The 57,671-nt window shown below is 42.9% G+C and carries 58 protein-coding genes, 1 tRNA gene and 1 pseudogene (1 of these 60 only partly in view); 37 read left to right on the plus strand and 23 right to left on the minus strand.

The features are described 5' to 3' along the window. Together F3741_05265 and F3741_05270 are read left to right on the plus strand one after the other, a co-directional pair. A pseudogene (locus tag F3741_05265) lies at positions 1 to 6 on the plus strand (hypothetical protein) (it extends 1,131 nt beyond the left edge of the window). After that, the gene (locus tag F3741_05270; GenBank protein MZG30210.1) at positions 3 to 1,475 is read left to right on the plus strand and encodes a hypothetical protein; all 1,473 of its coding nucleotides are present in this window, start codon (positions 3 to 5) and stop codon (positions 1,473 to 1,475) included. Before F3741_05265 ends, F3741_05270 begins: the two are co-directional and overlap by 4 nt. A gap of 3 nt (positions 1,476 to 1,478) precedes the next feature. Here F3741_05270 and F3741_05275 read toward each other — a convergent pair whose 3' ends face one another. Next, entirely contained in the window at positions 1,479 to 2,063 is a 585-nt protein-coding gene (locus tag F3741_05275) for a uracil-DNA glycosylase family protein (protein ID MZG30211.1), read from the minus strand. Between the two features lie 94 nt (positions 2,064 to 2,157). On the opposite strand from F3741_05275, the gene F3741_05280 reads away from it, so the two are divergent. After that, positions 2,158 to 2,721, plus strand: a complete 564-nt coding sequence (locus F3741_05280) for a thiol peroxidase (GenBank protein ID MZG30212.1) — start codon at positions 2,158 to 2,160, stop codon at positions 2,719 to 2,721. A gap of 322 nt (positions 2,722 to 3,043) precedes the next feature. Here the strand turns inward: F3741_05280 and F3741_05285 are convergent, their stop codons facing one another. Together F3741_05285 and xth are read right to left on the minus strand one after the other, a co-directional pair. Beyond that, the gene (locus tag F3741_05285) at positions 3,044 to 5,971 is read right to left on the minus strand and encodes a peptidase M16 (protein ID MZG30213.1); all 2,928 of its coding nucleotides are present in this window, start codon (positions 5,969 to 5,971) and stop codon (positions 3,044 to 3,046) included. 121 nt (positions 5,972 to 6,092) lie between these two features. Further along, the gene (gene xth / locus F3741_05290) at positions 6,093 to 6,860 is read right to left on the minus strand and encodes an exodeoxyribonuclease III (protein MZG30214.1); all 768 of its coding nucleotides are present in this window, start codon (positions 6,858 to 6,860) and stop codon (positions 6,093 to 6,095) included. Positions 6,861 to 7,776: 916 nt separating this feature from the next. On the opposite strand from xth, the gene F3741_05295 reads away from it, so the two are divergent. The 3 genes from F3741_05295 to F3741_05305 all read left to right on the plus strand — a co-directional run bounded on the left by F3741_05295 (position 7,777) and on the right by F3741_05305 (position 10,409). Further along, positions 7,777 to 8,232, plus strand: coding sequence for a hypothetical protein (locus F3741_05295; protein ID MZG30215.1), 456 nt, complete (start codon positions 7,777 to 7,779; stop codon positions 8,230 to 8,232). 213 nt (positions 8,233 to 8,445) lie between these two features. Then, positions 8,446 to 9,432, plus strand: coding sequence for an ABC transporter ATP-binding protein (locus F3741_05300; protein ID MZG30216.1), 987 nt, complete (start codon positions 8,446 to 8,448; stop codon positions 9,430 to 9,432). Further along, positions 9,429 to 10,409: an ABC transporter ATP-binding protein gene (locus F3741_05305; GenBank protein ID MZG30217.1), complete on the plus strand. Its 981-nt coding sequence runs from the start codon at positions 9,429 to 9,431 to the stop codon at positions 10,407 to 10,409. The genes F3741_05300 and F3741_05305 overlap by 4 nt, the downstream gene beginning before the upstream one ends. A gap of 33 nt (positions 10,410 to 10,442) precedes the next feature. Here F3741_05305 and F3741_05310 read toward each other — a convergent pair whose 3' ends face one another. The 11 genes from F3741_05310 to F3741_05360 all read right to left on the minus strand — a co-directional run bounded on the left by F3741_05310 (position 10,443) and on the right by F3741_05360 (position 17,511). Beyond that, positions 10,443 to 10,859, minus strand: coding sequence for a nuclear transport factor 2 family protein (locus tag F3741_05310; protein MZG30218.1), 417 nt, complete (start codon positions 10,857 to 10,859; stop codon positions 10,443 to 10,445). Positions 10,860 to 10,879: 20 nt separating this feature from the next. Beyond that, on the minus strand, positions 10,880 to 11,455 hold the full coding sequence (locus F3741_05315) for a TlpA family protein disulfide reductase (GenBank protein ID MZG30219.1): 576 nt from the start codon (positions 11,453 to 11,455) through the stop codon (positions 10,880 to 10,882). Then, on the minus strand, positions 11,412 to 12,131 hold the full coding sequence (locus F3741_05320) for a cytochrome C assembly protein (protein ID MZG30220.1): 720 nt from the start codon (positions 12,129 to 12,131) through the stop codon (positions 11,412 to 11,414). The genes F3741_05315 and F3741_05320 overlap by 44 nt, the downstream gene beginning before the upstream one ends. Next, positions 12,128 to 12,271, minus strand: a complete 144-nt coding sequence (locus F3741_05325; GenBank protein MZG30221.1) for a CcmD family protein — start codon at positions 12,269 to 12,271, stop codon at positions 12,128 to 12,130. Before F3741_05325 ends, F3741_05320 begins: the two co-directional genes overlap by 4 nt. A 4-nt stretch (positions 12,272 to 12,275) precedes the next feature. Next, on the minus strand, positions 12,276 to 12,956 hold the full coding sequence (locus F3741_05330; GenBank protein ID MZG30222.1) for an ABC transporter permease subunit: 681 nt from the start codon (positions 12,954 to 12,956) through the stop codon (positions 12,276 to 12,278). A 15-nt stretch (positions 12,957 to 12,971) separates the two neighbouring features. Beyond that, positions 12,972 to 13,730 carry a heme ABC exporter ATP-binding protein CcmA gene (gene ccmA, locus F3741_05335; protein MZG30223.1) on the minus strand — a complete coding sequence of 253 codons (759 nt, stop codon included), beginning with the start codon at positions 13,728 to 13,730 and terminating at the stop codon, positions 12,972 to 12,974. A 30-nt stretch (positions 13,731 to 13,760) separates the two neighbouring features. After that, positions 13,761 to 14,087, minus strand: coding sequence for a hypothetical protein (locus F3741_05340; GenBank protein MZG30224.1), 327 nt, complete (start codon positions 14,085 to 14,087; stop codon positions 13,761 to 13,763). 2 nt (positions 14,088 to 14,089) lie between these two features. Further along, a complete protein-coding gene (locus F3741_05345) occupies positions 14,090 to 14,566 on the minus strand; it encodes a hypothetical protein (protein MZG30225.1) in 477 nt (158 codons plus the stop codon). 4 nt (positions 14,567 to 14,570) lie between these two features. Continuing rightward, entirely contained in the window at positions 14,571 to 16,586 is a 2,016-nt protein-coding gene (locus F3741_05350; protein MZG30226.1) for a heme lyase CcmF/NrfE family subunit, read from the minus strand. A gap of 62 nt (positions 16,587 to 16,648) precedes the next feature. Then, a complete protein-coding gene (locus F3741_05355) occupies positions 16,649 to 17,140 on the minus strand; it encodes a cytochrome c maturation protein CcmE (GenBank protein MZG30227.1) in 492 nt (163 codons plus the stop codon). A 188-nt stretch (positions 17,141 to 17,328) separates the two neighbouring features. Beyond that, positions 17,329 to 17,511, minus strand: a complete 183-nt coding sequence (locus F3741_05360; protein MZG30228.1) for a hypothetical protein — start codon at positions 17,509 to 17,511, stop codon at positions 17,329 to 17,331. A gap of 87 nt (positions 17,512 to 17,598) precedes the next feature. Here F3741_05360 and mraZ point away from each other — a divergent pair, with 87 nt between their 5' ends. The 16 genes from mraZ to ftsZ all read left to right on the plus strand — a co-directional run bounded on the left by mraZ (position 17,599) and on the right by ftsZ (position 35,535). After that, the gene (gene mraZ, locus F3741_05365) at positions 17,599 to 18,003 is read left to right on the plus strand and encodes a division/cell wall cluster transcriptional repressor MraZ (GenBank protein ID MZG30229.1); all 405 of its coding nucleotides are present in this window, start codon (positions 17,599 to 17,601) and stop codon (positions 18,001 to 18,003) included. A 46-nt stretch (positions 18,004 to 18,049) separates the two neighbouring features. After that, positions 18,050 to 18,988, plus strand: a complete 939-nt coding sequence (gene rsmH / locus F3741_05370) for a 16S rRNA (cytosine(1402)-N(4))-methyltransferase RsmH (protein ID MZG30230.1) — start codon at positions 18,050 to 18,052, stop codon at positions 18,986 to 18,988. Next, positions 18,981 to 19,298 (plus strand): cell division protein FtsL, encoded by a 318-nt coding sequence (locus tag F3741_05375; protein MZG30231.1) that lies wholly within the window; start codon positions 18,981 to 18,983, stop codon positions 19,296 to 19,298. Before rsmH ends, F3741_05375 begins: the two co-directional genes overlap by 8 nt. A gap of 5 nt (positions 19,299 to 19,303) precedes the next feature. Next, positions 19,304 to 21,049, plus strand: coding sequence for a penicillin-binding protein 2 (locus F3741_05380; protein MZG30232.1), 1,746 nt, complete (start codon positions 19,304 to 19,306; stop codon positions 21,047 to 21,049). Next, positions 21,049 to 22,611 carry a UDP-N-acetylmuramoyl-L-alanyl-D-glutamate--2,6-diaminopimelate ligase gene (locus F3741_05385; protein ID MZG30233.1) on the plus strand — a complete coding sequence of 521 codons (1,563 nt, stop codon included), beginning with the start codon at positions 21,049 to 21,051 and terminating at the stop codon, positions 22,609 to 22,611. Before F3741_05380 ends, F3741_05385 begins: the two co-directional genes overlap by 1 nt. Next, entirely contained in the window at positions 22,611 to 24,011 is a 1,401-nt protein-coding gene (locus tag F3741_05390) for a UDP-N-acetylmuramoyl-tripeptide--D-alanyl-D-alanine ligase (GenBank protein ID MZG30234.1), read from the plus strand. Before F3741_05385 ends, F3741_05390 begins: the two co-directional genes overlap by 1 nt. A gap of 3 nt (positions 24,012 to 24,014) precedes the next feature. Next, complete coding sequence (locus F3741_05395; GenBank protein ID MZG30235.1) at positions 24,015 to 25,100, plus strand: phospho-N-acetylmuramoyl-pentapeptide-transferase; 1,086 nt, start codon at positions 24,015 to 24,017, stop codon at positions 25,098 to 25,100. Further along, positions 25,100 to 26,443 carry a UDP-N-acetylmuramoyl-L-alanine--D-glutamate ligase gene (gene murD / locus F3741_05400; GenBank protein MZG30236.1) on the plus strand — a complete coding sequence of 448 codons (1,344 nt, stop codon included), beginning with the start codon at positions 25,100 to 25,102 and terminating at the stop codon, positions 26,441 to 26,443. Before F3741_05395 ends, murD begins: the two co-directional genes overlap by 1 nt. A gap of 3 nt (positions 26,444 to 26,446) precedes the next feature. Continuing rightward, on the plus strand, positions 26,447 to 27,556 hold the full coding sequence (gene ftsW, locus F3741_05405; GenBank protein MZG30237.1) for a putative lipid II flippase FtsW: 1,110 nt from the start codon (positions 26,447 to 26,449) through the stop codon (positions 27,554 to 27,556). A 10-nt stretch (positions 27,557 to 27,566) separates the two neighbouring features. Next, entirely contained in the window at positions 27,567 to 28,715 is a 1,149-nt protein-coding gene (murG, locus tag F3741_05410; GenBank protein MZG30238.1) for an undecaprenyldiphospho-muramoylpentapeptide beta-N-acetylglucosaminyltransferase, read from the plus strand. Further along, positions 28,706 to 30,082, plus strand: coding sequence for a UDP-N-acetylmuramate--L-alanine ligase (locus tag F3741_05415; protein MZG30239.1), 1,377 nt, complete (start codon positions 28,706 to 28,708; stop codon positions 30,080 to 30,082). The genes murG and F3741_05415 overlap by 10 nt, the downstream gene beginning before the upstream one ends. Before the next feature lie 160 nt (positions 30,083 to 30,242). Further along, positions 30,243 to 31,166 (plus strand): UDP-N-acetylmuramate dehydrogenase, encoded by a 924-nt coding sequence (gene murB, locus F3741_05420; protein ID MZG30240.1) that lies wholly within the window; start codon positions 30,243 to 30,245, stop codon positions 31,164 to 31,166. A 123-nt stretch (positions 31,167 to 31,289) separates the two neighbouring features. Further along, on the plus strand, positions 31,290 to 32,207 hold the full coding sequence (locus F3741_05425; protein MZG30241.1) for a D-alanine--D-alanine ligase: 918 nt from the start codon (positions 31,290 to 31,292) through the stop codon (positions 32,205 to 32,207). A 2-nt stretch (positions 32,208 to 32,209) separates the two neighbouring features. Next, positions 32,210 to 33,112 carry an FtsQ-type POTRA domain-containing protein gene (locus F3741_05430; GenBank protein ID MZG30242.1) on the plus strand — a complete coding sequence of 301 codons (903 nt, stop codon included), beginning with the start codon at positions 32,210 to 32,212 and terminating at the stop codon, positions 33,110 to 33,112. A 15-nt stretch (positions 33,113 to 33,127) separates the two neighbouring features. Further along, complete coding sequence (ftsA, locus tag F3741_05435; protein ID MZG30243.1) at positions 33,128 to 34,360, plus strand: cell division protein FtsA; 1,233 nt, start codon at positions 33,128 to 33,130, stop codon at positions 34,358 to 34,360. A gap of 14 nt (positions 34,361 to 34,374) precedes the next feature. Next, a complete protein-coding gene (ftsZ, locus tag F3741_05440; protein ID MZG30244.1) occupies positions 34,375 to 35,535 on the plus strand; it encodes a cell division protein FtsZ in 1,161 nt (386 codons plus the stop codon). Between the two features lie 63 nt (positions 35,536 to 35,598). Here the strand turns inward: ftsZ and F3741_05445 are convergent, their stop codons facing one another. After that, the gene (locus F3741_05445) at positions 35,599 to 36,396 is read right to left on the minus strand and encodes a DUF547 domain-containing protein (protein ID MZG30245.1); all 798 of its coding nucleotides are present in this window, start codon (positions 36,394 to 36,396) and stop codon (positions 35,599 to 35,601) included. A gap of 144 nt (positions 36,397 to 36,540) precedes the next feature. Between F3741_05445 and F3741_05450 the strand changes: the two genes are divergently transcribed. Together F3741_05450 and F3741_05455 are read left to right on the plus strand one after the other, a co-directional pair. Beyond that, entirely contained in the window at positions 36,541 to 37,383 is an 843-nt protein-coding gene (locus tag F3741_05450; protein ID MZG30246.1) for an HAD family hydrolase, read from the plus strand. A gap of 62 nt (positions 37,384 to 37,445) precedes the next feature. Then, positions 37,446 to 38,030: a hypothetical protein gene (locus tag F3741_05455; protein MZG30247.1), complete on the plus strand. Its 585-nt coding sequence runs from the start codon at positions 37,446 to 37,448 to the stop codon at positions 38,028 to 38,030. A gap of 9 nt (positions 38,031 to 38,039) precedes the next feature. Here F3741_05455 and F3741_05460 read toward each other — a convergent pair whose 3' ends face one another. The 3 genes from F3741_05460 to F3741_05470 all read right to left on the minus strand — a co-directional run bounded on the left by F3741_05460 (position 38,040) and on the right by F3741_05470 (position 40,449). Further along, a complete protein-coding gene (locus F3741_05460) occupies positions 38,040 to 39,296 on the minus strand; it encodes a DegT/DnrJ/EryC1/StrS family aminotransferase (GenBank protein MZG30248.1) in 1,257 nt (418 codons plus the stop codon). Between the two features lie 376 nt (positions 39,297 to 39,672). Continuing rightward, the gene (locus F3741_05465) at positions 39,673 to 39,954 is read right to left on the minus strand and encodes an HNH endonuclease (GenBank protein MZG30249.1); all 282 of its coding nucleotides are present in this window, start codon (positions 39,952 to 39,954) and stop codon (positions 39,673 to 39,675) included. Between the two features lie 6 nt (positions 39,955 to 39,960). Further along, positions 39,961 to 40,449: a DUF1566 domain-containing protein gene (locus F3741_05470; protein ID MZG30250.1), complete on the minus strand. Its 489-nt coding sequence runs from the start codon at positions 40,447 to 40,449 to the stop codon at positions 39,961 to 39,963. 245 nt (positions 40,450 to 40,694) lie between these two features. On the opposite strand from F3741_05470, the gene F3741_05475 reads away from it, so the two are divergent. Then, positions 40,695 to 42,215 (plus strand): hypothetical protein, encoded by a 1,521-nt coding sequence (locus tag F3741_05475; protein MZG30251.1) that lies wholly within the window; start codon positions 40,695 to 40,697, stop codon positions 42,213 to 42,215. Here F3741_05475 and F3741_05480 read toward each other — a convergent pair. Both F3741_05480 and queF read right to left on the minus strand, forming a co-directional pair. Next, entirely contained in the window at positions 42,147 to 42,530 is a 384-nt protein-coding gene (locus tag F3741_05480) for a hypothetical protein (protein MZG30252.1), read from the minus strand. The two genes, F3741_05475 and F3741_05480, sit on opposite strands and share 69 nt — an antisense overlap. A 5-nt stretch (positions 42,531 to 42,535) precedes the next feature. Further along, positions 42,536 to 42,937: an NADPH-dependent 7-cyano-7-deazaguanine reductase QueF gene (gene queF, locus F3741_05485; GenBank protein MZG30253.1), complete on the minus strand. Its 402-nt coding sequence runs from the start codon at positions 42,935 to 42,937 to the stop codon at positions 42,536 to 42,538. A gap of 234 nt (positions 42,938 to 43,171) precedes the next feature. On the opposite strand from queF, the gene F3741_05490 reads away from it, so the two are divergent. The 9 genes from F3741_05490 (at position 43,172) to F3741_05530 (ending at position 53,055) form a co-directional block, all read left to right on the plus strand. Then, on the plus strand, positions 43,172 to 43,459 hold the full coding sequence (locus F3741_05490) for a co-chaperone GroES (GenBank protein ID MZG30254.1): 288 nt from the start codon (positions 43,172 to 43,174) through the stop codon (positions 43,457 to 43,459). Positions 43,460 to 43,525: 66 nt separating this feature from the next. Continuing rightward, positions 43,526 to 45,196 carry a chaperonin GroEL gene (groL, locus tag F3741_05495; GenBank protein ID MZG30255.1) on the plus strand — a complete coding sequence of 557 codons (1,671 nt, stop codon included), beginning with the start codon at positions 43,526 to 43,528 and terminating at the stop codon, positions 45,194 to 45,196. Positions 45,197 to 45,410: 214 nt separating this feature from the next. Further along, complete coding sequence (gene glgC / locus F3741_05500; protein ID MZG30256.1) at positions 45,411 to 46,655, plus strand: glucose-1-phosphate adenylyltransferase; 1,245 nt, start codon at positions 45,411 to 45,413, stop codon at positions 46,653 to 46,655. A gap of 117 nt (positions 46,656 to 46,772) precedes the next feature. Continuing rightward, on the plus strand, positions 46,773 to 47,960 hold the full coding sequence (locus tag F3741_05505; GenBank protein MZG30257.1) for a DUF1343 domain-containing protein: 1,188 nt from the start codon (positions 46,773 to 46,775) through the stop codon (positions 47,958 to 47,960). Positions 47,961 to 48,227: 267 nt separating this feature from the next. Beyond that, the gene (locus F3741_05510; GenBank protein MZG30258.1) at positions 48,228 to 48,671 is read left to right on the plus strand and encodes a GatB/YqeY domain-containing protein; all 444 of its coding nucleotides are present in this window, start codon (positions 48,228 to 48,230) and stop codon (positions 48,669 to 48,671) included. 68 nt (positions 48,672 to 48,739) lie between these two features. Further along, complete coding sequence (locus tag F3741_05515; GenBank protein ID MZG30259.1) at positions 48,740 to 50,515, plus strand: DNA primase; 1,776 nt, start codon at positions 48,740 to 48,742, stop codon at positions 50,513 to 50,515. A 38-nt stretch (positions 50,516 to 50,553) separates the two neighbouring features. Next, positions 50,554 to 52,314 (plus strand): RNA polymerase sigma factor RpoD, encoded by a 1,761-nt coding sequence (rpoD, locus tag F3741_05520; GenBank protein ID MZG30260.1) that lies wholly within the window; start codon positions 50,554 to 50,556, stop codon positions 52,312 to 52,314. 6 nt (positions 52,315 to 52,320) lie between these two features. After that, positions 52,321 to 52,396: transfer RNA gene (locus tag F3741_05525), tRNA-Ile, on the plus strand. Positions 52,397 to 52,854: 458 nt separating this feature from the next. After that, positions 52,855 to 53,055 (plus strand): hypothetical protein, encoded by a 201-nt coding sequence (locus F3741_05530; protein ID MZG30261.1) that lies wholly within the window; start codon positions 52,855 to 52,857, stop codon positions 53,053 to 53,055. 66 nt (positions 53,056 to 53,121) lie between these two features. Here the strand turns inward: F3741_05530 and F3741_05535 are convergent, their stop codons facing one another. Next, positions 53,122 to 53,418, minus strand: a complete 297-nt coding sequence (locus tag F3741_05535) for a 2Fe-2S iron-sulfur cluster binding domain-containing protein (GenBank protein MZG30262.1) — start codon at positions 53,416 to 53,418, stop codon at positions 53,122 to 53,124. A gap of 84 nt (positions 53,419 to 53,502) precedes the next feature. Continuing rightward, positions 53,503 to 54,390: a DnaJ domain-containing protein gene (locus F3741_05540; protein ID MZG30263.1), complete on the minus strand. Its 888-nt coding sequence runs from the start codon at positions 54,388 to 54,390 to the stop codon at positions 53,503 to 53,505. Positions 54,391 to 54,467: 77 nt separating this feature from the next. On the opposite strand from F3741_05540, the gene F3741_05545 reads away from it, so the two are divergent. Both F3741_05545 and F3741_05550 read left to right on the plus strand, forming a co-directional pair. Continuing rightward, positions 54,468 to 55,298 (plus strand): tetratricopeptide repeat protein, encoded by an 831-nt coding sequence (locus tag F3741_05545; protein ID MZG30264.1) that lies wholly within the window; start codon positions 54,468 to 54,470, stop codon positions 55,296 to 55,298. Continuing rightward, a complete protein-coding gene (locus F3741_05550; protein MZG30265.1) occupies positions 55,270 to 55,938 on the plus strand; it encodes a TlpA family protein disulfide reductase in 669 nt (222 codons plus the stop codon). Before F3741_05545 ends, F3741_05550 begins: the two co-directional genes overlap by 29 nt. A gap of 25 nt (positions 55,939 to 55,963) precedes the next feature. On the opposite strand, the gene F3741_05555 is transcribed toward F3741_05550, so the two are convergent. Further along, positions 55,964 to 56,152, minus strand: a complete 189-nt coding sequence (locus tag F3741_05555; GenBank protein ID MZG30266.1) for a hypothetical protein — start codon at positions 56,150 to 56,152, stop codon at positions 55,964 to 55,966. A gap of 160 nt (positions 56,153 to 56,312) precedes the next feature. Here F3741_05555 and F3741_05560 point away from each other — a divergent pair, with 160 nt between their 5' ends. Continuing rightward, positions 56,313 to 57,296, plus strand: a complete 984-nt coding sequence (locus tag F3741_05560) for a methyltransferase domain-containing protein (GenBank protein ID MZG30267.1) — start codon at positions 56,313 to 56,315, stop codon at positions 57,294 to 57,296. Positions 57,297 to 57,671: the final 375 nt, after the last annotated feature.

Consider the following 57,671-nt stretch of genomic DNA (forward strand, 5'->3'; position numbering starts at 1 on the left):
GCTTGAACCGCGACTCGGTTGTAGACCTTAAAGAAGCGCGCAACCCGGAATTGGTTCTGGATGGAGAAAATGTGGTTCCCAACGATATAGAGTGGGATGGTTATATAAAGGTGGTGATCATTTCTGGTCCCAATACCGGCGGCAAAACGGTAACGCTAAAAACCCTGGGGTTACTAGCTCTGATGGCAAGGGCCGGGCTCTACCTGCCAGTCAAAGAACATTCCAGGATTCCATTTTTTCCAAAAGTTTATTCAGACATTGGTGATGACCAGAATATTCAGTTGAAGCTATCAACCTTTTCAGCACATCTTAAAAAAATCGTTCATATTTTGAACCATGTTGATGCCGGATCATTAGTTCTTCTTGATGAACTGGGAATTGCCACCGATCCACAAGAGGGTGCCGCCCTGGCGGAAGCCATTTTGTTAAACCTTAAAAATAAAGATGTGATGACATTGGTTTCCACTCACTACTTCAGCTTGAAGGTTCTGGCGCAGACCCAGGAAGGTTTTCTAAACGCCTGCACCGAGTTTGATCTTGATACATTGAGTCCCACTTATCGTTTGATTTTTGGTGCACCGGGTCAAAGTGCCGCCCTTGATACAGCTGAACGACTGGGACTGGATAAAAGCATAATAGAGCAAGCTCGAGGTTTGTATCAAACCAAGGATAACCGTGCCGAAGACCTGCTGAAAGATCTGACCCGTCAGAGACTGGAACTAAGCCGGGATAAGGAAGAAATCAAACTTGAGAAAGAAACGACTGAAGCCATGGCCAGGGAGCAGAGAATTCTGACCCATAGAATGCGAGAAGAAGAAAAGGATTTCCAAAAAAGTAAAAACAAAAAGCTACAACTGGAAGTACGAGCCGGAAAAGCTGAAATTCAAAAAATGATCCAGGAAATTAAGGGTGAAAAGAACCTGCCAAAAATTCGCAAAGTGGAAAGACAAATAAATTCGTTGAGCCAGGTACCTTTATCCTCAAAAGTAGAAGATGCAAAAGAATGGTCTTTACCCGTTGAAGAATTAAAATCCGGGGACCCGGTGTTAATTATGAACCTGGGTGCCTATGGCACTTTGCTTGAATCCCCTGAAGGTAAGAAAAAACTACGGGTGCAAATGGGCAATATCAATACGGTTGTTGATGCCAGGTCACTACGAGGCAATCCGCAGCAAAAAGGTAAAAAAAGCGAAAAGAAATTTTCAATGAACGTTCAAGCAGAGTCTGGAAATGATTCGGTCGCCTCTTGTGATTTAAGGGGTATGAATTCGGAGGAGGCAGGAGAAGTGATGGAGGCCTTTATCAGCCGAGCCATAGTGCAAAAAGCCCAGAGAGTTCTCATCATACATGGCCACGGGATGGGAAAAATCAAATCCCTTGTCCGCAGTTACCTGGAAAAATCAGGTCTTTGCAAACAGTTTATGGCTGGCGCTCGCCATGAAGGCGGGGACGGTGTCACCGTCGTTGAATTTTGATAATCAGGACAAAAACTCACTCACCTTCTTTTCCAATTCAGGCACCAATTGTTTCTCGAACCACGGGTTTTTTTTGAGCCAGATATTGTTTCTTGGTGACGGATGAGGTAAAACAAAATATTCCGGCAGATATGATTTCCAGCTTTTTACTGTTTCTGTCAGGGTTGCCTTCTTTTGCGAATTTAAAAACCAACCTTGTGCATACTGACCGATCAACAAGGTGAGCTTCCTTTTAGGGAGTTTACCCAATATCGGCGACATCCATGTATCCGCGCATTTCGGGGGCGGAGGCAAATCGCCGGACTTGCCTTTTCCGGGATAGCAAAATGCCATTGGAACGATCGAAAAATATGTCGTGTTATAGAATTGTTCTCTGGTTACATTCATCCACTCCCGTAATCTGTCGCCACTGGCATCGTTCCAGGGAATCCCGGTCTCATGAACTTTTATTCCCGGAGCCTGCCCGACAATCAGTATTTTTGATGTTGAAGCAAATGATAATGTGGGTTTTGCTGGAAAAGGGAGGTCTGCCTCGCAAAGTTTACAGACTTTGATATGTTGCCTCAGTTCTGTAATGGATTGATACAAGGATTTATTCTCCCCCTGAAAAACCGTTTTTTCAACTCATCTCGTTAAGATGCTAAAATATGTATTAAGACTTCAATATCAAGGAGAGCATAATATGCTTCAGAAAATATTAGCAAGTATAATCGTGGTTCTGGTTTTTGCGGTATCAAGTTGGGGACAACCTGCGGTCAGCTTAAGGGGGAAGCCTTTGACTCTAATAGGGGAAATAGCGCAGGTGGGTCAAACACTCCCGACAATCGCCCTCCCTGGCCTTGGTTTGAACATGATTGACCTGCAATCGTTCAAAGGCAAGGTGACTATACTGAGTGTTGTTCCCTCCCTGGATACTCCCACCTGCGATAAACAAACTCATATACTCAGCGAAGAGAACAAAGGGCTTGACCAAAACGCCAACCTGGTAACAATCAGCCGGGATCTGCCATTTGCGCAAAAACGCTTCGCTAAAGAAGCCAAGATCAACAACATCCTTTTTCTTTCAGATTATCGGGATGCTGAGTTTGGCAAATCTACCGGGCTATTGATTGAAGAAAGCCGCCTTTTGACACGAGCTATCATAGTCCTTGACCGTGAAGGGGTCATTCGATATCTGGAGGTGGTTCCAGAACTGGCCCGACTTCCTGAAATGGAAAAAGCCATGGAATTTGCCCGGTCATTATGAGCGCATTGAGTGTCGTGTAAACCGCTGATCTTCCCTCTTTTGACGTTTTTTGAAATACGTCTCGTAATCACGACAACCGCTCTTCAACTCGGAAACCTGACTCACTCCAAATGACCTCAAGAGATCCAAGATTTCTTTACGCTTGAGCTTCATATTTCACCTGTAAATAGCAAACTCTTACGTTTTTCTATCGACAGGTAACCTCAAAAACTTAAGCGCATTGACAGGGAGAAGGCACATGCCTAGTCAGGTCAGGCATGACAGACAGTAATACATTATCCAGCCAAACAGCTCTACATAATTGCCACTGCCGTTACGCCAGTCAGTTAAAAACTTTAACGAGTTGGCCGAATACTGATTTGGACTTTTTGAGTTTATCTTCATTACCCAGGGCACACACATTACCATTATCCCTGATTTCTTCGAACACAGATGCGTAACCCTTTAAATCTTCCAGCCGGGTAGATAATAATTCTTCGCGGATTTGTTTCTTCAAATCTTGGGTTCGGCCGGTAAGGTGGTCGATCATGGATGCCGAGCCTTTTCTGTCCGGCGTCAAAGGAGGATCCATTTTCCCGACACATCCTATGATTAATTTAGTCAACTCGTCATAAGACAAGTCCAAATTGCCCAGAAAATTTGCTATCTCATCATAAACAGCTAAAGTTTCGGCAAGATTGGGGTCTCGATAAGAAACCAGGTTGTAATCGCCAGTAAAAAAATCAAAAGAATTACTACTGCCATAAGCACCACCGTGAACCCGAACCTTGTCCCATAAAAACCCTGTACGAAGGAGTGCCTTCAACACTTCAAACTGGCCGGAATATTTAAACCCCAAATCATACAGGTTGGCCCCTTTGCCGACATGCTGGACATTACTGGCAGTTAAAAACCCCTCATTCAAAGGGACATCATCCAGAATCCATTCCTCGTTGCTGTATTCTTTCGTTGAAAGAGTATCCATCGTTTCATTGATTCTTTTTTCAATTTTTTTATAATCCTTTTTCCCTGACGTGATATTAAACAAGACGTTTTTGCGATTAAAAATTCGTTCAGCAACCTGTCGAAATTCGTCAGCCACCCCACCCGGATTTTTCTCAACACGCTCCAGCAATTGCTCCAAAAACCGGTAATACGTGATGCCATCGGTAAGGTCTTCAAACTTCCCGAGCCGTGACTGGTAAGACTGCAACCGGACTAATACATAGTGATTGCCATGAGGAACTATCGAGTCTGCCATATCGGCTTTTGCGCTACGAATGATCTCAACCAATCTCTTGTTATCATCAAAACTATATTCACCAAACAATTCGTCATAAAGATCAAACATGTTGTCCACTTTTTCCATCAACGCCTTACCATTGAAAAAGATATAAGAGAGAACCTGTTGACGATCTTCAACTGTAGCCGAGGAAAAATGAGAGGTGCGGATTCCACCCGTATGCATGCCTATCAATTTTGAAATTTCTGTATAACTACGTTTGCGAGTTCCCATTCCAAGCACAAGAGTCCCTAGCAGCGGGATATAAGGAATCATTTCGCGCGGTACCGATTTAGTACAGAACCCAATTTGAGTGTAGGCAATATTATTGGTGAACAAGTCGTGAAACAACACATTTGATTCGCTCTTGTTTTTTATTTCCAGAGGATACTTTTCAATTTCCTTAGGGACATCATTAATTTCCAGAGAAGGAAGCGTTGCAAGAGACTCAGGTGAGTCAGGGGTCAATTGCAATTCCTGGAGTTTTAGAGTTTCAGCAATCAACGCATCTAACTGACTCGAAGTAAGTTCATCTTTGACAGTTTTTAAAATTTTTCTTTCCCTGGCTTCTAACTTTTTCCCCAATCCTTGTTTAGGGCTCGCAACAAGGACAATTCGATGGTGATTCTCTATCAGGAACTGTTTTATCAAGCCTTCAAAATATCCATCATGCATCTGATTTCTAATCTTTTGCATCACTCTCTCAAACTTGAGATGGCTAAAAGGGTCTTTATCATAGAGCCATGAGCCTAACGCCTGGATGTTATAAACAATTCCTTTTGGGAAACCGCCAAAGTTTGCTTCCCGCAATCTGAAGTCTATCGAGTTGACGGCTGACAAAACCATGTCTTTTTCTATCCCCTTTTCCACCAATCCACGAAGGGTGGAATCTATGAGCCCAACAATTTTGTCCTCAAGCTCCAGCTCTGAGCCTTTTAGCCCAACGGCAAACATAGTATCGGCACGATTATCATCGAAACCTCCGCCTATAACTTCACTGCCTAATTCGGAGGCTATAAGGGCATTTCTTAAAGGAGATGCTGAAGACCCCAGCAAAAGATGGCTCAGAATGCTGAACCCGAGACAATGTTCGTGATTTACAGCTTTATCCAGCTTATACCCTACCAGCACATAAGTTTTTTTCTCCAGGGATTCCCCTGTAGAAACCGGGTAGGATATAAGTTTTCTTTTGGGTTTCCTGAAAGACCTCTGGTGAGCAATGGTGGTATTGACATCCATATACTCAAAGTCCTGCAAATATTTTTCCTGCAAAAAGTCCAGATAACTTTGGGTATCACCATCTCCATAAATAAAAAGCCTGCTATTCGAGGGGTGATAGTGTTTTCTGTGAAACTCCGTGAATTCCTGATATGTCAACTCAGGAATGCTTTTGGGATCACCCCCGGACTCAAACCCGTATGCAGTCGATGGGAACAGCAAGTGGGCCATCTGACGGTCCACGCAACTTTCAGGGTTGGAAAACTCACCCTTCATTTCATTAAGCACAACCCCTTTATAGACTATTTTATCTTCCGGGCTGTTAAGCTCATAGTGCCAGCCTTCCTGCTTGAAAGTCTCTTCAGTAATATTGGGGTAAAACACCGCATCAAGATAAACATGCATGAGATTAAAAAAATCTTTCTGGTTCCTGCTGGCGACAGGATACATCGTCTTATCAGGAAAAGTCATCGCATTTAGAAAGGTCTGCAAACTACCTTTCATGAGTTCAACAAAAGGTTCCTTAACTGGAAAGTTTTTAGAACCGCATAAAACACTATGCTCAAGGATATGGGCAATCCCAGTATCATTTTCAGGAGGGGTCCTGAACGTTGCACTGAAGACCTTGTTATCGTCATCGTTTTCAAGGACCATCAATTGAGCCTTTGTAACCTCGTGTTCAAAAAGGAGACCGAGAGACTTCAGCTCCTTAATATTCTTCTTTTTGGTCAATATGAATCCGCTATAACTTTTATTGAGTTCAAACCCCATAAAGCACACACTCCAGTTCAAAATATTTTTGATTACGATGCTTAATCGCAACAACCCCCTTTTCAGAAAGGCGTGTTATTTGATGCCATTCAGCCTCTATAAAACAAATGATGTCGCCCGCTTATTTAGCTTTAATATCAAGGCCTATTGGGCAATGGTCCGACCCCATAACATCAGCCAGGATGAATGAGTCTTTGACCTTTGCCATAAGTTTTTCTGTAACAAAAAAATAATCAATGCGCCATCCAATATTTTTTGCTCGAACATTAAACCTGTAACTCCACCAGGTATATTGATCCGGCTCAGGATGAAACACCCTGAAACTATCCACATAGCCATGAGACACAAACTTATCGACCCATGCCCTTTCTTCCGGCAAAAAACCGGAGTTTTTTTCATTAGCTTTCGGATTTTTCAAATCTATTGCCTTGTGGGCCGTATTCACATCTCCTGTGATCACCAGCTCTCTACCTTGCGCCCGTAATTGTTCGCAATGGTCCAGAAACGCATCATAAAACTCCATTTTATACTGTAATCTTTCAGAACCGCTGGTTCCGTTAGGAAAATAAACATTCAACAAATCAAAATCTTTGAATTCGACCCGGATCAAACGCCCTTCTACATCAAACCGGTCAATCCCCATTCCCATATGAACCGATTTCGGTTTCTTTTTTGTAAAAACAGCAACACCACTATAACCCTTTCGTTCAGCTGAATTCCATATAGTATGATAACCATCAGGATTCAGTATGGTCTCGTCAAGGTCCTCGGTTCTGGCCTTTATTTCCTGCAAGCAAACTATTTCCGGCGATTCAGACTCCAACCAGTTAAAGAATCCTTTTTTAACCACAGCACGCACACCATTAACATTCCAACTCAATATTCTCATATAGACCAAAAGTTATTGCCGGAGGATTATATTAGATTCTTACATTCATTTTCCGGATATTTAAAGCTGGCAAGTATAAACAATTTTGCGAAATATCATCGAAGAATTTTTGACTCCAGCTTCAAAGATACAGAGCTGCAAAATAATCCATATATCCCGGTGATAATTTTCCGCACAAACTTCACAATACTTGATGGCATGAAGGTCTTAGTTTTCAGAATCAAATAGCAAGATACATTCTCAGAGAAACCATACATAGGAGACAATAGCCCAACCCACAAAAATGACACAACGTGGACAACCGAAAATATGAGACTGATAAGTATTTGCCAACCTTATGACAACTAAAAAAAATTCCCTAGTATATTCCAATTCATCTATTAGTAACCTACTACATAAAGATACCACAGCACCTTTAAATCATAAGATTTCCGAACCTGAAAAATACCACACAATCCTGACATAAATGTAATATTTCCAAGGATTTATTTAAGTTATAATGGTTTCAGATTCCATCATAAAGAATCAGGTTTTTGCAAGTTTATTCGATATCATATTATCCGTAACTTATTTAGTTTAAAGAATAAAATGGAAGAGAACATTTTAATTATATTATTGTTGTTGATGCTTGGTACTGTTGCGAAGGTAGCGTTCGGCGCTATTCGCAAGAAAAAACCAGCCAAAACAAAATAACTAAATCAGATAATCAGCATTTTACAAACCAGCCCCAATAAAGGGACTGACGACCTCATTGTATCTTCATCACTCACCTCTCCCAGGAACACCCTACCCCCCAATATTTTCAATAACTTAAATACAACCCATGGTTTTTCCTGTAAAAATAAGGTATCCTTCAAACATAGCGTCATATTTATTTTAGACACAAATAGAGCAGGTCATTGGGAGGAAGACTGATATGTGGATATACAAAGCTATGGGATGGACAGCACTATCATTAGCATTCTTTATGAATGCGCCAATCTCCATGGCGGCTGAGGTAGCTGATACATCAGCTTGCGATGCGATCACCAAGGAAGTTCGTAGAGGACGACCCGGGGTAGCCCCGGTAACAGTTATTGATGGGAAAGGACCCACTGATTCCATGGCAAGGGTCGGTTTATTCTCATCCGCAGCAAAACCAACCGGCAAGCTTTCCAAAGAAGACGAGAGAAACCTTTGCCTTGCGCTAAGCCCTATAAAAAACCCTGAAAGTCGCTACAAACATAAAGATCACAGTAATTATTACTGCACCCTGATTCTAAATCGGGATAGCCAGACCTATTGTTTTGCCATTGTTCTCGGTGAACCGGGAAAATGCAACAATATAGTGAGTGCAGAGCTTGAAAAGGAATGTCTTACTAAATCCAAATAGTCATCAATTTTAGCGTTCTCAATATAAAAGGCAGTCTACGGACTGCCTTTTATATTGAGCTTTTTCATTTCCTCCCAACTCTCTTTCCTCAATGATCGCAACAAAATACTTTCCACAATGTCAATGGCCGCTAAATGTTTTATTATAATTGAGTTTTAATGCGCAGCTTTCATCAGGGCAAACTCGTTTCAAGTTCTCAATTAGAAGGTAAAGATGCCATCACCAGAACTGGATATTGACAACCTGACCGTTTCTTTTCACACTCCCAAGGGTAAACTGACTGCAGTTAATGGAATCAGTTTCCAATTGAACGAAGGCGAAATATTGGCTTTGGTTGGAGAATCAGGATGTGGGAAGACCGTCAGCGCCCTTTCCATTCTGCGTCTTTTGCCAGAACCACCGGCGGAAATTTCAAGTGGCAAAATTCTATTTTCAGGGCAAAACCTTTTATCCATGAACACAAAAGAATTGCAGAATCTGCGTGGCCATTCCATTTCAATGATCTTTCAGGATCCGATGACTTCTCTTAATCCGGTCTTGACCATTGGAGAGCAAATGGCCGAAACACTCCTTCGTCATACAACCATGACTCGCCAGGAAGCCTTGAAAAAATCAGCAGACTTGTTGGAGCGGGTTGAGATACCCTCTCCTAAAGACAAGTTAAAATATTACCCTCATCAACTCAGCGGAGGAATGAGACAACGCGTCATGATTGCAATGGCCCTTGCCTGCTCACCAAGAGTCCTCATTGCTGACGAACCTACGACAGCCCTTGATGTTCTTATTCAAGCCCAGATCCTAGAGCTTCTCAAAAATTTAAAGACGGAAGCTGGCATGTCCATTCTTATCATTACCCATGATCTTGGAGTTGTCGCGGAAATTGCCCAGAGGGTTTTGATCATGTATGCTGGAGAAATCGTAGAGTCCGGACCCGCAAAATCTCTTCTTGAAAACCCGTTTCATCCTTATACCAAAGGGCTCATCGCCTCTGTACCAAAACTCGGAACACATAAACATACAGGCGAAAGATTGCAGGAAATCTCAGGCAACGTCCCCGGTCTGGATCAGCGTCCTTCGGGTTGTTCGTTTCACCCTCGTTGCGAATGGGCTATCGAAAAATGCAAAACCCAAAAACCCGTGTTGCGTGAAGCGGGTGCCCAGAGGCAATGGAGCTGCCACCTGGAGCAGGGATCGATATGAACACAAAAAACGGCATTCCACTGCTGGAAGTCAGAGACCTCAAGAAACATTTTATACAACATAAAAAACTTCTCGAAGAACAGGCACCACCTGTTCGCGCGGTAGATGGTATTTCATTCACAATGCAAGCAGGTGAAACACTGGGTTTGGTTGGGGAGAGCGGATGTGGAAAGTCCACAGCAGCCAGAACCTCTCTGCGACTGATCGAGCCAACTTCGGGACAAGTGAGGTTTTGTGGAACAAACTTGTTTGACCTTAAGGAAACAGAGCTGAGAAACCTTCGAAAGGAGATGCAAATAATCTTTCAAGATCCTTATTCAGCTGTCAATCCGTCAAGACGTGTAGGCAAAATAGTTCAAGAGCCTTTTGAAATTCACGGCTACCAAAACAAAAAAGAAAACTCCGAAAAAGCCAGACAACTTTTAGAGTATGTGGGGTTGTCACAAGGGCACTTCAACAGTTACCCGCATGAGTTGAGTGGCGGACAGTTACAGCGAGTAGGAATTGCCCGGGCAATAGCTCTTAACCCCAGATTGGTGGTGGCTGATGAACCCGTATCAGCTTTGGACGTTTCCATACAAGCCCAGATCATTAACCTGTTGCAAGACCTGAAAGAAAAACTGGATATATCCTACTTATTTATTTCTCATGATATGGGGGTGATTGAGTATTTTTGCGATCGGGTCGCAGTAATGTATCTTGGAAAGATCGTTGAAATTGCAAACAGCGAACAAATATACAATTCAGCCCAGCACCCTTATACAATTGCCTTGCTAAACGCAATTCCCAATCTAGCATCAGGAGAGACCAAACAAAAAACATTCATAAAAGGAGATATCCCCGATCCGGCAAGCACGCAAAAAGGCTGCGCCTTTCAAAGCCGATGCCCGATCAAAGAAAAACAATGCGAACAAGAAATACCGGAACTTAAAGAAATCAATACCGGTCATCAGGTTGCGTGTTTCCTAAAACATTAACCTAATAGAAAAGGTGGGCATTCCTTGCCGAATTTAATTTTTCAGAACATCATCTGTTTCCCGGGTTTCAGGCATTGGCGAGGCGTGGTGCATGATCATTTTCCATGAATCACCCTCAAGGTAAAACAGGTTTGTAGCAAAAACTTTTGAGGCTGACACTCCTATTTCAGCTATGGTATACAGTTTTTCGATACATGAAACCCATGCCAGATTTTCTGAAGCGATAACCTGCACATCAGAAATTTTTATTTCCATATTGCCTGAATTCTCAAAAATTCCCGCCCAACTATTCAACGTTGCCTCAAAACCTTTAAGAGGTGGCCACCCGGGATGAACACAAGTTGTGTTCAAATTATGCCCCCACACTTCTTTCATCGCTTCAATATCTCTATTATTAAAAGCTTTATAAAAGTTTTCATTCGCAGACAAAACTCGATCTTCACTTATCATTAAATGCTTTCCTTTTAGTTTTATTGTTTTAAAAGGTGCTCAACGGCTCGGAAGGTTTCAGGCGACTCCCAGTTTTTAGCACCGTCAACACGAGCGACAACCCTCCCCAACTTATCAATTACATAGGTAAATGGAATGGTAAAAGATGGATAAAGTTTTTCAGCAACACCATTTATATCCAATAATATCGGGAATGATAATTTGTGTTTATCAACAAACTTTTGGACTTTATCAGAGTCTCCTTTATCAAGGCTGACTGCGAGAATGGTTAACCCTTCAGACCGGAAGCGGCGGTACAGGTTTTCAAAGCTGGGCATTTCCCTTACACAAGGAACACACCAGGTAGCCCAGAAATTAATGATAATCACTTTTCCAGAGTGATCGTCAAGTCCTTCCAGGTTACCCTTAAGGTTTCTTAAACTAAAACGTGGAGCAAGATATCCTTCTTGCGGTTTAAACTGGTTTGCATCCGGGTTTTCCGTACCGGTTTTTTGGATACGGAGCACGAGCAGAGTCAGAGCCACAATTATAAGCAGGCCCAGAAGTACGTCCCTAGGACGAATAAAGCTTTTCCCTTTTGAGCCGGTCAATTTCATCCTTTAGTTTTTCCTGCCGCACCCGCTCACCCATCAGCAGGAAATAAAGCAGCGTGAAAGCACCCAGAGATATGCCCAGTGTTGCCAACATGCTCGGGTCCATGCCCTTACCAAGCCCTTCGCTGGAAATAACCTTGGGTTGAGGGTGGAATGTTCGCCACCATAATACAGAAAAATGGATAAAGGGGATATTTAGAAACCCAATAATACCAAGTACCGCCGCATAACGAGCCCTCATGGAACCGGCATCACTTTGTGCTCGAAGCATGAGGTATGCTACATAAATCAGCCAGAGTATCAGGGTAGATGTCAAACGTGCGTCCCACACCCACCATGCCCCCCAAATTGGCCGCGCCCAAATCGGGCCTGTGATCAAAACCAGGGAACAGAAAACCACACCGATTCCTGCTGAGGCGTGAGCATAAATATCCCACTCCCTGTCCTTCTTCCACAAAAACAAAATCGAACAAATAAAAACCACAAAGAAAGCAAAAAATGAAAGCCATGCGCAAGGAACATGGAAGTACATGATGCGCTGGATCACTCCTTCTGTCTTTTCAGTAGGAACATATAAAAAAATCGAGACCATTGCCGCAAGAAGACCAATACCGGTCAACCAGACCAGAACATTTCCTTCCTCCTGGCTGTCTTCTACTTCTTCAGGGTTCATCTTCATCCTTCTTTGCTCAAAGTTTCTTTTAGCAGGTTCAGGTCTTTTTCGAGAGAGCGGTTACGTTGTTTGAGCATATACACATAAAAAACTATGCCGCCCCACACAAACACATTAGCCGCAAATAAAAATCCCAGGTTATCCATTCCGTCACTCCTCCAGAATATGGTCAATCGTCATGATGGAGACACCAATATAAATGATATCGAAGGAAGCCGTCAAACCAATCCAGTTCATCATTTCCGATAAAGGTTCGCCAGCCAGAACTTGCCCGGTCATTCGAACCACTCCAATGACAACAGGAATCATTAACGGATAAAGTAAAATAGGCAACATGATTTCCCGCGTTTTCAGGTTTGAGGCTAACGAAGATAACAGGGTACCCAGAGCGCAGAACCCGAGGGTACCCAGAAAAATTACAAGCAAGAGTGGTAATAAATGATCTATCAGGTCTATGTTAAAAAAAATCATGAACAGCGGCATAATGAACAATTCCATAATGCTAAGGAAAGCAAAATTACTGACCAGTTTGCCAAAATAAACGGCCGTTCTATCTGCAGGTGTCAACATCAACCCCATGAGGCATCCATTTTCCTTTTCAAGCATGAAAGAACGATTCAGCCCCAAGGTTCCTGAAAATAAAAACGCCACCCACAAAACTCCGGGGCCAACCTCACTGGCCTTAACAATGCTGAGGTTCACAGAAAAAATAAAAATCAAAATAACCAGCAACGCAAAAATGAACATTGAACTGAACAGTTCACGCGTCTTGAATTCGGTCAGGAAATCTTTCCAGACTATAGATGAGACCTGACTGAAAAAAAGGTTCATAAATTCATCCTTACATCAATGAGGGCGAATTCCCATAGTAAACTGGTTATTACGAACTGCATCAAAATATAGAGTCTCAAAGTTTTCCCTATCAATATCTTTAACATCCTCAAAGAATGCAAACTGCCCCATAACCTGCAAGGCAACTTTATCGCACATTTCCAGGCCGCAGGAAATATCATGCGTAGTCATCAATATTGTCCTCTTCTTATCATGTAAAGACTGAAGGTGCTCCTTGAGCACATTGGATGCGTGAATATCCAATCCAGTGAAAGGCTCATCTAAAAATAAAATGGAAGGATCATGTAGAATAGCCCTTGCGATGGACAGCCTCTGCAACATACCGCGTGAAAAAGTTCTAACACGATCATTTCTGCGTGGAGCCAACCCTACATCCTCAAGAGCGTTCAAAGCTGATTCATGAGGACGTTCCACTCCATACATCTTGCCAAAAAAAATCAAATTTTCCATTGGGGTCAAATCAGCATATAAAGCAGAAGAATGCGAAATAACACCTATCTCACGCCGCATCTCCGCCATCCCTTCTTCCACTTCATAACCAGCAACCCTCGCTGAGCCTGATGAAGGACGCGTTAATCCCGTTAGAATCTTAATAAGGGTGGTTTTTCCCGCGCCATTGGGACCAAAAACAGATAAAAATTCCCCACGCTTCAGGTCAAAACTGATTCCATCTACAGCTTTTAAAACTCCAAACTCTTTACGCAACTGTCTAACTTCAATAGCGGAGGAATCGGGATTGGAATTATCTACCATACATTTTAGTGCCAGATAGTATAGTCAGGTTTAATGGGATTTATGTGGCTTGCCTTTTTTTCGTTCCTTTTCCAATCGGTCCAGTTCCTCAAGTATTCCCGTTGCTTCAGCTTCAAGTCTATGTAGAAGCTCATTGTAATCGGGCTCTGAGATTTTTCCCGTATTGAAATCGAACTCCAACTCTTTAATAGAAATAAGTGTTTCTTCCTTGCGAACCAATAGATGCTTATATTCATCCATCAAAGGGTCCACGGGTTCCATCAGCTTTTTGAGTCTCAACTTGCCAAAAAGAGGTATCCCCACAACAAGAAGGACCGCAACAATCGAAACCAACTCTAAGAAGTGGATGAATCCCATTCCTACAACTCGATCCCGTCTAGTTCGTCTTTTAAACGTTTGGAATATTTTTTAGAAATTTCGGGTTCAGCCACAGGAGTCTCTATAGGACCATTATCGCCTTTTTTTCCTACCCAGGCCTGAAGAATTTTACGAACTCCAAATCCTCCTGCAATCAAAGCTACAAACGGTGTCATCCAAGCTGTGAGGTTGAATCCGAATTTAGTAGGCGCGGATAATACTGTTTCGCCGTATTCATCCACCTGCATTTTTACTATTTGTTCAACGGTGAGACCTGATTCCAGCATTTTCGTAAACTTAGCACGGGTTTTATCAGAAGTAGAACAAGTGCAGTTTATAAGAACTTTTCCACACTTGTCATCGCATTTGCACATGAGTTGGTTTTCAAGATCCTGCAACAAAGCTCCAGCTTCAAGCACCTGACCTGTTGAAAGCCATCCAAATACAAATAAAAATATTAACGCTTTTAAAACTTTCATCCGGTTACTCCTGCGCAGGAGAAGGGAACAACTGCTCCTGCCTGCGAATCCTGTCCAGGCGGCGTCTTTGTTCTAATCGATCCGGCCACATAGAGATCATCGTGCCAAAAGCTATAATCCATCCACCTGTCCACATCCAACTGACCATCGGATTCACATAAACTTTTATCGTTGCTGATTCATCTTCACGGAAATCCGCCAGAATCATATATAAATCTTCCTTCCAGGTTGAAAGGACATCCACTTCAGAAACCGGCTGGTTCTGTCCCTTATAAAATTCTTTTTCAGGATGGCCTGTCCAATACCGTCTTCCATCACGCTCTACAGCGAGTTGGGCAATAATTCGAGTCTTAACGTTTGTGGCTTCCACAGCAACCAGTTTTTGATACGTGATTTTATAACCCCTGATTTCAAAGGACTCCCCCAGTTGCAAATGTTTTTCCGTGTGAGTTCCATAAGCCTGCGACCCCGCAATACCCGCAAAAATCAACACCACTCCTATATGGACAATATAACCCCCATAACGTCTCTTATTGCGCCAAGTAGCCGTCGCCAAAGCGCCAACAACAGACTCCTCATGCAACCCCATTCTCGAAACCGTAACCTTGTAAAACTCGGCGAGGATAGAAGCCATCACGAATACACAAAGTACAAAAGTCACATATGTATAAACCTCGGCTCGACTTTCCAAGGGGACAACCGGGAACAATACAATTGCCGCTACAATGGAGGCAAGCAAAGGTTTTAAAAAGTTTTTCTTCAGGTTGGAAAATGTTGCCCTTCTCCAGGCGATTACAGGCCCAATACCAATCAGCGCTAAAAGCGCAAGACCTATGGGAACATTCACCTGGTTATAAAATGGCGGCCCCACCGTTATCTTCACACCCCGTACAGCTTCTGAAATGATCGGGAAAATAGTACCCCAAAATGTTGCAAAAGCAATTCCCAGCAAAACCAGATTGTTAAATAAAAAACTACTCTCTCGAGATAAAAAAGAATCCAGTTCATTCGCGCTTTTTAGAAGAGGTAGACGCGTAACGATCAAAGTAATACATGCCGCAATGACTACAAAAAGAAAAGCCAGAAAGTAATAACCAAGAGTCGCCTCATCAAATGTATGAACAGATTGAATGAGACCGCTACGAGTGATAAATGTTCCAAAAATTGTCATTGCAAAGGTTAAAAGGATTAAAGACATGTTCCAGACTTTCATCATGTCCTTTTTTTCCTGAATCATCACCGAATGCAAATAGGCTGTGGCAATCAACAAAGGCATAAATGCTGCGTTCTCAACAGGGTCCCAGGCCCAGTATCCCCCCCAACCCAACTCAACATAAGCCCAGGAAGCTCCGAACAAATTTCCCATGCAGAGAAAAAACCATGAGATCAGAGTCCACTTCCGTGTCATTCTAATCCAGCCATCATCCAGGTTTTTACTGATAAGAGCCGCAACGGCGAAAGCAAATGGAACCGTGAACCCGACATAGCCCAGGTACAAGGTCGGCGGGTGGATCACCATCCAATAGTTTTGCAGAAGTGGATTCAGGCCGCGCCCATCTTCGGGCGGCAGTGGAATACGCTCAAATGGATTGGTGGAAAAGTTTATCAGAAAAAGAAAGAACACTACTATGGCGAGCATAACCGCCATCGCATAGGGAACCACTCGCAGGTTTTTTCCCCGGTTTTGAAAATAAACCACGAGCATGTAGGTGGTAAGCAAGAGTGTCCAGAAAAGCAGGGAACCTTTCTGCCCTCCCCAGAATGAAGAAACTTTGTAAAACGTATCTAACTCGCGATTGGAATAAGCCCAGACATATTGGAGGCTGAAATCATCGGTTAGAAAAGCTTTCCACAAACATATAGATGAGATAGCTACGCAGGTCCAAACAATAAATGGAGTCTTATCCGCACTCAAATAAAGGTCGATACGGTTTCCTCGGGCGGACATGATGTAGGCAACACAACCATATAAAGCCGTTGCCAGGGCCACCAATAATGTAAACTCACCAATATCATTCATGGTTTTTATAAACTTCTTAAATCCCGCATCTATGCTGGGTTTGCACGGTTTTTCAGGGAGGGTTAGATTGTTGTTTTCGGCAAGGCTTCCGCTTTATTGATGCCCGGCCTTTTATACTCGTCAGCTTTGGGGAGTGTACCCGGATGCATCTTTCCGGCCTCTTTTTCAGCTTCATATTTAGACGGGCAACTGGTCAATAAAGTGTTGGCGTGGAAAACACCATCCTTCCCTAAAGTTCCCTCGACCACCACCTCACCTCCATCAACAAACATATCCGGTGTCACCCCTTGATAAGCTACCTTCAACGAGGAATCATTCTCCTCAATAGAAAAATTCACATTTAAATAATCATTAGGGTCCCTTTGAATTGAACCATTTACCACATTGCCTTTTACTTTTAATCCAGCACCGGTGAATGAAACTTTCTGGCTCATCAATTCGTCCACGGTAAAGAAATACTGCGAAGTATTACTGATTCCCATTGTTATCAAATATCCAATGGCTCCAACAATCAGCAAACTACCCACTAAAAATCTTGTTTTTTTCTGCTTCATAACCGGCACACACCCTCTGAGTTAAGAATATCATTAATTTATTGAGGCTTTTTTCATAGTAGCATCCAGAATTTAGCCTTGTCAAAGCAAATCCATTGGAAGGAAAAGGGTAAAAATTCTCATGCAATAAATTAATCCAGGGCAGGACATATATATAATGTTCTAACTCAAAATTACGATTTTTTTTCTCAGGTTTCCCGTCCCCCCATCATTCTTCCATGTCCTGCTATTTTGATCGGTTCCGATAATGGCGGTGTCACGACCTGTTTTCCCGGAAAAACCCCTTTTCTTGCTCGCTCAAAATCAATCAAACCCTTTTTAAATAAAAAGTTATACAATTTTTGCCCGTTCAAATTTTCGACTTTTTTCACACCTTTTCTGTTGACAGTTTGTCACGTTATGTTAGGATTGTGTACTAAAGTGTCGTAAAATGTAATTTTATGTCATAGTTTAAAAATTTGGTGAATGCAGTGTTAAACAACTTTCTAGGAACCTACAACATCAGTCTGGACGACAAGGGGCGGTTCAACGTGCCGGCGAAATTTCGCAGCGCGCTCGAACAGTTTGGTCCGCAATTGGTGGTGTGTGTAATGGATCATTATCTAGTGGTCTTTCCTCAGAAAGAATGGTCCGAAAATGAGGCCAAGCTGAGCGACCTGAACGCATTCGACAAGACCGACAGAAACCGATTACGGGAGTTTTATTCCAGGGCAACCGAGTGCGAAATGAAGTCTGGAAAGATACTGCTCCCTGCCAACCAGAGAGAGATTGCAGGATTAAACAAAGAGGCCATCTTGGTGGGAATGTCTAAAACCTTTGAGGTCTGGTCCCCAGAAGAATGGTCCAAGCAAGGGGAACAATAGTGGCCGCTCCATAGACATTAGCCAGCTATGGACTAGCCAAAACATCATGCCAACGTACCACGAATCGGTAATGAAAAATGAAGTGCTTCATTACCTGAATGTTCACATGGAGGGTGTAATCGTGGATGGCACACTTGGGGATGGAGGCCATACGGAATTCATCCTGAAAAACACAGCGCCTGATATCCGGGTCTTTGCGATCGACCGGGACAAATCCGCTATAGAGCGGGCCAGTAAAAGACTATCTCCTTTCCGTGACAGGGTTACTCTAGTCCATGGCAACCTGGCAGACTTAAAAAAACTGGCAACCCAAAACGGGATCACCCGTGTGGTTGGGTTGTTGATGGATCTGGGAGTCTCTTCACCCCAGTTAGATTTACCCGGACGCGGCTTCAGCATAAAAAATGATGGTCCTCTCGATATGCGAATGGACTCCTCCCAAAATACTACGGCCGCAGATCTTCTGGAAAATCTTTCTGACGCTGAACTGGCGTCCATTATTAAAAATTATGGTGAAGAACGTTATTCAAAAAAGATTGTCCGGGCAATTCGCAAAGAACAGGCTGAGCGCCCAATAACCTCTACTGGCCAACTCTCACAAATTGTTGCTCAAGTGGTCCCGGCACCAAGGCGCTCACGGATTCACCCTGCTACGAAAACTTTTCAAGCGCTGAGGATAACTGTCAATGATGAACTGGTGCAATTGAAAACTGTTCTGTCTGACATGATGGGTCTGCTTTGTTCGACAGCGCGTGTCGCAGTGATTTCGTTTCACTCTCTTGAAGACAGGATAGTGAAAACATTTTTCAGGGATCAGGAAAAAGGGTGTGAGTGCCCACCCAGGACCCCTATATGCATTTGTGGAAAAACGCAGAGCTTGAAGGTTTTAACCCGCAAACCCATTGTGCCTTCTGATGAAGAGGTCGCGCGAAACCCAAGATCGATAAGTGCGAAATTAAGGGTCGCGGAAAGGGTTTATGTTTGACGGAGTTCGAGGGCTGATAAAAGGCCGGCTCCATGTTACCTCAAAAGATTTCTGGGTGGTCATTTCCGTGTCCATCCTGTTCATGTTCGGAGCTCTGGCTCTGGTTTGGCCGAATATCAAAAAAATCAAACTGGCGTATGACTATCAGGATCTTGCAAAAGAACACGAGGAATTGTCCAGGGAGAATCAGTTGCTTAATCTTGAGCGTGAAAGCCTGAGGTCTTTGAACCGTATTTATCATTTAGCCAGAAACGAAGTGGGAATGAAAGAGCCTGATGAAGGCAATGAAATCACAATAATACTTAAATAGCAAACATGGCAAAACACGGAAAACAGAATACCGGATCCTTTAAGGACGGAATCAAAACTCGTCTTATTATCGTCTCGGCATTGTTCTTTCTTGTCGTTGCCGCTTTGATAGTCCGGCTGGCCTCCCTGCAAATCCTTCAACATGAGACGTTGCTGGCAAAATCTGAAAAACAATACGTGGGAACGGTTGAAACTCAGTTTGGGCGTGGAGTGATCTACGATCGAAACTTGAATGAGCTGGCACAGAATATCGAAGTGGAATCTGTTTATGCCAATCCTTCTGAGATATTGAACCGAAAAGCCGCGGCCCGTGTGCTTTCTAAAACATTAAATTTGGATAGGAATAAGGTCTATAAAAAAATCTCCTCGAAAAGGGATTTTGTCTGGATCAAGCGTAAAGGTGATCTTGAGGGAATTGCAAAACTAAAAGAAGCTGATCTGCAGGGGATAGGGTTTCTTCCAGAACAAAAAAGGTTTTATCCAAAACGTGAACTGGCGGCAAATGTTCTTGGATTTGTCGGTGTGGACAATCAAGGGCTTGCTGGCGTGGAACACGCTCATCAATCCCGGCTCAAAGGCACCACGATTAGACGGGTTACCGAACGTGATGCGAAGGGAAGAAGTATTCAGCCGCCTGAAAGTTTGCGCGATTCCAGTCGAAAAAGTTTTGATCTTGTTCTTACTCTCGATGAGGTCATTCAATTCACCGCCGAATACCACTTAAAGAAACAGGTTGAACGTTTTAAGGCGGACTCGGGAATGGCCGTGGTTATGGACCCTCGCACTGGGGAAATTTATGCAATGGCCAATGTGCCTCAGTTTAATCCTAACAACTACAGGGCGTTTTCCCAGCATATATGGAAAAACAATATTGTTGCGGGTTCCTACGAGCCGGGATCAATTTTCAAGCCCATCGTTGCAGCTGCCGCGCTCGATAAAGGGCTGGCCCGACCGCATGACATTTACTTTTGTGAAAACGGGAAGCTTAAAATTGGTAAAGCAAATATAGGAGAAGCTTCAGACCATAAGTTCGGCTGGATGACCATGAGCGATATCATTGCGAAATCCAGCAATATTGGTGCAATAAAAATTGCCCAGCAGGTTGGGAAAAAACCTTTTTATGAGTACATCCGTAAATTTGGTTTTGGGGAGAAATCAGGGCTGTCTCTACCGGGTGAGTCGGCGGGGCAATTAAAAGATCAAAAAAACTGGAGCAACCTTTCTCTTGCTTCAATTTCTTTTGGCCATGAAATTGCTGTCACTCCCATTCAAATGGTCACCGCCATGTCGGCAATCGCCAATGGCGGAATGCTTATGGAACCTCATATCATAAAAGCGCTGATCAAAGACGGAGAGGTTGTGGAAAAATTCGGTCCGAGAAAAATTCGACGTGTCATCTCCAAAAAAACCAGCCTGCAAATGGTCGAAATTTTAAAGTCTGTGGTGAAAAATGGTACCGGGAAAAAAGCAGCATTGGACGGGTTTGATGTGGCAGGAAAAACTGGAACGGCTCAAAAATATAATATGGAGACCCGCTCTTATTCCAGCACAGAATTCATTTCCTCCTTCATTGGTTTTGTCCCGGCAGATTCTCCGAGACTGGTAATACTGGTGATGATTGACAACCCGAAAGGTTTGCATTGGGGGAGTGTTGTGTCGGCGCCAGTGTTTCAGAAAATAGCAAAAAAGGCGTTGCGTTATTTAGACATTACGTCAAGCAAAGAACGCGTTTTAATTCTTGATCGAGCCTGATGGAAACTACAAGTTCAACAAATTGGCTGGAGTATCCTGAAAATGGTTACCTTAACGTGACTAACAAAAATACACAAAAACTCTCGAGTTTGATCCTGGGATTGCCCGTCACCAATATTCTGGGAACCATGGACAGGGATATTCGAAATATTGTCTACGACTCCAGAAATTCTGACGAGGACAGTCTGTTCGTTGCCATACATGGAGAAAATTGGGATGGTGGGCTATTCATAAAAGACGCTATCGCAAGAGGAGCGACTGCTTTCATCACCCAAACTTCTCTGGACTCTATTAATGGACTCAGCCTCGGCACGCGCGATGTAACAGCCTTGAGTGTTGAGGATTCTCGCCGAGCGCTTTCTATTATTAGCGCTAATTTTTATCGTCAACCCTCAGAGCGCATAGCTTTAACTGGTATCACTGGAACTAATGGAAAAACCACTACGGCTTATATTCTGGAAGCTTTATTCAGCGCAAAAGGAATTCGCACGGGAGTTATTGGCACAATTAATTATCATTATGGAAATAAAAAACTCTCTGCGCCTGTAACCACACCCGAATCTCTGGACCTGAATCGCATGTTGGCTGCAATGATCGAAGATAATGTTCAAAATTGTTTTCTTGAGGTTTCATCCCACGCTCTACACCAAAGCCGAGTTAATGACATGCTTTTCAAGGTTGGAATTTTCACGAATCTGAGTCGCGATCACCTGGATTTCCATGGCGACATGAAGAGCTATAAGGAAGCCAAGAAGAAATTATTTCTTGATAATCGCGTTCAACAAAAAATTTTCAATATAGACGATGCTGTGGGTCGAGAGTTTGCTGGCGAGTTTAAAACGGATTCTTTTACTACGGGAATTGACGGCAATGCGGATTTCAAGGCTGAAAATATTTTACTGACAAAATCAGGTTGTCAATTCACTTTAAAAACACCCTTTGGGACTGGGGAGATCCGCTCCAATCTCCTTGGCCGGCACAATATCCACAACCTCATTTCCGCAGCGGCAGGTGCTATGGCTCAAGGTATTTCTTTGGAGGAAGTCCAGAAAGTTGCTTTAAACATCCAGCCTGTCCCGGGGCGGTTTGAAAGTATTGAAAACAATCAAGGGTTTTCGGTTCTGGTTGATTACGCGCACACTGATGACGCACTTAAAAACGCAATTTCAGCAGCAAAATTGTTTACCGAGGGAAAAGTGATCGTCGTTTTCGGATGCGGGGGAGACAGAGACAAGGGAAAAAGGCAAACCATGGGTCAGGCTGCTCTGAATGAAGCGGATTTTTCGGTCATTACTTCTGACAATCCTAGAACAGAAGATCCCTCTCAGATCATTGAGGATATCCTGCGAGGCATACCTGCTTCTGCTGTCGAAGGTAAAGATTATACCGCGATCACCAGTCGGAAAGAGGCTATTGAACATGCCATCGATATTGCCGGGGAAAATGATTTGGTTTTGATCGCCGGCAAGGGGCATGAGGACTATCAGATTCTGGGAACACAAACTATTCACTTTGATGACCGGGAAATCGCCCGTTCTGCTTTAGGAAAGAGAATTCATTGATGGAAGGTCAAGCTCAAGATTGCCTCAATGCTGTTGAAGGCCAGCCCTTGCAAGGAAAGCTCTCCAGTTCATTCAAGGGAGTTTCTATAAATTCCCGCACCGTATCAAAAGGTGAACTGTTTATTTGCATTAAAGGAGATCGGTTTGATGGTCATGATTTTCTGGCCGAAGTCATCGAAAAAAGAGCCGGGGGAATCATTCTCTCCAGCCCTGAGAAGTTGCCCGGCGCATCTTGCTCAAATGGAGAAGAGCCTTTTGTGATTCGCGTTCAGGATACGCTTAAAGCTCTGCAGGATTTGGCAACCTTCCAGAGAAAACGGTTTCCCTTTAAGGTTGTCGCCGTTACAGGAACAAATGGAAAGTCAACCACCAAAGAAATGATCGCTTCAATTTTAGAAACCAAATTCAAAACGTTAAAGACAAAGGGAAACCTGAATAACCATATAGGGCTTCCCCTTTCTCTTCTTGAAAGAGAACCTTCTCATGAGATGGGTGTTCTTGAGTTGGGGATGAGTGCCGCCGGGGAAATAAAAAAACTGGCCGAGATTTCCCAGCCTGATATCGGTGTGATCACTAACATTTCAGAAGGGCATCTGTTGAAGTTGAAAACTCTGAAAGATGTTCAGTCCGCAAAAGGTGAATTGTTTGACGCCCTGACAAAGGAAGGGACGGCCATTGTAAATGCTGATGACCCTCTTGTATTCGAGCTGGCAAAATCGCTCCGCGCTAAGACTGTAACTTTCGGCATAGACCAGCCAGCCGATGTAAGAGCCAGCGAAATAGAAAGAAAGGACAACCTTGGATTCCAATTTAAGGTCAACCTTTTTGACAAAACTCTCTCAGTGAATCTCCCTTATCTGGGCTACTGCAATATTTATAACGCACTGGCCGCGCTGGCTACCGGTTATTCGTTAGGGATTCAGGAAGAAGATATGGCTAACGGACTTGAGAACTCTCAGCATATGTCTCAACGTAACGAACAATTGCGACATAAGGAGATTGACCTGATTAACGATGCTTATAACGCCAATCCCAGATCCATGACCGAAGCCTTAAAGACACTGGATCATTTTAAAACCCGGGGACGGCGGATATTTGTAATCGGGGACATGCTGGAGCTTGGAGATCAGTCTGAAGTAGCGCATCAAAAATTAGGCGAAGAAATAGCACGGTCCCAAACAAATATTCTTATCACTGTAGGGAACCTTGCAAGCCTGTCTGCGGAAAGCGCGCGCTTGATAGCGAAGAAAAAAATTCATATTGAAGAATTCACCAGTCATCAGAAGGCATCAGACTTCCTGGTTCAGGAAACGGTTGGTGGGGATTGCGTAATGTTCAAAGGTTCACGCGGTTCAGCTATGGAAAAAGTATTACAACTATTTTTGGAAAATAAGAATTAAACAATGTTTTATCACTTTTTTTATCCGCTTAGTTCGGACTATTCGATATTCAATGTCTTCAAGTACATCACATTCCGGTCGGCTTATGCCGGAATCACGGCATTGGCTTTGAGCCTGATCCTGGGGAAATTGATGATAAGGACTTTGCAAAAACTTCAGATACGGGAAAAGATTCGCAGCGATGGCCCACAACACCACAGCTCCAAATCTGGCACTCCAACAATGGGCGGTCTGCTAATCCTGGCTACCTTTATAGGTTCCACTCTGCTCTGGGCTGATTTGAGCAACTATTATATCTGGGTTGTTGTCCTTACCGCTGTTGGGTTTGGCGCAATCGGGTTATGGGATGATTTCCTCAAGTTAAGAAAAGGGGATGGCATAACAGCAAAAGAAAAAATTTTTCTGCAAATACTGTTGAGCCTGGGTATTGGAGTTTATTTGCTGTATTTCGATCCTTCCCGTGCTGAATACGCAACGCTCTTGTCGGTTCCCTTTTTTAAAAGTTTCCAACCAGACCTTGGTTTTGCCTACCTGTTTTTTATCGTTTTCATTATTGTGGGCACCTCCAATGCGGTCAACCTGACAGACGGCCTTGATGGATTGGCTATCGGCCCCATTATTGTTGCCACATTCACTTACACCGGCATCGTTTATATTTCCGGTCATTTTAATTTCTCGGAATACTTGCGCATTCAGCACATTAAAGATGCGGGAGAGATTGCAGTCGCAAGCTCAGCAATCCTCGGTGCCAGCCTGGGTTTCCTTTGGTACAACTCATACCCTGCTCAAATATTTATGGGGGATGTTGGGTCCTTGTCTTTGGGAGGGGTTCTTGGAACTATCGCAGTAATCGTAAAACATGAACTGCTTTTAATCCTCGTAGGTGGCATTTTCGTGATTGAAGCTCTTTCTGTGATCATACAGGTAGGTTATTTCAAATACACAGGTGGAAAACGTTTTTTCAAAATGGCTCCTCTTCACCACCACTTTGAAGAGTTAGGGTGGTCGGAGCCCAAGGTCATAGTGCGGTTTTGGATAGTAGCCGTAGTGTTAGCCATGATTAGCCTCAGCACTTTGAAACTAAGGTAATGATGGAACTCAAAAACAAAAAATTATCTGTAATAGGCCTTGGCCAAACGGGAGTTGCTGTAGCCAATTTTCTTTCCAGGCATGGCGCCAGTGTCACGGTGTCTGATGGAAAACCTCGCGAACAATTATTAGAACCATTGGAAAAACTATGCGCAGACATCAAGACCCGTTTCCAAAATCCTGAACCCCCTTCTGACACTGAAGGAGTGGTGCTAAGCCCGGGAGTGGATATTCATTCACCGTTTCTTCAGCAAGCTAGAAAGAAAGGAATCGAAATCATTAGCGAAATTGAGCTGGCAAACAGATTTAATACTGTTCCTATTATTGCCATAACAGGAACCAATGGGAAATCTACTTGCACCAGCCTGACAGCTGAAATCATTTCGCAGGCAGGAGTGAAAGTGCAAGCCGGTGGAAATCTTGGAACGCCTTTTATTTCTTTGCTTGATCAAGGGGATGCAAACTACAGGGTTCTTGAGCTTTCCAGTTTTCAAATGGAAGCCACTTCAGGTCTTCATCCTGTTATATCCGTCATTCTCAACATAAGCCCTGACCATATGGACCGGCACAAGAATTTCGAAACCTATGTTGAGTTAAAGAAAAAAGTATTTGCCTGTCAAACTAAAGATGATTTTTTGATACTGAATCAGGATGATCCGAACACCCGTGATCTGGGAAAAGATTGCCCGGCAGAATGTATTTTATTCAGCGCCCGGATTGAATTGAAAAAAGGTGTCTTTGTCCGCGGAAATAAAGTCATAGCCAGGCTTAATGATTGTGAAATAGAAGTGTTGTCCCTTGACTCTCTTTCTCAGGGAATGCAATGGCAAGTTGAAAACATCCTGCCCGCTATCGCTATAGCCTTACTTCTGAATATACCGAAGGATGCTATTGAACGGGCCTTGAAAAATTTCAAGAGTCTTGAGCATCGTTTGGAATGGGTCCGTACCCTGAACGGTGTTGATTTTGTCAATGATTCAAAGGGAACGAACGTGGGCTCTGTTTGCAAATCTTTAAATACCTTCGACCGCCCTATCATTCTCATCATTGGTGGAAAAGATAAGGGCACCGATTTTTCTCCGCTTAAAAACCTGATGAAGGAAAAGGTCAAGCACCTGGTTTTGATTGGAGAAACCCGGGACAAGTTTAAAGGAATTTTGAACGGAACCTTTTGTTACGAAGAAAGCAACAGCCTGGAAGAGGCTGTGGATATGGCCACAGCTAAAGCAGAAGATGGAGACATCGTGCTCCTTTCTCCTGCCTGTTCCAGCTTTGACATGTTTAAGAGCTACGCCGATCGTGGCACTCGTTTTAAAACTATCGTTAAAAATCTTGAAGGGTAGCAGATTTTGGCAACATCTCAGGCAAAACATTCAGATTCTTTGCTTGGTATCACTGTAGCCGTTCTGGTTTTGGTGGGTATCGTTATGGTTTTCAGCTCCAGCGCTGTATACGCCATGGAAAAATACAACGACTCCTACTATTTCCTCAAGCGTCAGACAGTATGGTGTCTACTCGGCACCGGGGCTCTGCTCGCTACCAAGAACCTGGACTATCACAAATTACATCAACACACATATCTCATCATGACGGTGACTTTTCTGCTTCTGCTGGCAGTCATGTTCCCTGGCATCAGCAAAGAGGCAGGTGGAGCAAGAAGGTGGTTATCTATCGGAGGTCTTTCTTTTCAACCTTCAGAACTGGCAAAGTTCGCACTGGTACTTTTTATCGCCAAGTCTCTGGTGAAAAGAGCAGATAAGCTGAGAAACTTCGCTTATGGATACCTTCCCAATTTAATAGTACTGGGATTTTTTTTCATCCCGATACTATTTCAGCCCGATTTCGGAACCGCAATGATCATTTGCATGGTGACTTTCACGATGCTTTTTATTGCTGGTCTGAGAAAAAAGTTTCTCTTTCTTTCAGTGCTGGCACTGATTCCTTTTATAGTCTCGGCAATTATGGGAGCAGAATATCGCACTCGCCGAATCATTGCTTTTCTCGACCCCTGGCAAGATCCTTCGAACGCGGGGTTTCAGGCTATCCAATCCTTTTACGCTTTTGGACGAGGGGGATACTGGGGCGCAGGACTGGGGGCCAGCCACCAAAAACTTTTTTATCTTCCAGAAGCGCATACCGATTTTATTTTTTCCGTTATCGGGGAAGAGTTGGGTTTTATAGGAACAACAGCAATCGTTCTCTTATTTTCAATTTTTATTTGGCGGGGATTCGTTACCGCTTATCGAGCCAAAGATCCATTTGGAACGCATTTGGCCACAGGCCTGACTCTTTTGATTGGGTTTCAGGCTTTTATAAATCTGGGAGTAGCCGTTGGGCTTCTTCCTACCAAGGGGTTGACTCTCCCTTTTATCAGTATGGGCGGATCATCCATGCTAATCACCATGTTGTCGGTGGGTGTTCTGCTGAACATCTCGGAACAGACGGTGAAACATTAACGAAGGTCTAATGCAAAAAAGAGTCGTAATAGCCGGTGGTGGCACTGGAGGCCACCTGTATCCAGGAATTGCTTTAGCTAAAGCACTTATGAGACACGATATGGATATTAAAGTTTCATTCGTAGGAACTAAGAGAGGTATAGAATCCAGGGTTCTTCCGCGTGAAGGCTTTGAGCTGAAAACTATTTTATCTGCAGGTTTACTAGGCAAAAAGCGACTAAGCCGCTGGGTGTCCTGGGTCAAACTTCCAATAGGAACTGCTCAATCCATGTGTTTCCTGCTCAACAAGCGACCGAACCTTGTTGTAGGTGTAGGCGGTTATGCTTCAGGGCCTCTGGTCCTCTCTGCATGGATATTGAGGATCCCTATTCTTATTCACGAACAAAATTCTTTTCCCGGGCTCACCAACAAATGGCTGGGAAAAATCGCGGACAAGGTAGCAGTATCTTTCAAGGATTCCGCAAAATTCTTCCCCCGCAACAAGGTCACAGTAACGGGAAACATGATTCGAGATGAATTCTGTAAGCCGCGGGAGGAGTTTCCTAAAGTTTCTCAGGGCCTGTTTCGTGTGCTGGTTCTGGGGGGCAGTCAAGGGGCCCACTCCATCAATGTTGCAATGGTGGACGCGCTGAAGTCCCTGGAGTCCAAACGGGGGAATATCCATATCACCCATCAAACGGGTGAAAGCGATCATGAAATGGTCAAAGGTGAATATGTGAAAAGCGGTCTTTCTTATGAAGTAAAACCATTTATTGATGATGTAGCAGAACAATATCGTAAAGCTTCATTAGTTATCTGCCGAGCCGGTGCCACCACATTGGCAGAAGTAACCGCATGCGGAAAAGTGTCTGTATTAATTCCTTATCCCCATGCAGCTCACAATCACCAGGAGAAAAATGCCCGCGTTCTGGACGCCGCAAATGCCGGTGAATTGGTGCTGGACAAAGAATTGTCAGGCGATCGAATTGCTCAATCAATTATTCGCACTATGGAAGACCCTGACCGGTTACGGGAAATGGAAGATAACAGCTACCAGCTAGGCAACCGTGATGCTACTGAAAAAGTAAGGAAACTATGTATGGATTTGTTAAATGACGCAAATCAGAAATCCGGCGGATCCGGAAAAACAGAAGGAAATTATGTTCTGTCATGTTTTTAGGAAAAACACAAAAGATCCATCTGGTCGGGATCGGAGGTTCGGGAATGAGCGGAATCGCTGAAGTTTTGATCAACCAGGACTATGAGGTGAGCGGTTCTGATCCCTCCTCCAACAGGGTTACCGATCATCTGAAATCTCTGGGTGCTGACATTTGCCACAACCATAGTGCTGAAAATGTCACAGGCAAGCATGTTGTTGTTATATCAAGCGCCATCAGTGAAGACAACGTAGAGGTGCTTGCCGCCCGTGAACAATCTATTCCCGTTATACCTCGTGCTGAAATGCTGTCTGAGTTGATGCGGATGAAATATGGAATCGCTATTGCCGGCACACATGGAAAAACCACAACCACTTCATTGGTCTCCACAGTCCTGGCCGCTGGTGATTTGGACCCGACGGTAATAATTGGAGGACGAATCAAAAACATGGGTGGACACGCGAAACTCGGGCAGAGCAAGTATCTCATTGCTGAAGCAGATGAGAGCGATGGTTCTTTTCTCAGGCTTTCCCCGACTCTTGCAGTGGTGACGACTTTGGATGAAGAACATATGGACTATTACCAGTCATTGCAGAATATGAAATCCACGTTCCTGCAGTTTCTCAATAAAATTCCATTTTATGGTGCCGCAATCATTTGTCTTGACGATGTCAACCTTCAGTCTCTCATGCCTGGTATCAAAAAACGAACGATCACCTATGGGCTGAAATCCCAGGCCGATTACACCGCGCGCGACATTGCAATAGAAGGATTGAAAACCTCCTTCACCGTATACCACCAAGAGAAAAAGCTGGGGAAAATTTTATCCGCGGCTTTGGGCCGACATAACATTTGCAATACCCTTGCAGCGGTCGCAGTCGGAATGGAATTGAACATGGACTTCCATTCAATCGCTGAATCTCTGGAGAACTTCAGTGGAGTTCAGAGACGCTTTGAAATTCTTAAACAATCCGAGTCATTGGTAATTGTTGATGATTATGGACACCATCCAATAGAAATCCAGGCCACCTTGTCAACAGCGAAAGAAGTGTGGCCTAACCGAAGGCTGATAGTCATTTTTCAACCTCACCGCTTTTCACGAACCGAACACCTGATGGAAGATTTTTTCTCAGCATTTAACGATGCCGATCAACTACTCCTTCTAGATATTTATTCGGCGGGTGAAAAAGTGATCGAAGGTGTCAATTCGCAAAGAATCGCACAAGGAGTAAAGGAGTTTGGACATAAGAATGTGAAGTTTATTGAGGGAATGGAGTCTATTATCCCGCATCTTCAAAAGGTACTTAAACCGGGAGACATTGTCATGACTCTTGGCGCTGGAAATATTGGGGAGTTGAGCCACAAACTCGAATCCCATTTCAATGATTGATCGATCTCAATAGGAAGGATTGTTACCTATGCTCAATGAAGCCTGGAAACGCCGATTGATTCACATCGCCCATTCTGGAACGGGGAGAAGTTTTAACCTCAAAACCAAGATGGAATATCCCAAAACTGTTTTGGGCCACAAAATTCATCAGAGTAAAACTATGAGCCATTCATTTCCCTGGTTACACAAAGTAAAAGGAACCGTACTGCAAAACGAAATTCTAGCACCCTACACTTCGATTAAGATTGGCGGTCCAGCAGATGTATTGATTTTCCCTGAAGATCTTCGAGATCTTCAAACAATTTTGAAGCACAAAGGTTCCCAGCCAGTTTTCATTCTTGGTGAGGGGACAAATTTGCTTATAGGTGACCGTGGAATTCGAGGAGTGGTCATATCTCTAAAAAATTGTTTTAAAGAAATCAAACGGCCTCTTTTCTTCAGAAAAGAAACGGGTAATCGCAGGGCCGTTATCAAGGCAGGGGCTGGAGTAAAGATGTCTTACCTTGCCAAAAGTGCGGCCCGTTATTCTCTTAAAGGTATCGAACATCTGGTAGGTATTCCCGGGTCTTTGGGAGGAGCCATTGTCATGAATGCCGGAGCTGAAGGAACTGAAACAGGGCAAGTATTGCGTAGTGTGACCCGGATAACTTTGGATGGAGAAATTCAGACTCTACAGCGCGAACAGCTTACATTCGAATATAGAAAAACCCTTTTCCCGGGTGGCGATGGAATCATCATTGAGGCAGAGCTGGAACTTGAAGAAGGAGACCGAACTGAAATACAGAATACCATGGATCGACACCTTTCCAGAAGGTCACAAACTCAACCACTGACGGTTCCCAATTCAGGGTCTGTATTTAAAAACCCTGATGGCGACACTGCTGGAAGGTTGATCGAGTCGATAGGCCTCAAAGGGCTTTCTCTCGGCAATGCAGGTGTATCGATTAAACACGCGAACTTTATTGTAAATAAAGGCGGCGCAACGGCAAAAGACGTAGCCCGTTTGATTGAAAATATTCAAAAAGAAGTTAAGGAAAAGACTGGTATTGAATTGCAAACTGAGGTTGTCAGTGCAGGCGAATGACTTGGAGGAAAATTATTATTAAATCGGTCCGCAAACAAAGGTCACCCCTCCTTCCTTTGTTCTCCGGCCCTTTTGGCCAAGGGCCGGGGCGGACCTGTTTACACAAGGTGCATTAAAAGACTGTTGAATAATTTAGAAAATAAAACCATTGGAGTGCTCATGGGGGGTCTCTCTCCTGAGAAAGAGGTCTCAATCGTTACCGGAAACTCGGTCCTTGAAGCCATACATAGAAAGGGGTTGACTGCTTTGCCAGTTCACGTTGACCACAATATAGGAGAAACACTCAAGTCGAATCCGATCGACCTGGCTTTTCTGGCTCTACACGGCACGTTTGGGGAAGATGGATGCATTCAAGGCTTACTTGAATATTTCAATATCCCTTATACAGGAGCAGGCGTTATGGGCAGTGCCCTGGCGTATGACAAATTAAAGTCCAAGGAAATCCTGAAGTTTCATGGAATACCTACTGCTGACTATGAAGTGTTCTATAAAAATCAGAATGCCAGTCGTAGCCTGAGCCTTCCTGTTGTTGTCAAGCCAACCAATCAGGGCTCAAGCATCGGTGTAACCATAGTGAAGGATGATAGCCAGTGGGACGCAGCTTTGAAAACAGCGTTCTCTTACTCCGATGAAGTCATTGTGGAAAAATTTATTGAAGGAAAACTGCTGGCAATAGGAATGAATGAATTGACTCCCATGCCAATAGTTCACATCCGGCTCAAGTCAGGATTTTATGATTATGAGGCAAAGTACACAAAAGGCAGAACCGAATACTTCTGCCCGGCGGATATTACTGAGGACGAAGCAGAAAGATGCAGGCAAACAGCAATAAAAGTATTTCAGGTATTAAAAGGCAGAGGCTTCCCTCGTGTAGACGTAATTCTGGATAACCAGGGAATTCCTCAGGTGCTGGAGATGAATACCATTCCCGGGTTGACCCCTACCAGCCTGCTCCCAATGGCAGCACGGGAAATGGGACTTGAGTTTGATGAACTGGTGGTTGAAATATTAAAAACCGCTCAACTTGATTACATGGAATAGCCATGGATTTTGCTATCGCTGGACAAAAGAGCCCTTCCTCAGCATGGTCGGACCTTCGCACTGAAAGGAAGAAAAAACACAGGCGTGGTGGAGACTTACAAAAGAAGGCACCTTCGAAAACTTCGAACCATGATTTCTCATGGACAAGAATAATTTTTGAACTTGCTTCAAAACTTTTTCTGGCAGGAGTTGTCGTTTATTTATGTTACGCCAGTTATCAGTTTATGATTTCAGATCCCAGATTTGAGATATCCGATGTAACTTTCAGCGGTCATCACGAACTGAATGATAAACAGCTATTGGAATGGCTGGGACCAATCCATGGAGAAAATCTGTTCACCTATGATCTGCCTGGAGCCTCTGAAAGGCTGGCGAAGCACCCCTGGGTGCTTTCAGCTTCTGTACAAAGGAAATTCCCCCAGGAAATAATGGTCGAGCTGACTGAACGAGTTCCTTACGCACGTATCAAATTTGAAAAAACATATTTGATGGATAATTTTGGAGTGATTCTTTCAGAAGAAAAACCGGAACACAAACATCTACCCCTAATTGTTCAATCAAACAAAGGAGCGAAACCAGAAAATTTTTCAGGGGAAAAGGTCATTCAAAGTCTCAAGACCATGCATTACTTTAACAAACTTTCTTTTTTTAAAAATAACCCTCTGGACATTGCCGAAATCAAGGGTCTGTCCAGAATCATGTTTTTCACCCACAACAGAGATCTACAAATTCATATGTCCATGGAATCGTTAACGGAAGGATTTAAAAAGTTCATGCTTATGCTGGACACACTGGAGGATGACAGCATGAAAATCCAAATGATTGATCTGTCGTTCAAGGATCAGGTAGTGGTTCGCGATCGAATTTCAATCGACTCAACATCCATGAATCGACAAACCAACTAGGAGGAAACTGACCGCATGGCCAAAAAAAGTAATTATATAGTCGGGCTGGATATTGGAACGACCAAAATCTGTTGCATCATCGGAGAAGTCGTTGATGATGAAAAAATAGATATCATAGGGCTGGGTCAGTATCCATCAAGGGGCTTGCGTAAGGGAGTGGTTGTTAATATTGACAGCACCGTAGAGTCTATAAAAAGCGCTGTTGAAGAAGCCGAATTGATGGCCGGATGTGAAATCGACTCTGTTTTTGTAGGCATTGCAGGAGGCCACATAAACAGCATGAACAGCCATGGAATTATCGCTGTCAAAGGAAAAGAAATCACACAAAAAGATATTGATCGGGTTATCGAAGCAGCCAAAGCTATTGCTATCCCTCTTGACAGGGAAGTCATCCACGTTCTTCCCCAGGAATATATTGTCGACAACCAGGACGGAATTAAAACTCCATTGGGGATGGCAGGGGTGAGACTTGAAGCCAAGGTTCATATTGTTACTGCTGCTGTGACGTCCGCCCAGAATATTGTCAAATGCGTAAACAAGGCGGGCCTGGGAGTTCAGGACATTGTCCTCGAACAACTGGCTTCCAGCGAGTCTGTTTTATCTCAAGATGAAAGAGAACTCGGTGTCGCTATGATTGATATCGGCGGCGGAACTTCTGACCTGGCGATTTTTTATCAGGGAGCCATAAAGCATACCTCAGTACTGACCATAGCAGGGGCTCAAATGACAAACGACATTGCCATTGGACTTCGCACTCCAAACACAGAAGCTGAGAAAATAAAACATTCGCATGGGTGCGCCTACCCGTCCCTGGTTCAAGAAGATGAAAGTATCGAAGCACCAAGTGTCGGGGGACGTGAACCACGGACTGTACCAAGGCAAATTCTAAGCGAAATCATTGAGGCCAGAACAAGAGAAATGTTTGAACTGTTAGACCATGAAGTGAGTGAATCAGGTTATAGAGAAATCATTTCTTCAGGCATTGTCCTGACAGGAGGAGCTTCCAGCATGCAGGGTATGGCTGAATTGGCTGAGGATGTTTTTCAAACCCCTGTTCGAGTGGGAACACCCATCGGTCTTGGAGGGTTGATGGATGTCGTTAACAACCCCATGTACGCTACCTCCACAGGGCTGATTCAGTATGGTTCTAAAAGATTTAAATCAGGAGCAAACCGGGAACTTCAAGGAAGAAACCTGTTTGATAAAATTTTCACACGTATGAAAGATTGGGCAGATGAATTTTTTTAAAACCGGAGGATACAATGAGTTTAATAGAGTTTGATAACGAAAACGATTATTCGGCAACAATCAAGGTCGTTGGTGTAGGCGGCGGTGGTAATAATGCCGTCAACTCCATGGTTCGGGATAACATCCGGGGCGTGGAGTTTATTATCGCTAACACAGATTTGCAAACACTTGAAAAGTCTGAGTGCGCGGGAAAGATTCAAATTGGCGGAGAATTGACCCGTGGCCTGGGTGCTGGCTCCAACCCTGCAATTGGCAGAGATGCCGCTGAAGAAAGTGAAGACAATATTCGCGAGATGCTGGAAGGAGCAGACATGGTCTTCATTACTGCCGGAATGGGAGGAGGAACCGGAACAGGAGCTGCCCCTATCATTTCACGTGTCGCTAAAGAAGTAGGCGCGTTGACAGTAGGAGTAGTCACAAAGCCTTTTGCTTTTGAAGGGAAACGGCGAATGAGACAGGCAGAGGAAGGCATTTTGGAACTCAAGGATGCGGTCGATACATTGATCGTTATTCCCAACCAAAAGCTTCTCAGTTATGTAGGCAAACAAACTTCATTCACGGGCGCCTTTGACATGGTAGATGATATTTTGAAGCAAGCTGTATGCAGCATCTCAGACCTGATAGTCATACCAGGCCTCATCAATCTCGACTTCGCTGATGTCAAATGTATCATGGGAAGCATGGGAAAAGCCTTGATGGGAAGTGGGATGGCTACTGGAGAAACCAGAGCTGTCGAAGCTGCACAGAAAGCTATTTCCAGCCCATTACTTGATGAAGCGACCGTTGACGGAGCAAAAGGTATTTTAATCAATATCACAGGAGGAGAAGACCTCACCCTGCTTGAAGTCAACGAAGCTTCCATGATGGTCCAGGAAAATGCTCACGAAGATGCTCATATTATTTTCGGAGCAGTGATTGACAAACAAATGGAAGGGGAAATGAGAGTAACCGTTATCGCCACAGGTTTTGAACAGGAAGCAACAAGCAGGATTGAAGAGGCTGCCCCTTTGAAACAAGTAGTCGGTGGCGAGACCTTACCCGGTGAAGACTCGGGGTCAACCTCCTATAAACATTTAAAATCTCTGGCCAGTTCCATTAAGGAAGAAAACCCAGACCCTGGAAGTCTGACAGCAAATTTTGATATTCCAACATTTCTCCGTAAACACGCAGATTGATCAATGTTCGATGACCGGCGGGCAATTGCCCGCCGGCGGAGAACATTTCCAGGAGCCGAAAACCTATCTGCCGTTCACCTTCCAGTTATAATCCAAATAAGAAACTTTTATCTTACGACTCGCTAATAATTTTCTTTCCTCGCCCAAAATATATTTGCTGATAAATTTTAAAACTCCCCCATGGCTTTCAAAGTCATCTTCAAACCATTTGAATATTGATGACAGGTAAACCTTCTTGCCCTTTTCATCGAGTTTCATGCCTTTTTCCCTGGACAATAAAAATTTTCTCATTTGGTCATCTAACTGATCACTTAGTTTTTCAGCAGTGTATGCTTCCATACGAAGATCAGGACAACTTACTGAAGCACAGACGATAGCAACATGAATACGAGGCTCATTCATTTTCCTTAATATTTCGTGTTCAATATCATGAAGGGTACGTTCCTTGCCCCCAACAACTCCAGCCTTACGTTTCCAAACCGGGCTAAAAAAACTCCCGATATCTTTTATACTTTCTACAGGGTAATGGTCGGTGATCATTTTCACAGCAAGAATGTTATAAACATTTATCCAGAAAGCCAGCCTGGATTTATCGGACTCCAATCTACCCATGGGGTAAGATTTAAGTCTGGAAACTAAACTTGAAAAGGCAGGGTCATTTTTCAAACTGACATAATCAACAGCATTGATTGAAATACCGTCCACCGCTTTTGGGCTCACATATTTTTTGACCAGCACATTCCAATCAGAAAAGTCATCAGCTTCACCATAACCGGGAAAGGTAAGAATTAAAAATATTCCGAAAATCACAGATAGAAGGTGTCGACTGCAAGTTCTATCTTTCATAAGCATGAACCTCATTTCACAAAAATAAAGCAAACATAAACTTTATATTTTAGTATACTCCCAAAGTATTTCCTTACAAACAGACTCAATTATCAAGAAAACCATCCAATAATATCTAAAACCATTTATCTGCTGTTCTAGCAGGAATAATTCATAAGTATGAAAAACAATCTCCTATATATTTCCGACCTTGACGGTACATTATTGTGCCCCGACAGCTCATTCCCTGAAGACTATAAAAAGAGGCTCAATCGGCTGATCGATATGGGGTTGCTTTTTACCATCGCCACTGCACGAAACTATGATTCCGCGCACCCGATTTTAAACGGACTGAACATTAACCTGCCGGTCATATTGTTTAATGGTGTTTATCTGGCTGAGTTCAGCACCGGTCGCATATTGGAGCACTCCGATTATATTGATAAAGAAGTTGTCGAGAGCATGCTGGAGCTTGCATTACCTCAGGGCATTGACCCTTTCATTTATACACTCGGCGAAAAACATCAGCTTTATTATTTAAACGCAACAAACCCTGGTTCACAGGCATACGTCAAGAGCCTTGAAGGTGATGGAAGACTTTGCCAGGTTCCGAGGTTTAATTTTCATGAGGAAGAAAAGGTCTCTGGTTTTTTGCTGATCGATACACATGACCGTTTGGAGCCTATCTATCAATCACTCGATGAAAAACATTTTGACCATCTCAACCTGTACTTTGCTGAAGATGTGTCCATGAAAGGATATTACTGGCTGCAATCTTTCCATCAAGAGGCCAGCAAAGGAAATATGGTGAAAGTTCTTGCAAAAAAGAAAAATATTCCTTTAGATCAGATTGTTGTGTTTGGGGATTATTTGAACGATCTGGATATGTTTAAAATCGCTGGCCACTCAATTGCCATGGAAAACGCCCTTCCGGAAGTAAAGAAATCTGCCAATGAGATAATAGGAAACAACACAAATGGAGCTGTCCTGCAATATCTGGAGTCTATATGGCTTGAAAAATGAAGCCATTCAAATTAGACTGACATATGAATCATTAACCACAGAAGTAACCGGTATAAATAATCATGTCTGACTCCAAACAACCACAAGAACCTGAAAAAACAGTTTATCAACGTGATAAAACCGCCAAAGAGAGGAAGCCTGTAGAAGACAGCCCTAAAGGCCCGATCAAACCCAAACCAAAAATTAAAAAAGCCTTTGTTCCCACAAAGAAAACTTTCACTACAGACAAACCCATGGAGCACAGGGTGAGAAACATCCGTATGACATCTATGGAGTCCGCAAAAATGATTTGGGAAACTCTTATTGAGTACCAAAACGAGCTAACGCAACAGGAGATGGATGATCCTGACAAGGCTTATCATGACTGGGAAAAAATGGAGAAATTTTTTACTCGTCTCGCTAAAAAATATAGCGCATGTATGAGTAAAACACTGGGTGGTTCACTGGGTTGGGTTTACAAAGAGATGGAAATCGCCCCGCAAACCATGAACCAGGAGTTGATAGACAATATTATGAAGGCAGAGAAATTCAAGATTCCTGAGCCCATTAAAACAAAACTGGGTTTTCATATCATCATGATTTGCGAGAGCCAGGTTCATACCCCGCGCGAAAAATTTGTCGAGGAAGAAAAACCGCCGCTGTTTTGAACTTTCCGCTCACTCCCCTAAAAAGAACTGTTGAATCATTGCAACAACATATTCCTGCTGGGCCTGGCTCACCTCATGAGATATAGGTAGCGCCAAAGTCTCCCTGGCGGCTTTTTCCGATTCAGGAAAGTCCCCATTTTTACAGCCCAAAGATTTGAAGCAGTCCTGAAGGTGGAGCGGTATCGGATAATAAATTTCACAGCCTATCCGCTTTTCATTAAGAAATGATTTAAGCTCATCCCTGCGGTTCCCCGCACGAATTACATATTGGTTATATACATGTCTGGGAAACACTTCAGGGGGAAGTTGAATAAACGGGGTTAAGGCCGCATTTTTAAATAATTGGTTATAGGTTTGCGCATTTTTTCTTCTTTTCTCTGTCCAGCCCTCCAAATACCCAAGTTTGGCAGACACAACATCTGCCTGAAGAGCATCCAGACGGAAATTACCTCCCATCACTTTATGGTAATATTTAGGCTTCCCACCATGCACCCTATGGATCTTTAGCTGTTCATATAACTCTTTCGAATTGGTGGTGACCAGCCCACCATCTCCAAAACCACCCAGGTTTTTAGCCGGAAAAAACGAAAAGCATCCCATGTCTCCCATCGATCCTGCCGGTTTGTTTTTGTATTCAGAACCAATCGCCTGCGCGGCATCTTCTATCACTGCCAAACCTTTTTGCTTTGCCAGTTGCAGGATCGGTTCCATATCTGCGCATTGTCCATAGAGATGCACCGGGATGATGGCTTTGGTGTTAGGAGTGATACAACGCTCAATATGTTCGGGCTTAATATTAAAAGTAATATCGTTGATATCGACAAAAACCGGTTTGGCTCCAGCACGGACAATTGAACCTGCTGTCGCAAAAAATGTGTAGGGTGTAGTGATCACCTCATCCCCAGGGCCGACCCCTAATGCCATCAAGGCAATCAATAATGCATCGGTACCTGAAGAAACCCCCACAGAATATTCAGCCTGACAATATTCTGCCATCCTCTCTTCCAGTCTTGAGACCTTTGGTCCAAGGATGAAATATCCAGATCGAACTGTTTCAGACATTTCCTTTTCCACATCATTCAATATCTCATGGTAAGAAGCGGCAATATCGAGTAAACGTACCTCACGAACTGGTTCAGGAGGAGCATTGAGTTTTTCCTGCAACTGCCGGGGGGTCAGAACCTCTACATTTAAACCTGAAAAGCTTTCAGGAGAAAGCGTGACCACAGCATCCAAACCACAAGCTTCCACAAGACGAGCCAGCATGTCTTTAGCAAATGGTTTTTCAGACTCCAATGCCATATTTATATCATGAGCAGTAGGAGTCAATACAGCAAGCTGCTGCAAAAGAGATTGAACATTCTGCTCGCCGACCTCTTCCAAAATAACCGGAATTGAAGTGGATGCGACCCAGCCCCGGCAAAGTTTTTGACGACACAGGTTCAGCACAGTAGCATCCTGAATATCGCTCAAAGCCTGAATCAGGCAATCAGTATCTAAAAGTATCTGCATGAGTTAAGTTTAACCTTGATAATTTTACTGGGAAAAGTATTTCGGGAGAAATGGCACAGGCAATTGCATTCTATTCTCCTTTATTTTTAGTTCCCAAAGGAATATTTTAGAACAGTTGAAGAGTAAATAATTAAAATTGAATATCCTGACCTAGCTTTTCGCGAAGAATGATCTCTGCTGGGGTGTAGTATTTTTTATTCACATTACATTTTTTGCATGAGGGAACAAGATTGCCCCGCCGGCTCTTTCCTCCCCGGGATATAGGAACAATATGGTCCATGGTCAATTCTTCTGATGGAAACCGACCCCCGCAATAATGGCAAACGCCTGCCTGTATTTTTTCCTGCCACCACTGCGATTGGCGAAGCTTACGTGCCTTGGCTTTTTCTATTTTGAATTGTTGCTGATCCATATATATTTACAAGTCTCTGGTTTTTTCCGCCCAACCAGGGTCAATCATCAGCAGAGGCTGCCAATTATCCCTTACGGCCCTTACTGTTCCTTTATGGCTTCCCTTGGGATACCAGTGAATGTCTCCCATGTCAAACTCAAAGCCAAGTGCCGCGGACCATCGTGTTTTACTGGTCCAGAAACAAGATCCATAACTGAACTCAAAAACCGGATCAATATGTAGAATAAAAGTCTTCCCCCTTGACTGGAAAGGTTTGGCTATCTCATAGATACTTTGGATTTCAAGACGACTTGGCAGACGCCAGTCATCATATCCCCCCAGCTTTTCATGGTTTAGTTTACCAATATATTCCTGAGCATCATACCAGCTGATATTATTGCCGGTTTCTATATAAGCATAGCTTTCCTGCCAGACCAAACCTGTCTGCAAGTCTTTTATTGTTCTATTTCCATTTTCAACAAACCGTTGTCCCATAACTGTATCCAAAAGTTGCATTATAACAGAATTAGTATGCTCATCTTCAAGCCAGTATCCCCTGGTCAAAAAAATAAATCTTTTTTTTACAACCAGTTCTTCGGCAATCACATCCAGGCAAAACCACGAATAACGGACTACCTAGAAAGCAGCATTCCGCATAACGATAAAATTACTTGCAATTTGGTAATCAATACCCAACATTGGAAAGGTATCTAAATATTGGAAATATTATTAACCGGCATTACTTCACCAAAAGGCCGGCAATGAATTCCAAAGAATCAAAATTTCGAACTGACCAGAATCCTCCCTTAAAAACCCCTGTTTTATCAAGTCAAAAATATAGTAAGAATTCAAATCCTGCCGGCAAAAATCTCTCTCGAATCAACAATACAGCCTTGTATGCTGTTTCTCGAAACCAATCTATGAAGAGATTGAACATGCTGATTGGTAAAAGCAAGAGTTCACTGGAATCACTACAGGATAGCGAAGCAAAATTAAATCAATTCAACCATCATTTATCCTCCGTCAGTCAAAGTACCTGCTCTGTCATCGGTAATGAGTTTTTCAACAAACTGTCCCAAAGCCTGGCTTCAGTTTTCGAAGTAAACTATGTCATCATCGGAAAAACTACCGGAACGAATGGAGAAAAAGTAAAAACTCTGGCTTTCTGGGATGGGAGTAATATTGCCGAAAATTTTACCTACGACTTGAAAGGAACCCCATGTGAGAAAGTGGTAAACAGGGGGATATGCTATTTCCCAAACGTGCAGGAAAGTTTTTCCAACGATCTATTTCTGGTCGAGCATAACATTCTGTCATATCTAGGGGTTCCAATATTCAACATTAAGAATCAATTGATCGGCCTGATAGCAGTTATGGGTGAGACACTTATTCCGCGTTATGAACACTACTGGTCCATCCTGAATATTTTCGCGCCCCGATGCGCTAGTGAATTAGAACGTATGCATGCAGAGACTCAACTTGAATCTAAGGCTCAGGAATTGAAAAAAAGCAATCAGGTTCTGAAAGATTTCATAGCCCTGGCCTCTCATGAGTTGCGATCGCCCGCCTATAAAATTGCCCAATTTGGTCAGCGGTTATCTGAAAAGGTTGACTGTCTCGAACCGGAATCGAAGGATTACCTGCTTCGAATGCAAAACTCCGCATTAAGGATGCAGGAACTCATTAACGATCTTCAGGTTTTTTCACAAACCTCAATTAAGACAGAACTTACAAATAAAATTAATCTCGAAAAAGTTTTTAAAGAAATAATTGCTGATCTGGGTTTATCACCTCTCATGAATGATGGACGTATTCTTGTAGATACGCTTCCTACTAACGAAGGAGACCTGTATCAGGTTCGACTTTTGTTGCAAAACCTCCTGTCCAATGCCATTAAGTTTCACAGTCCAGACAGACTTCAAAAAATTAATATTTACAGCCGTCCATGCGGACAAAACAATTGGGCGATATCCGTCAAAGATCAGGGAATCGGCTTTGATGAAAAGTTCAAAGGTCGTATTTTCCTGCCTTTTGAAAGATTGCACAGCAAAAGTGAGTACAAGGGAACTGGAATGGGACTTGCCATTTGTCAAAAAATAGCAGAAAACCACGGAGGAAATGTCCTCGCTCAAAGCGAACCCGGGCATGGTGCCTGTTTCACAGTTGTTTTACCAGCCAGCCACAGTGAAAATCATGCAATTTTTCGTCCACGATCACAGGTGCCTTTCCGGCTGAAAACTGTAGCCACATTCGGGAATGTCCTCAATATCTTCTTTGCTTGAGGGAAAACGATGGCAAATGAGAGGTTTTTGCGGGCTGTCATGGACACGGCATTTATTATCCTTAGTCAGCTCACTACAAGGAAGATCCATAGAATAATAGAGCTGGTTTCTCTTTTCATCAGAACCAACAACCCGAATGCCCCTGAAGGATAAATAAAGTTCAAGCTCTTCCAGGCTGCCATGTTGCTGGATTGTTATATCTCTCACAACGGTCATATTGACCGTCTTACAACACTCGCCACAGGAGTGACATTCACCGGTTCTCAGAGAGCCTCCGCCAGTACCTTGCAATGGATTTTTGCCGTTAGCAGTCATATTCGTTATCTCGCGCTGCTTTTACGGCGGGCAGAGGTTTTTTTTGCCAGATGTTCTACCGTCACGGTAGTGTGAATCCCTCCACGTACATTGAATTCACCTACAATCTTCATCTTTCGTGGACGACAAGCCGCTACAAGGTCATTCAGAATGAGATTGGTCACTTTTTCGTGAAATCCACCTTCATTCCTGTAGGAAACCAGATAAATTTTCAGGGATTTCAGCTCCAGGCATAATTTGTCAGGAACATAACTGATATGCAGGACGGCAAAGTCCGGTTGCCCTGTTTTGGGGCACAAACAGGTGAACTCTGGACACTCCATTTCAATAATATAATCCCTCTCAGGAAACGGATTCGGGAAGGTTTCTACCTGTAAAACCTCTTTTTTATTAGTCTTTTTCATAATTTTAGTATTTTTTTCACTTTTTTTGAGGGTAGACCTTGCTTTTTAAGATTCGGGTTTTATATATTGTCAGCACTCACACCTCAAGAGTGCCAGACTAGCGATACCTCTAGCCAAACCTCTTCTGAATAAGGGAATAAGGCATTAAATTTCAATATTTTGTGGTTATTGGGCAGATTTAAGCACAATTAGTTTTTTTATTTTAATTAGAGTTTAACATTATTTCAAGGAGTCCATATGAAAATCCGACCATTGCATGACCGTATTCTGGTTCAACCCATCCTGGAAAAAGAAGTCCGAAAAGGGGGAATTATCATTCCTGACTCTGCCAAAGAAAAGCCTATCGAAGGCCGTGTGAAAGCAGTTGGCAAAGGCAAAGTGGGTGATGACGGCAAACCCGTCAAGATGGAAGTAAAAGTTGGTGACAAAGTCCTTTACAGTAAATATGGCGGAACAGAAATCAAATTTGATGGCGAAGATTTCCTGCTAATGCGCGAAGATGATGTATTGGCAATAGTAGGCTAAGCTTTCTTACCAAATATATAACGAATAAATCATTCACATCTCTTAGAGATAAGGAGAATTACTTTTATGGCTAAGCAAATTGCATATGATGAAAACGCCAGACATAAAATACTGGCTGGAGTTAATCAACTGGCAAATACTGTAAAAATCACTTTGGGACCCAAAGGCCGCAATGTGGTTATCGATAAAAAGTTTGGCTCCCCCACCATCACTAAAGACGGTGTAACGGTTGCTAAGGAAATTGAGCTGGAAGATCCATTTGAAAATATGGGAGCGCAAATGGTAAATGAAGTTGCCAGCAAAACCAGTGACAACGCAGGTGACGGCACAACCACAGCAACGGTTCTGGCACAAGCTATTTTTCGTGAAGGAATGAAAAACGTAACCGCAGGTGCAAACCCGATGGACATCAAACGCGGCATTGAAGAAGCTGTTAGCATCATTGTTCCTGAAATCCAGAAACTGGCTAAACCCACCAAGGACAAAAAAGAAATCGCACAGGTTGGAACCGTTTCTGCCAATCAGGACAAGGCTATCGGACAAATTATTTCTGAAGCGATGGACAAGGTAGGAAAAGATGGTGTTATCACTGTCGAAGAAGCCAAAAGTATGGACACATCCCTGGAAATTGTTGAGGGAATGCAGTTCGACCGCGGTTATCTTTCCCCTTATTTTGTAACTGATGCAGAGCGTATGGAAGCGGTCCTGGAAGATTGTTACATCCTGCTTCACGAGAAAAAAATTGCCAACATGAAAGATCTCCTGCCCTTGCTGGAAAAGGTTGCTAAAGGTGGCAAGCCTCTTCTTATCCTGGCTGAGGATGTTGAAGGCGAAGCGCTGGCAACTCTCGTGGTCAACAAACTTCGTGGCACATTGAATGTGTCTGCTGTCAAAGCACCTGGATTCGGCGATCGCAGAAAAGACATGCTCAATGATATAGCTATCCTGACTGGCGGAAAAGTGATCACCGAAGATATTGGTGTTTCTCTCGACAGTGTCGACCTGTCAGACCTGGGTCGCGCCAAGCGCATTACCATTGACAAAGAAAACACAGTGATCGTTGATGGTAAAGGTAAAGCCTCTGACATTCAGGCGCGGGTAAAACAGATCCGCAACCAGATTGAAGAGACCAGTTCCGACTATGACCGTGAAAAACTGCAGGAGCGGTTGGCTAAACTGGTGGGTGGCGTAGCCATCATCAAGGTTGGAGCCGCTACTGAAATGGAAATGAAAGAAAAGAAAGCCCGTGTAGAAGATGCCCTGCATGCTACGCGTGCCGCGGTAGAAGAGGGAATCATCCCCGGTGGCGGAGTGGCTTTCATGCGTTGCCTGTCTTCTCTTGATAAAGTCAAAGGCGACCATGATTTTAAACTTGGTGTACAAATCATCCGCAGAGCTCTGGAAGAGCCTCTACGGCAGATTGCTACCAATGCAGGGGAAGAAGGTACTGTTGTTTGCGAAAAAGTGAAAACTTTGAAAGGCAACGAAGGTTTTGATGCTAAAAACCATAAGTACACGGACATGATTAAGGCTGGAATTATGGATCCCGCGAAAGTTGCTCGCACCGCATTGCAAAATGCTGCCAGCATCTCCGGTCTCCTGTTGACCACTGAAGCAATGATCACCGATCTACCCGAAGAAAAAGATGAGCATGCTGGTCACGCTCATGGTGCCGGCGGTGGAATGGGTGGAATGGGTGGAATGGGTGGAATGGGTGGCATGCCTGGCATGATGTAATCCCATCGTTCCATTATAGGTAAGACACTAAACCGGTTCCTCTCCATGGGGGAACCGGTTTTTTTGTCTGGTTGACAGCCTATAAGTTTAGCAATATCATCAAAGTCAACAGGTGCACATCCGGCGGGGAACGGAGCACTAACTAAAAAGCCCCTGCTACCCACCAGCAAAAGTAATTGCAAATTAATCCTGCATTTAGTGAATAAGAGACTCTATGGCTGGTTCTATAAAAAAAGTCCTGGGAATGATTCTTGCCGGTGGTGAGGGAAGTCGACTTTACCCACTTACCCAGCAACGAGCAAAACCCGCTGTACCTTTTGGAGGCAAATATCGACTGATTGATTTCGCATTAAGCAATTTTATCAATTCCAGAATCTATTCTATTTACGTTCTGACCCAATTCAAGTCACAGTCCCTGGCCGAGCATTTGCAGGAAAGCTGGCGCTTCAGTTCAATACTTCGCGACCATTTCATTCTTCCTGTTCCCGCACAAAAACGGACAGGTGACAGTTGGTACCGCGGAACAGCCGATGCAATTTATCAGAACATAAACTTGATTGAAGATGGTGACTTCGATCTTATAGCAGTTTTTGGTGCCGACCATATCTACCGCATGGACTTACAGCAAATGATAGACTTTCATATTCGAAAGAGGGCGGATGTTACAATCTCTGCCCTGCCCGTTCCACTTAAAGAAGCCACCTCCTTCGGAGTGATCCAGGTGCAGGAAAAACAGAGGGTCACAGGGTTCAAAGAAAAGCCCAGGCGCCCAAAACCAATACCGGGAAAACCAAAAGAAGCCTTTGCTTCAATGGGGAATTATCTTTTCAATAAAGAAGCATTGATAGAAATGCTCTACGATGACGCCGCAAATGTAGACTCATCTCACGATTTCGGCAAGGATATCCTGCCTCGCGTATTCAATAAGTCACGAGTCTTTGCCTACGACTTTCGTAGAAACCGGATTCCCGGTATCACTAGAAAGGAAATAGGATATTGGAGGGATGTTGGTACGATAAAAGCATTTTGGGAAGCAAATATGGACCTGAGAAACATCAAACCTGAGTTCAACCTCTATAATAAAAACTGGCCCATCAAAACTGCGAGCTACGGAACTCCTCCGGCTAAATTCGTATTTAATGAAGACGGACGCCGGGGACAGGCTGTCAACAGCATCGTCGCTGAAGGAAGTATTATAAGCGGTGGAATTGTTCAGGACTCCGTAATCGGACTTGAAGTCAGCATTGATAGTGGAGCGGCTGTGATCAACTCTCTATTGATGGACAGGGTTAAAATTGGCAAAAACTGCAAAATCAATATGGCTATCATTGATAAGGATGTTGAAGTGCCTCCTAACATCACAATGGGGTATGACCTGGAACAGGATAAAAAACGTTTTTTTGTCGATGAAGAATCAAACATCATTGTCATACCCAAAGGTTTCAAATTCTCCCACTAGGCGTGGGGCCAGCGAGCAATTATACGTTGAACCAAAAACACTTTTTCCCGCAAAAAAAATATTACAATTTACCAGCCAGGGTTTTTCACATTTTTCAACACTCTCGATATCTAATCAATGACTCAGACCATTTCCGGAATTGACCACCTACTCTCCCAGCCTGAAAAATATTTAAAGGGTAATACAATAGGTCTGATCGTTAACCACACAAGCCTGGCTGGTGATGGCAAACATTCTATAGCCCATTTTAAATCCCATCCCGCTTACAGCCTGCATACTTTATTCGCCCCCGAACATGGTTTGTATGGCACCGCACAGGATATGATACATATCCCCGATGAAATCGACCCGCTTTCAGGCCTCAAAATAAAAAGCCTTTATGGAAAAAGTGAGACTTCTCTGACCCCCGATCCGGCATTGTTCGATGGAATTGATAATCTGATTTTTGATATTCAAGATGTCGGCTCGCGTTACTACACTTTCATATATACCATGGCTAACTGCATGACCATCTGTCAAAAGGCCGGCGTGAGAATGGTCGTTTGTGATCGCCCCAACCCCATAAACGGCATTTCGGTTGAAGGCAACCTGGTAGGCGAACCCTGGCGTTCCTTTGTGGGGCAATATCCCCTGCCCAACCGGCACGGAATGACAGCAGGTGAGTTGGCTTGTCTGTTCAATGAACATTTTGAAATTCATTGCGACTTGAAAGTTGTTCCCATGACCGGATGGAACCGTGAGATGTGGTACGACCAGACAGGGTTGATCTGGACACCCCCATCGCCAAATATGCCCACCGTGTCAACAGCTACGGTCTATCCGGGAATGTGCCTGATTGAAGGGACACTGCTTTCAGAAGGACGAGGCACCACCCTCCCCTTTGAACAAACCGGTGCCCCATTTATTGACCCCCATAAACTGGCAACGCGACTTGAGAAAGACTCCGATCTTTTACCTGGAGTGATTTTCCGCCCACAATACTTCAAACCCATGTTCCAAAAACACGCTGGAGAAATTTGCGCGGGACTCCAGTTCCATGTCACCGACCGGGATAAGTACAAACCCCTGCTCACTACCATCGCATTGCTTCGCGCCATTGCCGAATTGTACCCGGAGCAACTACAGTGGAGAACGGAACCCTATGAGTACGTCAGCGATCGTCTGGCCATCGACCTGCTTTATGGCAATACTGAATTGCGGGAATCTATTTTCGATGATAATTTCTCTTTAACCGCTCTCGAAGAAAGCTGGAAACAAGATTTAGCGGAATTTTCGAAAATACGAAACAAATACCTTATTTATTGAGCCCATAGCCCTCAGAACCACTGCCTTCAAAAAGAAAAAATATATTTTCCCTCAAATTATAAAAATATGAGACAATAAGCGGCTTGGAGAAGATTAATTCAAAATACCCTGTCAAAACCCGCCGGCACAAGACCGCCATATCTTTTTGATAAATAAGGGCTATTGGATTTCCGGGCATCATTTTCGCCTAATTTTTTATTTACCGCAAAGTATTGACAAAAACCGTGTGGGTCCCTATATTCCCACCTTGTTTAATGGAATAAATTCATGACTTTAAAGGAAAAGCTCCTTGCTGATATGAAGGAGGCGCTGAGATCCAAAGATTCGCTCAGGCTCAATACCATCCGTAGTGTAATTTCGGCTATCAAAAATCAGGAAATCAACCTTCGTAAAGAACTGGAGGAAGAAGAGATTCTATCGCTGGTAACCCGTGAGGTAAAAAAAAGAAAAGAAGCATCAGCCCTTTTCAAGCAGGGTGAACGAGTGGATTTGATGGAAAAGGAAAATCAGGAATTGGCTATTTTGCAGTCTTATTTGCCAGAACAAATCTCAGAAGAGGATTTACGCAAAAGAATTAAAGAAGTGATCTCGGAAACCGGGGCCGAAAGCATGAAAGACTTCGGCAAAATAATGAAAATTCTGGTTCCTGAGTTCAAGGGTAAAGCGGATAACAGTGTTATTAAAGATCTTGCGGGTGAAATTTTAAGCTAGTGTTTTCCAACCCTTAAAAAGTATTTCAAACAAGGCTCTATAAGAGCCGGGTTTTTCATAAAGATTTTATTTTGAAAATTTCAATTCCAGACCATATCATTGACGAAATTCGCGATCGCGCAGATATTGTTGCAGTGATTTCGGATCATGTCGTGCTCAAAAAAGCCGGCAAAAACTATAAAGGGCTTTGCCCGTTCCACTCTGAAAAAACACCCTCTTTTTCAGTCAGTCCGGAAAAGCGTATCTATCACTGCTTTGGTTGCGGCACCGGAGGAAATGTTTTTAAATTCCTCATGGAAATCCAGAGTATCTCCTTCCCAGATGCCATAAAGATTCTTGCCGAGAGAACAGGTATCCCTCTGCCACGAAATAACTCGGACTCTTCATCTGACCCCAGGCAAAAAGAGAGGGAAGCTTTAAGGAAAATCAATGAGGCCGCTACAAGATACTTTCAGTCCCTTTTAAAAAACCCGGAAGCAGGACTGAGCGCAAGAAACTATTTAACATCCCGGCATTTTGACTCTAAAACACTCGAGCGTTACCGTGTTGGCTGGGCGGCTCCATCCTGGAGAGGTCTGTTGACACATGTCCAGCAAAAAGGTTCCGTGGCACAGGAACAGCTCATTAAGTCTGGACTCGTCACTAAAAAAGAAGATGGTTCTTCAGTTTACGACCGTTTTCGTGGTCGGGTTATTTTTCCTATCAAAGACCTTCATTCAAACATAATCGGTTTTGGAGGACGCTCCATCGACGAAGAGAACCAGCCGAAATACCTCAATTCTCCCGAAACCCCTCTCTATCAAAAGAGCGAAACACTTTTTGGTATGGACCAGGCAAAACTAGCGATACGCAAAGAGAATCAGGTCATTCTGGTTGAAGGCTATTTTGACCAGATGCGTGCGGTTCAAAACGGTATTGAGCATGTTGTAGCCACCTGCGGTACAGCTCTGACACCCAAGCAGGCCAGTATTTTGAGAAACCATGCTGAAACCGCAGTGCTGGTTTTCGACTCCGATTCCGCAGGACGTTCTGCTGCTGAAAAAGGGTTTGATATCTTGCTTGAGCAAGGCTTGAATGTGAAAATCGTTGTTCTGCCGGAAGGTCAAGATCCCGATTCGTTCATCCATGAACAGGGGGCAGAAAATTTCCTGGAAAAAATACGCAACGCAAAGCCTTTTATGGAATCTTATATTGATGTGCTGGTGAAGGAATCACCCAATAAGACTCCTGAAGACAGAGTTAAAATGGCGAACCAGATTCTTCCATGGCTGGTAAAGATCAAGAATACTGTGGAGCGAACTGCCTGGTTGGAAAATTTTACTTCCAAAACAAATATTGATGACCGGACTTTTTTAAAAGAATTGAGCAGGGCCCTGGCCCAGAACCAGCCACGGCTCGTTGAAAAAGATAATGAACTGGTTCCACTTATAAACCTGGAGAAACATTTAGTTCAGCTGATTCTTTCCGATAAGGAAACGGCTCAGGCCATTTTGCTGGAAGTAAATCCTGACGACTTCTCTGATCCGGCTTTTAAAACAATTGCCAAAACCTGTCAGCAAAAAATAGATAATAACCAGGACTTGAAAATAGACCAACTGCTGGACCAGACTGAAAATCCCGAAATCAAAAACACCTTGTCTCGTTTAGGATTGGAGCCGGTAGAGTTTGATTCTCCAGAAAAGACAGCTCAGGATTGCATTAGAAAATTCAAGAATATTCACATTAAATCAAAAATCAAGGTTTTGAAGCTACAACGTCTTGATGCCGCCAAAGCCGGGCAAGTTGAAAAATCACAGGAACTGCAGGCCAGGCTTCGTGAAATGCATTTAGCCTTAACTCATTGACATATATTTAAAACGCAAACGTGTAATTAGGAGAAACGATGGCCACAATGGAAAAACTCACGCATGTATCAGAAATTAACAAGCTGATATCACTGGGCAAGGAAAAAGGTTATTTGACCTATGAAGAGGTCAATGATGTCCTGCCCTCTGATGTTGTGACTCCGGATCAAATTGATGACCTCATGCACCTTTTTGGTGAAAATGAGATAGACATTGTTGACACCACTCTTAAGGGTGAAAAAGTAGCCGCTGAGAAAGAAGACCGTAACAAGGAAGAAAGCACTGAAGATTCCCAGACTTCCAAGTCTGATTCAGTTTCCATCGATGATCCCGTCCGATTGTATCTCAGGGAAATGGGAACTATCTCACTGCTCACCCGCAAGGGCGAAGTGGAAATCGCCAAAAGAATTGAAGCCGGGCAAAATGAAGTGCTGGCGGCAGTGGCCAGTTGCGCAGTCACTACCCGGGAACTTGTTACCATGGCTGACCAGGTTAAAAAAGGAGAGATCCGTATCTTTGACCTGATTCAGAGCCCTGAACCAGAGGAAAACAAGGAACAGTCTGAGAAAGATGAAACTAAAAAATTCATAAAAAAAGTTAAATCCTTAAAAACGGAATTTAACAAGCTTGAAAAACTGCAGCTGAAACTGGAAAGTGGCAAGCTGTCAGAAAAAATGCAGACTAAAACATCCGATCAAATTCAAAAACAACAAAAAGAAGTTGAAAAGCTCATTTCTGGATTGTCTCTCTCTCAGGATGAAATGGATAGTGTCATCGAAAAAATTTATTCGATCGCAGCCGAATACAGGGAAGCAGGAAAAACGGAAAGAGATATCGAAAGGCAACTGGGAATTTCACTGGCTGGAGTAAAAAAACTGGCTAAAAACTGGACCAAGCAAAAAAGCGTAAAGGTTCCAAAAGGTAAAGTTGTTACACGCACCCAATATGACAACTTCATCAAACAGGTACAAACCGGACGTCGAAAGATAAAAAAAATAGAGAAGGAAACATTAACCAGCAAAGACAGCCTGCTGGCTACTGTAAGGTCCATAGCCCGTGGCCGCGTTAAAGACAAAACCGCTAAACGGGAACTGGCGGAAGCCAACCTCAGGCTCGTGGTCAGTATCGCCAAAAAGTACACCAGCCGGGGACTCCAGTTTCTTGACCTGATCCAGGAAGGCAACATCGGCCTCATGAAAGCGGTTGACAAATTTGAGTACCAGAGGGGCTATAAGTTTTCAACCTACGCGACATGGTGGATTCGACAGGCTATCACCCGAGCAATTGCGGATCAGGCCCGGACGATACGTATTCCGGTACATATGATCGAAACTATCAACAAATTGATCCGTGTATCAAGACATCTTGTTCAAGAACTGGGTCGTGAACCAACTCCGGATGAAATCGCTGTCAAAATGTATTTGCCGGTGGACAAAGTTCGTAAAGTTCTAAAAATTGCCAAGGAGCCCATCTCCCTTGAGACTCCAATTGGTGAAGAAGAAAACAGCCACCTGGGGGATTTCATCGAAGATAAAAAAGTCCTTTCGCCCATCGATTCGGTGGTCAAAAAGAATCTGAAGGAACAAACTCTCAAAGTTCTCTCGACCTTGGCATCACGTGAAGAACGTGTATTGCGAAAACGGTTCGGTATAGGGTTGGATTCAGAGCACACACTGGAAGAAGTTGGGCAGGATTTTGCGGTCACCCGCGAGCGTATCCGACAAATTGAGGCAAAAGCCCTGCGCAAACTGCGGCATCCAAGCAGAAGTAAGAAGTTACGAAGTTTTATTGAAAGCTGATTGTGTGGGCCTATAGCTCAGTTGGTAGAGCCCCCGGCTCATAACCGGTAGGTCACAGGTTCGAATCCTGTTGGGCCCACCAATATTACAAGGACTTATGGGATTACCCGTAGGTCCTTTTTGGTTTGGGTAGCGCTTTGGGTAGCATTTTGACTGAAATTAGAAGATATAGGGGTCTGGAGCAAACTAGTTCTCAGACCTACTATCCCTAAATCTATGTGGTGTGGTAACAAGCTCTGAAGCCTTAGGAAAAGACTAGGTTCACGCAGGGATTATTATTTTCCCTACGCTACTTTTCACTGGCTCTCAATTCAAATTCTGAGGCATGGCATATCCCCAAATTGCAGGGCCGAATATCGATATGTTCGCCCGAACGTGTTAGACCAATTTTTTAGGGTCGCACATAAATGGCGTCAGAAAAGATAAGAGGCTGGTTCTAGGTGGATGGATTCACCACCTGATTAATCATTGGTTATGTAAGTTTTGAAACTCTTTTTTCGATTACTTTAGTTTGTTGCTAGAGTTGAATGGCCACAAATCATGACGGCCCCAGTAGATAGGCTCCCCAATATAAAAAATGCAAAAGATGTCTGGCTGGATCGGTATAACAACCAACGTACTCATCAGGGAAAACGGTGTCAGGGAAGAACACCGATGCAAACTTTTACTGAAAATATGCTTGCGGCAAAAGAAAAAATGTGGGACATGGAGGGAAGCTCTGAGCTGACAGCCACCATCTAAACTTACAATCGACCAAAGAAGAGTAGCTGCACTATCAACTCTTAGCTAAAACAGTTTATAATCTTTTTATCGAGCTTTTACTTTTTTCCAGCTTAGCGTTACCTTTCCTTTTCTAATTTTGACCTGGCAACCCAGCCGCATCCCTTCTTCCAGATCTTCAGGCAACAAATAATCTTTTTCTTCTTCCGTGACCCGGGACACATTTTCTCTTCCTTCCGCCACTGTTACTTCACAAACCCCACAAGTACCTTCAGTACAACCAAAGGAGAGTGACACACCAACCTCATCGCAAAAGTCTATAAGGGGAGTGCCGTCTTCTACATCATAAGTTACATTATCCGTTTTAAAATAAACTTGTGCCACAAACTTCACTCCTTAATGAGATACTTTGTAGATGCTAATAAGCCTTATTAGGATTCACAGATATTCAATAAAGTTTTTATTTTATTAAACTCCTGTGTCCTGTAAAAACTGTATATGTGGAATTTGTTCCTCAGTGAGCGTTTTAGGAATCTTTACTATAATTCTTACCAATTGGTCACCACGTTCTCTTGAAGCAAAGTTTATTCCTGCTCCTTTAAGCCTAAGCTTGGTACCATATTGAGTGCCTGGTGGAATTTTAACTGATTTTATACCCGTTAAAGTTTCAACCTCAACCGTTGCGCCTAAAACAGCCTGAGTCAGCTTTATTTCAGCATCAACAACAATATTTTTCCCCTCTCGGCGAAAAAGAGGATGGGAAAGAACATTAATAAGCAGATGCAAGTCGCCTCTACGGTTATCCAAAGGGGAAGCCTGACCTTTTCCATGTACGCGTAAAACTTTTCCATGTGTAATTCCCGGAGGAATTTTCACACTGGTCTCTTCTTTAACTCCATTTCTTGCAATAGAAATTGTACGTTGACACCCCAGAGCTGCCTCCTCAAAGCTAATCGTACATTCCTTTTTAATTGGGGGAATTTTAACTTCACGCTGTTGCGCTCTCCCGTGGGAAAATGGGTTGCCAAATCCACCAAAACCCTGTCCCTGGAATGGATTACCTCCTCCGAAACCGAAGTCTCTGAGAATCTCATTTATGTCAAAATCACGAAAAATATCTTCTTGCGAAAACTTCTGATGGAAACCTTCGGAACCAAATTGATCATATTGATTTCGCTTCTTCTTATCACCTAGAACAGCATAAGCTTCACTGACTTCTTTAAATCTTTCCTCAGCTTTTGGGTCACCCTCGTTTCTATCAGGGTGAAACTTCATAGCTAGCTTACGGTAGGCTTTTTTTATCTCACTATCAGAGGCAGTTTTCTCGACGCCCAAAACAGAATAGTAGTTTTTCATATCGCTAATGGCTTGATAAATAAGGAGTAATCAGATAAACTAAAAAATGACTATTTATAAATATTATATACCGCAAGATGATCAAAAATGCAGTGAAAAATAACTTAATAATATTGTTGGTCCTGATTTTTGCAGGATGTGGCGGCTACCTTCCAGCTGAAAAAAAGCATTGGCCGATAAACCAACAAGAAAGACATTCCTGGAATCCTCCTGATGAGTCAGTATTATCTGAAAGAAGGGCAAATCAGTTATGGCTTGATAATCTCACAAAGGAAATAGAGGTCCTTTTTGCTAATCATGCCACCTTTTCTAATAGGGAAATAGCATTGTTTGAATCTGTGAGTAAAGTTGACCCGAAGATAAATGCGATGAGCTCCAAATATGGCAAACAGATTGAGTCTGAGCGAGAGCGCAGGGTCCGAATGCAGAAAGATCTTGAGATGTCTAAAGTGGGTTTTACAGATGCGCAAACAAGGCTGAAAAAAATAATGGAAGTTAAACCCCCAGTTATTTTTTCTATCGAAGATTACAACTTGGCAATGAAGAACTTTCGTGATGGACAATTTAAAAAAAGTTTAAATCTCTTTTTGAAACTTAACCGGCAAAATCCTCCATCATTCTTAAAAGACAATATCCATTTTGGTTTAGGCTCTGCCTATTATCGATTAAAAAATTATTCCAATGCTACAAAGCATTTTCAAAAAATTCTGGACAATTATGCTTACGGTGATAAAAGATTTGTCTCTTACTTCATGCTGGGTTTAATTCATAACCTTCAGGGTGAAAAGAGTCGTGCAATATATTTACTTGAAGAAGCCTTGAATAATAACCCTCCTGAAAATATGCGCAATACTATTCATCGCTTGATAGAAATAGTTAATGATGACTCCTCCAATGCTGCAGGTTAATTCGCCCGCTATTGACTTGGAAATTGAAGAATGGTTGGGTGGTTCTTCAAGCAATATAAGTAACGAGATTGGCCGGCCTATACTGATAAAGGTTTTTCAAGTTAATTGTCCCGGTTGTTTCACTCACGGATTTCCTGAAATCCTTGAGATAAGAAAAAAATTTATAAATTCTCCTCTACTGGTTTGGGGATTGGCTACTGCATTTGAAGACTTTCACCTTAACAATTTAGAAAATTTAAAAAAGCTGATTGATGATGGCGAGTTGGTTGGTGCAACTTATGAAGTATTAAACTCGCAAGGACTACTTTCAAATAATAGACTGGATTATTCCATACCCTTTCCTGTCGCCTGGGATAAAGTGATTCCCTACAAACCAAGCGACATTGATGTTGACGCGCAAAATCTTATCAAAAAAGATTTCCCTCAATTTGATTCATTTCCACAAAAAAACCAGAATCTTATTTTGAACCAGATACTCGACTATTTAAAACATAAAAAGTATGTCGCTAAAACATTTGAGGCATATCAGTTTAGAGGCACCCCTTCAACTTTATTGATTGATAAGAATGGAATTCTAAGAGGAAAGTGGTTTGGCTCTGGTTATGGGCTTGAACATGAAGTGGAGAAGGTTTTAACATAGAAAACCTGATTGAGAGCATATTATTTTACAGGTTTTGAGATTCATTCGAATTATTCATGGTTTCTTCAGTTATAAGTTTCTGCAACTTGAACTTTCTGTATAAACTCATATTTTCTTCCTGTAGGTTTTGTTCGAATTCTTCAGCTCGTTCTAAAATATTTTCAGGGTCCCTATTATCGACCTTCTTGAGTTCATTATCCAATTTCGACTTCATATGAACCTCCGTAGTCAAGTTATTGACTTTAAATTTTATATATTAAATTATAAGTTTTATACCAAGTAAATATTAAAATATTGATATATAATTAAATTTATGCAGTTTTGGGCATATATCCGGGAGTTTAAATTTTAAGGAATTTTGGAGTTATCGAGTAATGCCATATTTAAATTTTAATCAGTTTGTAAACAAAATTGATCTGCTGGAAGAGGCTAATATCCTTATCGCAGCGCTTGAATTCAAGGTATTCACCCACCTTGAAAAAAAACAGATGACCCATTTAGCTTTCGCAAAGAAGGCAGGGGTCAACAATGAAGGAGCTGAGGCGTTGTTAAATGCCTTAGTTTCACTAGGAGCAATAAAAAAAACGGGTAATAAATTTTCAAATACCTCGGAAAGTTACAAACATTTTTGTGAACTCAGCCCAAATTACAAGAGAGGAACTGTTTTTTTGCGAATGGAAAATCGTGACGAATGGTCCAAGCTTGTCGACATCATTCGAAATGGGAGAAAGTTAACAAAAGTTGAAGACGACGACCCTGATTTTCGCGAACCTTTTACCCACGCGATGCACGAAAGAAGTCAAAAGTATTCCAAACCGCTTACAAAGTTTATTACTCGAAAACCCGTGGGAAAATTAATTGATATAGGTAGTGGTCCTGGAACCTATTCAGCAGAAATTTTGAAAGTTGATACATCAGCACAGGCCTTTCTGATTGACAGGGAAACAAGTCTTGAAGTTGCAAAAAATTTAATAAAAAACTCTCCGGTCGCGAAAAGAATTTCATTTGTAAAAGGAGATATTTTCAAAGTTGATTTTGAGAAAAATACAGATACTGCATTATATTCAAATATACTGCACATCTATAATTCATCTGAAAATCAAAAGTTGATAAAAAAAATTCACAAATCCCTTAAAAGAGGTGGTCGAATTTTAATTGTTGATTTGTTTCTGCATGAAAATCGTATTAAACCTTATGATGCGGCATTATTTTCATTAACCATGCTAATGTTCACGGCTACAGGAAAAACATATACCTTCAAAGAAACTGAGAAAATATTAAAAAAGTGCGGATTTGGAAAATTTAAGCGTTTTGAATTAGGGGAGGGCAGTAGCGTCATTGAAGCGGTAAAAATTTAACTCTTATACAATAATAAAGATTTTTCGAATTTTTCCAATAAGAACTCTGCAGATTCCATTAGGACAGGTAAAAATTTCTTGTCTCGTTCATATTCTTCATCCAAAAAACTTTTATCTTTCTGCAATTCCTTTTTATTTATTATTTCGCAATTAGACCGATACCACTCAGAAAATCCCTCAAAATCGTAGCCCTGAAGCAATAAGGCCGTATCTTTATCTTTCAAAACATCCTTATAAAGATTTACCATAGCAGTAATAAATGAGCGCTTACTCTGAGAATCAGGCTTTGACTCATATTGCGACTTGATAATTACAGCTTTATTGCGAATTGATTTTAAATCTCGAATTAATCTTGATATTGATTCATACATATTA

Source organism: Nitrospinota bacterium, from assembly GCA_009873635.1.
GTDB lineage: Bacteria > Nitrospinota > Nitrospinia > Nitrospinales > VA-1 > LS-NOB.

Coding starts and splice junctions, on each gene's coding strand:
- glgC (MZG30256.1), top strand. CDS start 45,411: ATGGCTGGTTCTATAAAAAAAGTCCTGGGAATGATTCTTGCCGGTGGT.
- F3741_05355 (MZG30227.1), bottom strand. CDS start 17,140: ATGAAGCAGAAAAAAACAAGATTTTTAGTGGGTAGTTTGCTGATTGTT.
- F3741_05530 (MZG30261.1), top strand. CDS start 52,855: ATGACGGCCCCAGTAGATAGGCTCCCCAATATAAAAAATGCAAAAGAT.
- murG (MZG30238.1), top strand. CDS start 27,567: ATGCAAAAAAGAGTCGTAATAGCCGGTGGTGGCACTGGAGGCCACCTG.
- F3741_05305 (MZG30217.1), top strand. CDS start 9,429: ATGAACACAAAAAACGGCATTCCACTGCTGGAAGTCAGAGACCTCAAG.
- murD (MZG30236.1), top strand. CDS start 25,100: ATGATGGAACTCAAAAACAAAAAATTATCTGTAATAGGCCTTGGCCAA.
- F3741_05480 (MZG30252.1), bottom strand. CDS start 42,530: ATGACTGCTAACGGCAAAAATCCATTGCAAGGTACTGGCGGAGGCTCT.
- F3741_05375 (MZG30231.1), top strand. CDS start 18,981: ATGTTTGACGGAGTTCGAGGGCTGATAAAAGGCCGGCTCCATGTTACC.
- F3741_05330 (MZG30222.1), bottom strand. CDS start 12,956: ATGAACCTTTTTTTCAGTCAGGTCTCATCTATAGTCTGGAAAGATTTC.
- groL (MZG30255.1), top strand. CDS start 43,526: ATGGCTAAGCAAATTGCATATGATGAAAACGCCAGACATAAAATACTG.
- F3741_05350 (MZG30226.1), bottom strand. CDS start 16,586: ATGAATGATATTGGTGAGTTTACATTATTGGTGGCCCTGGCAACGGCT.
- xth (MZG30214.1), bottom strand. CDS start 6,860: ATGAGAATATTGAGTTGGAATGTTAATGGTGTGCGTGCTGTGGTTAAA.
- rpoD (MZG30260.1), top strand. CDS start 50,554: ATGGCCACAATGGAAAAACTCACGCATGTATCAGAAATTAACAAGCTG.
- F3741_05555 (MZG30266.1), bottom strand. CDS start 56,152: ATGAAGTCGAAATTGGATAATGAACTCAAGAAGGTCGATAATAGGGAC.
- F3741_05415 (MZG30239.1), top strand. CDS start 28,706: ATGTTTTTAGGAAAAACACAAAAGATCCATCTGGTCGGGATCGGAGGT.
- F3741_05455 (MZG30247.1), top strand. CDS start 37,446: ATGTCTGACTCCAAACAACCACAAGAACCTGAAAAAACAGTTTATCAA.
- F3741_05540 (MZG30263.1), bottom strand. CDS start 54,390: ATGAAAAACTACTATTCTGTTTTGGGCGTCGAGAAAACTGCCTCTGAT.
- F3741_05385 (MZG30233.1), top strand. CDS start 21,049: ATGGAAACTACAAGTTCAACAAATTGGCTGGAGTATCCTGAAAATGGT.
- F3741_05315 (MZG30219.1), bottom strand. CDS start 11,455: ATGAAATTGACCGGCTCAAAAGGGAAAAGCTTTATTCGTCCTAGGGAC.
- rsmH (MZG30230.1), top strand. CDS start 18,050: ATGCCAACGTACCACGAATCGGTAATGAAAAATGAAGTGCTTCATTAC.
- F3741_05550 (MZG30265.1), top strand. CDS start 55,270: ATGATGACTCCTCCAATGCTGCAGGTTAATTCGCCCGCTATTGACTTG.
- F3741_05390 (MZG30234.1), top strand. CDS start 22,611: ATGGAAGGTCAAGCTCAAGATTGCCTCAATGCTGTTGAAGGCCAGCCC.
- F3741_05445 (MZG30245.1), bottom strand. CDS start 36,396: ATGAGGTTCATGCTTATGAAAGATAGAACTTGCAGTCGACACCTTCTA.
- F3741_05345 (MZG30225.1), bottom strand. CDS start 14,566: ATGAAAGTTTTAAAAGCGTTAATATTTTTATTTGTATTTGGATGGCTT.
- F3741_05395 (MZG30235.1), top strand. CDS start 24,015: ATGTTTTATCACTTTTTTTATCCGCTTAGTTCGGACTATTCGATATTC.
- F3741_05465 (MZG30249.1), bottom strand. CDS start 39,954: ATGGATCAGCAACAATTCAAAATAGAAAAAGCCAAGGCACGTAAGCTT.
- ftsA (MZG30243.1), top strand. CDS start 33,128: ATGGCCAAAAAAAGTAATTATATAGTCGGGCTGGATATTGGAACGACC.
- F3741_05475 (MZG30251.1), top strand. CDS start 40,695: ATGAATTCCAAAGAATCAAAATTTCGAACTGACCAGAATCCTCCCTTA.
- ccmA (MZG30223.1), bottom strand. CDS start 13,730: ATGGTAGATAATTCCAATCCCGATTCCTCCGCTATTGAAGTTAGACAG.
- F3741_05280 (MZG30212.1), top strand. CDS start 2,158: ATGCTTCAGAAAATATTAGCAAGTATAATCGTGGTTCTGGTTTTTGCG.
- F3741_05340 (MZG30224.1), bottom strand. CDS start 14,087: ATGGGATTCATCCACTTCTTAGAGTTGGTTTCGATTGTTGCGGTCCTT.
- F3741_05320 (MZG30220.1), bottom strand. CDS start 12,131: ATGAAGATGAACCCTGAAGAAGTAGAAGACAGCCAGGAGGAAGGAAAT.
- F3741_05300 (MZG30216.1), top strand. CDS start 8,446: ATGCCATCACCAGAACTGGATATTGACAACCTGACCGTTTCTTTTCAC.
- F3741_05460 (MZG30248.1), bottom strand. CDS start 39,296: ATGCTGGCTCGTCTTGTGGAAGCTTGTGGTTTGGATGCTGTGGTCACG.
- F3741_05490 (MZG30254.1), top strand. CDS start 43,172: ATGAAAATCCGACCATTGCATGACCGTATTCTGGTTCAACCCATCCTG.
- F3741_05470 (MZG30250.1), bottom strand. CDS start 40,449: ATGCAACTTTTGGATACAGTTATGGGACAACGGTTTGTTGAAAATGGA.
- F3741_05310 (MZG30218.1), bottom strand. CDS start 10,859: ATGATAAGTGAAGATCGAGTTTTGTCTGCGAATGAAAACTTTTATAAA.
- F3741_05285 (MZG30213.1), bottom strand. CDS start 5,971: ATGGGGTTTGAACTCAATAAAAGTTATAGCGGATTCATATTGACCAAA.
- F3741_05325 (MZG30221.1), bottom strand. CDS start 12,271: ATGGATAACCTGGGATTTTTATTTGCGGCTAATGTGTTTGTGTGGGGC.
- F3741_05510 (MZG30258.1), top strand. CDS start 48,228: ATGACTTTAAAGGAAAAGCTCCTTGCTGATATGAAGGAGGCGCTGAGA.
- murB (MZG30240.1), top strand. CDS start 30,243: ATGAGCCATTCATTTCCCTGGTTACACAAAGTAAAAGGAACCGTACTG.
- ftsZ (MZG30244.1), top strand. CDS start 34,375: ATGAGTTTAATAGAGTTTGATAACGAAAACGATTATTCGGCAACAATC.
- F3741_05450 (MZG30246.1), top strand. CDS start 36,541: ATGAAAAACAATCTCCTATATATTTCCGACCTTGACGGTACATTATTG.
- F3741_05545 (MZG30264.1), top strand. CDS start 54,468: ATGATCAAAAATGCAGTGAAAAATAACTTAATAATATTGTTGGTCCTG.
- F3741_05295 (MZG30215.1), top strand. CDS start 7,777: ATGTGGATATACAAAGCTATGGGATGGACAGCACTATCATTAGCATTC.
- F3741_05505 (MZG30257.1), top strand. CDS start 46,773: ATGACTCAGACCATTTCCGGAATTGACCACCTACTCTCCCAGCCTGAA.
- F3741_05380 (MZG30232.1), top strand. CDS start 19,304: ATGGCAAAACACGGAAAACAGAATACCGGATCCTTTAAGGACGGAATC.
- F3741_05560 (MZG30267.1), top strand. CDS start 56,313: ATGCCATATTTAAATTTTAATCAGTTTGTAAACAAAATTGATCTGCTG.
- F3741_05430 (MZG30242.1), top strand. CDS start 32,210: ATGGATTTTGCTATCGCTGGACAAAAGAGCCCTTCCTCAGCATGGTCG.